We start from the raw sequence: 55765 nt of genomic DNA on the forward strand, positions 1-55765 counted from the left end.
GGTCGGTCCGGCTCGCGGACTACCGCGCGGCGCAGGACGCCAGCGGTGAGCGCGACGAGACCGAGGACGACGAGTACGACGACGACACCGTCGTGGACGGCGACGCGGCGGAGCCTGACGAGGACGAGATCCTCGACGACGACGACGAGGCGGACGACGACGACGTCCCGGACGACGAGGACTCGGACGACGACGACTCCGACGAGGAGGACTCGGACGACGACGACGACACCGACGACGAGGACTCGGACGAGGACGACTCGGACGGCGAGGACGCCGGCGCCGAGGACGGGTCGGGAGCCTCGGCCGCCGGTCGACGCGGCGGCAGCGGTCGCGGACGCCGACGCCGCCGCCGGTGAGGATCCGGTCGAGCGGGGACGCCCTCGCTCGGCCACGGCGCCGGCCGCGCGCGCGGACGCCGGTGGATCAGCGGCGGTTGCGGCTGTAGAACAAGCCGATCGTGCCGAGCACGACGCCGATCACGACGGTCGACAGGACGAGCGGCGGCACGGTCGCGCCGGCCGCCGCGGCGATCAGCACGCCGACGAGGGCGAGCACCCAGACGATGCAGCCCACGAGGAGCGCCGTCGCGTCGTCGGAGGCGTAGGGCGGGGGAGCGGGGCGGCGCTCGTCCGAACGGAGCCAGAGCCTCATCCCGCGCCTCCCCGTTCCCCGGTCGCTCAGTCGGCCAGGCGCTCGACGACGTGGTCGATGCAGCCGAGCAGCGAGCGGACGTCGTCCGGCTCGATGGCGACGAAGGTCGCCACGCGGAGCTGGTTGCGGCCGAGCTTGCGGTACGGCTCGGTGTCGACGATGCCGTTCGCGCGCAGGATCTTCGCGATCAGCGCGGCGTCGACGGAGGCGTCGAAGTCGACGGTGGCGACGACCTGCGAGCGGTGCTCGGGCACCTCGACGAACGGGGTCGCGACCGGCGAGGCCTCGGCCCAGTCGTAGATCGCCGACGAGGACTCGAGGGTGCGCGCCGACGCCCAGGCCAGTCCGCCGCTCTCGTTCATCCACTGGAGCTGCGACTCCATCAGCAGCAGCGTGGAGAGGGCGGGGGTGTTCAGCGTCTGGTTCAGGCGCGAGTTGTCGACGGCGTTCTGCAGGCTGAGGAACTCGGGGATGTAGCGGCCGCTCGCCGCGATCCGCTCGATCCGCTCGATCGCGGCCGGCGAGAAGAGGCCGAACCACAGTCCGCCGTCGGAGGCGAAGTTCTTCTGCGGGGCGAAGTAGTAGACGTCGGCCTCGGCCGCGTCGAAGTCGATGCCGCCGGCGGCGCTGGTCGCGTCGATCACCGTGAGGGCGCCCTCGTCGCCGTGCACGCGGCGGACGGGCGCCATGACGCCGGTGGAGGTCTCGTTGTGCGGCCAGGCGTAGACGTCGACGCCCTCGAGGATCTCGACCTCGCTCCGCGAGCCGGCCTGGGCCGAGACGACATGCGCGGGCTCGAGGAACGGCGCGGAGGCCGCCTTCGCGAACTTCTGGCCGAACTCGCCGAAGGTGAGGTTCTCGGCGCGGCGGTCGATCAGCGAGAAGGCTGCCGCGTCCCAGAAGGCGGTGGAGCCGCCGTTGCCGAGCAGGACCTCGTAGCCCTCGGGGATGCGGAAGAGCGTCGCGAGGTGCTCGCGCACGGACCCGACCAGGTTCTTGACCGGAGCCTGCCGGTGCGAGGTGCCGAGGAGGTGCGCGCCCTGCGTCGCGAGGTGCGCGAGCTGGTCGTGCCGCACCTTGGACGGGCCGCAGCCGAACCGTCCGTCGTGGGGGAGGAGCTCGCGAGGAATGGTGACGTCCGGCATGCGTTAATACTAGGGTTCCCGGCCCGCCCCGCCTTCGACCATCGGAGGCCCTGCGCCCTGCCCCGTCGCCGATGACGGGACACGGTGCCCAGTAAGGTTGTGCGCGCTGAGACCGGAAGGCTGAGATGACGGATCTGATCGACACGACCGAGATGTACCTGCGCACCATCCTGGAGCTGGAGGAGGAGAACATCATCCCCCTCCGGGCCCGCATCTCCGAGCGGCTCAGCCACTCGGGCCCCACCGTCTCGCAGACCGTCGGCCGGATGGAGCGCGACGGCCTCGTCGTCGTCTCCGGCGACCGCCACCTCGAGCTGACCGGCGACGGACGCCGCAAGGCGATCCACGTCATGCGCAAGCACCGCCTCGCCGAGCGCCTCCTCCACGACGTCATCAAGCTCGACTGGGAGTTCGTGCACGAGGAGGCCTGCCGCTGGGAGCACGTGATGAGCGAGCAGGTGGAGCGCCGCCTCCTCGAGATGCTCGACCACCCCACCGAGTCGCCCTACGGCAACCCGATCCCGGGGCTCGACGAGCTGGGGGACACCCCGGCGTCGCGCTTCGCGGACGGCGTCATCAGCATCCCCCGCTTCGTCGCCGGCTCGGCCGAGCCGCAGCGCGGCACCGTGCGCCGGCTCGGCGAGCCCGCGCAGGTCGACCCGGAGCTGCTGCTTCAGCTCAAGCAGGCCGGCGTCGTCCCCGGGGCCGAGGGCGAGTTCTCGGCGCTCAACGGCTACGTGCTCGTGCGCATCGACGGCGCGGAGGCGGGCATCGAGCTGCCCAACGAGGTCGCTGCGCACATCTTCCTCGTCAGCTGAACGTCCGCTCCACGCGCACTACAGCATCGGAGGGTCGGAGCGGGACACGATCTCGTCTCCGGTTGGTGACAAATCGGTAACGGTCGCTTACGCTCTGTGGAGCCCTGCGCCCGAACCCCGGTCGCGAGGCGCGGGGTCCGACGTCCCTTCCCGTCTCGGACTCCGTGAACGCCGATGCTTCGCGCACTCGAGACGGGACAGCTGCCTGGGCTGGCGGGACGTCGGAGGTCCTCCCCCTTGCCCCAGAACCCCACCACCCCTTCCGGTTCCCCCGACCGGTTCCGCTCCACCCACCCGGACAGCCCCCGCAACGCGTCCTCCTTCGAGAACCGTCCGCCGGTGATCCGCGCCCGCTACACCGACGAGGCGCCCGTCGCCCGCCGGGCCGTGCCGACGGCGCCGTCGCGCCAGGCCGACGTCACCGACTTCGTCCCGACGCCGGCCGGCTCGCCGCGCAAGCGCAGCCGCGGCCGCACGATCGGCAAGGTCGCCATCGTCGGATTCGCCGGAGCGCTCGTAGCAACCATGGCGCTGCCCGCCTACGCCTTCTCGCCCGGCACCGAGAGCGACGGGCTGTTCGCCGCCTCGCAGGCCGACCTTCTGCGACAGGGCGACGCGCAGACCGTCGCCGTCGCCGGGGGAGTGGTCCAGGCGGCGATCGCCCGCGACGGCTTCACCGCCGAGGCCGCGCCGCCGCCGCCCGAGCCGGAGCCGGAGCCGGTCGTCGAGCCCGTCGTCGACACCACCGACGTCGCCGAGGCCCGCGCCGAGACCGCGGAGAGCTTCAACTCCTACGAGGGCGCCTCGGCCAGCGAGCTCGCGGCGAGCGCGCCGAGCACGAGCTACAGCCTCTCCGCCGTCTTCAATACGGCGCTGCAGTACCAGGGCGTGCCCTACGTCTTCGGCGGCGCGGACCCGAGCGGCTTCGACTGCTCCGGTCTCGTCATGTACGTCTTCGCGCAGTACGGCATCTCGATGCCGCACTCGGCCGCGGGTCAGGCGGCCATGGGCACGCAGATCCCGGTGTCGGAGGCGCAGCCCGGCGACCTGGTGATCATGCCCGGCCACGACGGCTTCTACGCGGGCAACGGCAACATCCTGCACGCGCCGTACGAGGGCGCGAGCGTCCGCGTGCAGCCGATCTGGACGAGCAACTACACGATCGTCCGCATCTCCGGCTGACGCGCTCCGCGTCCGCTCGGCTCGAGAGCCCGTCCCCTCACCGGGGCGGGCTCTTCCGCGTTCCCGGCAGTGCCGGCCCGCCGCCCACCGTGTGAACTGCGCATGACGAAATCCCCGGTTCCTCTGGTGTTCCGGGCGCGAAGGGTTAATCTGAACCTCAGTCCGCTCGCGTGGCGAGCGGAGCGATTCGTCGAGGGACGGAGTGCCGGGATGGCCGAGCGGAACGGGCACCACTGCGTGGGGCTGCGTTCGCGCGTGCGGCGGACCGACGCGATCCGGGCGGGGATCCTCCTCGCCGCACTCCACTCCGCCGACACTCGGATACGGCACCACGTCACCGTGCGGCTCTGCGCCGCGGCCTCGAAGGGCGCCGTCGTCACGACGGCGCCCTTTCGCGTGGTCGCGGCGCCTCCGTGCGGCGGCGTGCGACAGCACGGAGGTCACTGATGCGCACACTCGTCCTCAACGCCGGCTACGAGCCGCTGGCGGTGGTGTCGTTCAAGCGGGCGCTGGTGCTGCTGATGACCGAGAAGGCGATGATCATCGTCGCCGACGAGGAGCACCCGGTGCACGGAGCGACCGGCGACTACGTCCGGCCCTCGGTGATCGTGCTGACGCGCTACGTCCGCATCCCGAGCTCGCGGAGCGTGCCGGTCTCGCGCCGCGGGGTGCTGCGGCGCGACAACCACCGCTGCGGCTACTGCGGCCAGCACGCCAACACGATCGACCACATCCAGCCGAAGTCGCGGGGCGGTCGGGACACCTGGGAGAACCTCGTCGCCTGCTGCCACCGCTGCAACAACGTCAAGAGCGACCGGACGCCGCTCGAGATGGGCTGGCAGCTGCGCTCCGTGCCGCGGATGCCGCGCGCCGGCTCCTGGCTCGTGCGCGGTGCCGAGCGCACCCAGCCCGAGTGGGACGACTACCTGACGGCTGCGGCGGCCTGACCCCCGCCGCGAGATGCCACTTGTGCACGCCCGACACGGCGTGTCGCGTGCACAAGTGGCATCTCGCGGAGTGCGGGGCTACTCGTTGTCGCCGCCAGTGGCCTCGGAGGCGTTGCCGGAGCGGGAGCCGGACCAGGTCCAGTTCGCGACCTCGGGGGTGTCCTCGCCGTGCTCGCGGGTGTAGGCGCGGGCGCGGATCCGGGCGTCCTGCATCTCCTGGCGGAGGCCCGCCGCCTTCGCGCCGAGGCCGGGGGTGCGGTCGATGACGTCCATCACCAGTGAGTAGCGGTCGAGGTCGTTGAGCATCACCATGTCGAACGGCGTGGTCGTCGTGCCGTTCTCCTTGTAGCCGCGGACGTGCAGGTTGCCGTGGCCGGTGCGCTTGTAGGTCAGGCGGTGGATCAGCCACGGGTAGCCGTGGTACGCGAAGATCACCGGGCGGTCGGGCGTGAAGACCGCGTCGAACTCGCGGTCCGAGAGGCCGTGCGGGTGCTCGGACTCGGACATCAGCCGCATCAGGTCGACGACGTTGACAGTGCGGATCGCGAGGTCGGGCAGCGCCTCGCGGAGGATGCTGACGGCCGCGAGGGTCTCCAGGGTCGGGACGTCGCCGGCGCAGGCCATCACCACGTCGGGCGACTCGCCGCGGCGCTCGCTGCTCGCCCACTCCAGGATGCCGAGGCCGCGGGTGCAGTGCGCCACCGCCTCCGCCATGGTGAGCCAGGCGGGAGCGGGCTGCTTGCCGGCGACGACGACGTTGACGTAGTCGACGCTGCGCAGGCAGTGGTCGTAGACCGAGAGCAGCGTGTTCGCGTCGAACGGCAGGTAGACGCGGACCACCTCCGGCTTCTTGTTGACCACGTGGTCGATGAAGCCCGGGTCCTGGTGGCTGAAGCCGTTGTGGTCCTGGCGCCAGACGTGGCTGGAGAGCAGGTAGTTGAGGCTCGCGATCGGGCGGCGCCACTCGATGTCGCGGGTGCCGTCCAGCCACTTCGCGTGCTGGTTGAACATCGAGTCGATGATGTGGATGAAGGCCTCGTAGCAGGTGAAGAGCCCGTGCCGGCCGGTGAGCAGGTAGCCCTCGAGCCAGCCCTGGCACTGGTGCTCGGAGAGCACCTCCATCACGCGGCCGGCACGGGCGAGGTGGTCGTCGAGCGGGCTGAGCTCGGCGTTCCACTGCTTGTCGGTCGCGGCGTAGACGCTCTGCAGGCGGTTGCTGGCGACCTCGTCGGGGCCGAAGATCCGGAAGTTCGTCGGGTTCTCGCGGACGACGTCGGCGAGCCACTCGCCGAGCACCTTCGTCGCCTCCGCGACGGTGCCGCCCGGCTCGTGCACGACGACCTCGTAGCGGCGGAAGTCCGGCAGCCGGAGGGTCTGACGCAGCAGACCGCCGTTGGCGTGCGGCGTCGCGCTCATCCGCAGCTCGCCCTCGGGAGCGAGCGAGCGGACACGGTCGGAGATCCCGCCCTCCCCGGTGAAGAGCTCCTCGGGCCGGTAGGAGCGCATCCAGGTCTCGAGCAGGCGGGTGTGCGCCTCGGTGTCGCGGGCGTTCGCGAGCGGGACCTGGTGGGCGCGGTAGGTGCCCTCGACCTGCACGCCGTCGATCTCGGCCGGGCAGGTCCAGCCCTTCGGGGTCTTCAGGATGATCATCGGCCAGGCGGGGCGGGAGAGGTCGCCCTCGGCGGCGCGCGCCTTGATCGCGGCGATGCGGTCGAGCACGGTGTCGAGGACCGCGGCGAAGCGCTCGTGCACGCGCATCGGGTCCTCGCCGTCGAAGCCGCCCTCGACGGTGAACGGCTCGTGGCCGTACCCGCGCATCAGGCTCTCGAGCTCCTCGTGCGGGATGCGGGCGAGGACCGTCGGGTTGGCGATCTTGAAGCCGTTGAGGTGCAGGATCGGCAGGACGACGCCGTCGGTCGCGGGGTTCACGAACTTGTTCGAGTGCCAGCTGGTGGCGAGCGGGCCGGTCTCGGCCTCGCCGTCGCCGACCACGGCGGCGACCAGCAGGTCCGGATTGTCGAAGGCGGCGCCGTAGGCGTGGCTGAGGGAGTAGCCGAGCTCGCCGCCCTCGTGGATGCTGCCGGGGGTCTCGGGGGCGGCGTGGCTCGGGATGCCGCCGGGGAAGCTGAACTGGCGGAAGAGGCGGCGCAGGCCGTCCTCGGTCTCGTCGATGTGCGAGTAGATCTCGCTGTAGGTGCCGTCGAGGTAGGCGTTGGCGACCATGCCCGGTCCGCCGTGGCCGGGGCCGGTGATGTAGAGGGTGGGCTGCTGCCGCTCGGTGATCGCGCGGTTGAGGTGCGCGTAGATCAGGTTGAGGCCGGGGGTCGTGCCCCAGTGGCCGAGCAGGCGCGGCTTGATGTGCTCCCTCGCGAGGGGCTCGCGCAGCAGCGGATTGGCGAGGAGGTAGATCTGGCCGACCGCGAGGTAGTTCGCGGCGCGCCACCAGGCATCGATCGTGTCGAGGGTGGCGGGGTCGAGCGGACTGTCGTCGCGGGCGGCCCAGACGTGCTGAGCAGCGGCGGTGGTGTGGGATGCGGCCATGCTGCAACGCTTCCAGGCGAGCGCGCGGGGCGGAAGGGCCTTGCGGGCGGCGGGGCGCCGTCCGGACGGGGCTGCTCGACGCAGAACATCAGCTGAGAAGGGAGGGCATCGCTCCTCAGCGGATGCCCCCCTCTCTCAGCTGATGTTCTGCGGCCGGATCAGCCGCGCGGGGTGGCTCGGCGGAGGATCAGGGCGCCGAGGACCGCGGACAGGACCGTCGGGACGAGCAGCAGGGCGAAGGCGCCCGTGAAGCCGATCGCCTCGAAGGCGAGCCACACGGAGTCCCAGCTGTCGGTGAGGGTGAACAGGGCGACCAGGCCGACGATCAGCGCGCCCAGGGCGAGGAAGAAGACGGTCATCCCCGTGGCCCGCCAGCGGACGAAGACCGCGGCGACCGCCGAGCCGGCGAAGAAGAAGAAGAGGAAGAGGCTGAAGGTCGCGAAGGTCTGGGCGAGCCAGGAGACGTCGCTGTAGGCGGCGGCGCGGAACATGTAGCCGCCGAGCCCCCAGCCGTTCGTCGCCTGCTCGAGCGCGGACATCGTGGAGTAGAGGACGGTCCAGGCGGCGGACAGGCCGACGAAGGTCAGCGCCGTGCCGAGGGAGTAGTCCCGGCGGGTCGAGCCGTAGCCCAGCGCGAGGGCGAAGGTGACGTTGGTGGCCTGGACGGCGACGACCAGCATGTAGATGAAGATGAAGGTCGTGCCGCCCGTGATCTGCACGCCGGAGTCGCCGCCGGCGGCCGGGACGCCGACCATCCGGAGAACGAGCAGCCAGATGATCAGGCTGCCGACGAAGATCGCGCCGAGGATCGCGAGCGGAGTCGCGAGCAGCGTCGCCGGATTCGCGAGGTGCAGGCGGACGATGCTGAGCAGGCGGTGGCGCGCGACGGAGCGCTGCGGGGCGAGGGCGGTCATGAGGCGGCCTTTCCGGTGGTCAGCTGGACGACGAGCTGCTGGAGCGAGACGGGCTCGAGGTCGAGGCCGCGGTGGCGTGCCTCGTCGCGGTCGGCGGTGCCGAGGTGGGGGAGCGTCGCGGTGGCGAGGCCGCCGACTCCGCTGCGGGAGAGGACCTCGCGGCCCTCGGTGAACGAGTCGACGGCGGCACGGCTGCCGGTGACGGTCGCGGCGGCTCCGCGGAGCTCCTCCGTGTCGCTGTCGACGAGCAGGCGGCCGTCGTCGATGACGAGGACGTGCTCGAGGAGGCTGCTGACCTCGTCGATCAGATGGGTGGAGAGGAGGACGGTGCGCGGGTGCTCGGCGAAGTCGGCGAGCAGGCGGTCGTAGAAGAGCTGCCGGGCGACGGCGTCGAGGCCGAGGTACGGCTCGTCGAAGAAGGTCAGCGGGGCGCGGGAGGCGAGGCCGACGATGACGCCGATCGCGGAGAGCTGGCCGCGGCTGAGCTTCTTGACGCGGCGCTCGAGCGGGAGGCGGAAGTCGACGACGAGCTGCTGGGCGAACTCCTCGTCCCAGCCCTCGAAGAACCAGCGGGCGCTGCGGAGGACGTGCTTGACCTTGAAGTCCTCCGGGTACTTCTGGCTCTCCTTGATGAAGCAGGTGCGGGAGAGGACGGCGGCGTTCTCGACGGGTGCCTCGCCGAAGACGCGGATGCTGCCGGTGCTCGCGAACTCCTGGCCGGTGAGCAGCGACATCAGAGTTGTCTTGCCGGCGCCGTTGCGGCCGAGGAGGCCGTGGATCCGGTTCTCCTCAAGGGTGAAGCTGACGTCGGAGACGGCGTGCATGCTGCCGTACTGCTTGCTGAGGCCGGCGACCTCGATGACCGCGCTCATCGCGATCCCCCTTCGATGTCGGTGATCATGGCGGTGAGCTGCTCGCGGGTGAGGCCGAGCTTGGCGGCCTCCGCGAGGAGCGGTGCGACGAACTGGTCGCGGAACTGCGTGCGGCGCTTCTCGACCAGGCGGTCGCGCGCTCCCTCGGCGACGAACATGCCGATCCCCCTCTTCTTGTACAGGACGCCCTCGTCGACGAGCAGGTTCACGCCCTTGCCGGCCGTGGCCGGGTTGATGCGGTGGAACGCGGCGAACTCGTTCGTCGACGGGACCTGGTCCTCCTCGGGCAGCGCGCCCGCGATGATGTCGTTCTCGATCTGCTCGGCGATCTGCAGGAAGATCGGGCGGGAGTCGTCCATGGGGCTCCTTCCCTCGGTGTCGGTGCTTCGTGGTATGTTGGTTCGTTAGTGCAGTAACTAACCAACCATGCAGCTCGTTCCGTGTCAAGAGCGACGGCACCGGGTGATCGGTACACTGGACGGCACCGGCCTCTGTAGCTCAATGGAAGAGCGACTCCGTCCTAAGGAGCAGGTTGGGGGTTCGAGTCCCTCCAGGGGCACCAAAGTGTCGTTACGAAAACCCTCGCCAGAGAAAAACACCGGAACGGCGCCGATCTCGGCCCCCAGGAAGCTGGTGAGGGCCCGAGCACCACTCCTTTGAGTGGTGCTTTTTTCGTGTGCTGCGAGCTGAACGGCGGTCGAGGCGATCGTGGCAAACGGCTCGTTCACCTCGACGGTGATGGTCTCGTGCGCATGAACGAGAACACGAGCGAGGAAGACTTGATTGAAGAGCCTCTTCACGTGGTCGGGTGCCCGGCCGTATGCGCTGGCACACTCCGCGGTCACATCGAGGGCCAGCCGGATCGCGTACTCGCCATCGGCGACGTCCTGGGTGAGCCTCGCTTCGTCCCGCTCGGCGATCGTCCGCTTAGCGCGGATGCGGTCCTGCTCCCTCTTGAACAGGTCGAGCGAGTTCGCGTCTGCGTAGTGAGCCTGGAGGAGCCGCAGCTGCTCGCGTTCGAGACGCTCTAAGTCCGTCTTGGTTTGTGCTCATTGGCGCTCGGCGTCGCCTCGGGTGGCCACGAGCTCATCGTGAAACAGGCGCTCGAGGTCGGCTCGAGCGATCTGGTCGAGCCGGAGACTCTTCTTGTACTCCTCGACGATCTTCTCCTCCACCACGTGGATGAGGACAACCTTCTGAGTGCAGTCGTTCCGCCTTGCCTGACGTGCCGAGCAGTAGAAGTACGGGTAGATCTCGCCCGATTTCGACCGGGTCATCTGAACAATCAGCCAGTTGTGGCAGTTCCTGCAGTACACCGTGCTCTTGAGGTAGTGGTCGTGTCGACGTCGGCGCTCGCCGGAGCGACGAGACTGAAGCGCGTCCTGCACCTTGTCCCACGTCTCCTGATCGATCAGGGGCTCGTGCTTGCCGGCGTAGGTCGCGCCCGAGAACGAGACAAGGCCGGGGTAGTACGAGTTGGTCAGGATCTTGTGGAGGTCCGTGTCGGTGAGCGCCCGTGACGGTACGTGCGGAGTTCGTCGAGTGGTGAGTCCACGCTGAGCAAGTTCGAGCGCGAGCTGCGACAGACTGACGCTCTGCTCGGTGTAGCGGTGGAAGGCCCATGTGGTGAGCGGAGCGCGGTCGGCGTCTGGGCGAACGGTTCGGCTCTCGCGGCCGTCGCTGTCGAACTCGCGGACGTGCAGGTACCCGAGCGGAGCCCGGCCCGGAGTCCCGCCCTTCTGCACCTTCTGCGTCATGCCCTTTGTAACCTCGTGCACGAGGTTGCGAACCGCCGCGAAGCCCTGCTGCTCGGGTACGGACACAACACCGCCCGCGCATACTGGTCTGATCTGCAGGACTGGTTTCAGTGGGCCGTGGAACGCGACAAGGACGTCCTTGCACTCGGCGAGCGCGAGAAGGCGCAGTTCATCGCGCTGCTCCGGCGTAGGCATTACAGCGAAAACACGATCAGGCGGCGCGGCGTAGCGCTACGACTCCTGCTGAAGACAGAACCTTAGAAGCTTGCGTCCCGTGATCGGTCTCACGAGGGGCACATACGTGGTCGACGTGCCCTGTTCTGGGGGTGTCAAAACGCTGGCGTCCGCGGTTTGCTTCATGTAGCGAAAGAACTGTTACCTGATAGTTATGTGTCGCGGGGGACCACCGGCAGATTGGAAGCACGTGTTCAATATTGACTCAGATATTGTTTTTCTATTTACTGGTCAATATGGATTCACGCAACAACGACCACTAGTCTCCAATAAATTCTTCGCCAAAACACGCACGGCCGCTCGGGCACGATCAAGATTTGCCGCCCCCGGATGTTTCGCTTCCGATTCGAGGTGGGACTGAAATGGTTCCTCAGCGAGAGAACGGGAAGCGAAACCGGGAACTTGCGCGGCGTATTTTGCGGATGCGTGGCTTAAAGGTGCAAAACGGCGATGGACGCATTCGTTTGATTCCCGACATTAAGACGCCTGAAGTCGGCACTCTCGAGGAGATGAGACGGAAGCGCGTTGATTCGAGCTACCTAAGAACGCAGCCGGGCCGGCATCTCAAAACGTACGGTGAGAACGGAAAACCATATGGCACGAACTCGCTGTCGACGCTCAACGCTAGGGCTCTGAACAAAGACAAGGGACTGAAGGAATAGTGTGCCTCGGGCGTGTAAAGGCGATCGAAGCTTTTGCCGGCATCATATACGATCTGTGTGATCAGCCCGTCCCTCACCTACTAGAAAAGTGGTCCTTTTCTGAGGATTTAGGGCCAGCGAGATCTATTATGGAGTCGTTCGCGAAAGACGCAAAATGCGTCGTAGTCGAATACGAATACTTCGATATCGACTTTCGCAGTGAAGTAACACAAATCCAGCATAGCTCGTTCGAATGGACGACTCCTGACACGACCAGAGTTCACTTCTTTTCACGTTCTTTTGACGGCGAGCCGAGAAGCCTCTACGACGCAGTTGTCCAGCTTCAGAATTCCTACTTGGGTTATGTCACCGTGCGTCCAACCGAACCGGCGCAAATTGGCCGTTCGGTGATACCCACTAACTCAGTTGAGTCGTCGCTTCAACATCCTCACGGGCACTTCAGGCTTGCTGACCGAGTCCTGGTTACGGTCAGCGAGTCTGTTCAGCTGTTCGGAGTATTTCTTCGTGCGTCTGGAGTGCCATTTATGGAGCAGGACGGGCGACTTCTTCGATGTGCCCACGTCAGTGCATGGATATGTCATTACACACTCACCCTGCGCGGATACGTTGTCCGACAGCCGAGCGCTCGTTTTCATTCGGCGGGCGATAAGCGAGAAATGATGGGTCGGCCCTACCCTTCTGCAGGGCTGAACGCGACGCTCCTTAGCGGAATTCTTCGTGAGATGGATCTTCCTCCCGAAGTGCTGGACTACGACTCACTTCGGGAGCCACGGGACCTAACTTGGGCGGACCGCCCCGACCTGGCTCGTCAACTCAATGTCGAGTTGCCCGACGAAGATGACGATGATCGTAAGGCTCGAATTGACGCGGTTTGGTTTCGAGCTAATCTCGCAGCAAATGTTTGTCGATACGTAAACTCTGCAATCCCCGTTATAATGGCTTCGGACTATCACGAGCACACCTTCGTGGTGAACGGCTATCTTCGAAAGCGAGATATTGAGTCTGGTTCGGTAGAAGCATCAGAAGTAGCTGCTGAGGTGTTACCCGATACCCCGTCCGGTCCTGCGGAATCGAACGACTTTGAGGTTGTCGCCTTCACCTGTGCGGACGACCGTCAGGGACCTTTCGAGATCGTGGGTATCGAAGACTTGGAACGAGGACGCCAAAGCGATGCCAAGTTGACGGATGGCGCGGCGATAGGAAACCGCTCGAGCCCGGCGAGGCCCACTTCATTCTTGCCGATAGAGGGTGATCGACACACTTTGATCGTGCCGCTGCCTCGGTCCGTATGGCTCCCAGGATCTGGTGCGGAGCGTCTCGGTACGTACTGGCTTCGATATCATGCAGAAGCTCGAGCTAGAGAACTACTTAGGTCTCCAGCAGAGTTGCTTCCACCCCATTCTCGCGAGCGTCTGCTTTCATTTGCGGATGGTACAAATAGAATAGCGGGTGGACGATTTGCGGCAAAAACCTACGTCACAACCGGGGCGCAGTTCAAGTCGTCCTTCGCAAATAGAATCACGGACGAGACATTGATAGATGCGCTAAGCGTCATTCAACTGCCGCGATTTGTTTGGGTCATCGAGGCATTGGATCGAGATCTTCGCAACTCGGGAGAGTCGCGATCTGTCATTGCAACTGTTCTAATCGACGCGACGAGCGGCCCCGACGCCTCAGGCGGTACGGTCTATTCTGGTCCGCTCTTCATGCATCTTCCAGGCATGGCCTTTGTACCCGGAGCTGCAGCGGTGCGAGCTGTTGAGGATTCGCTGGGAGGAGAGAGTCTGGAAGATGACGAACAAGATTCCCTCGTATTTGAGGGGGACGAGGGACATGCAGTTTACGTCACCGACGGTGTCTATTTCGAAGACCTCTCCCTTGTACGGGAGGACGACTCGGTGAATGACGATGCGTGGAGTGGGTGGCTGTTGACCGACGAACGGGCATACACAACTGGCCGGCCGAGTCAGCACGCGGAACCGGCCCATGTGTCCGAGAACGTTGCAAACGAGATGAAACGCGCAAGCGTAGGGCTATGAGTGTTGGGCGAAGGCGGAGACCGCGAGGGTAACAGCAAATAGCCCGATTGCTAGGGCTGTTGCGGTCACGCACACCAGCATTGCAATCGATTTCTGGCGGTTTATCTGCAAAACACGGTCTAGTTGGCGGCCACGCATCAGTACCAGAGTTGTCTCGACTTCATTGTCCGACATTTGCGCCCTGCGATCGACGGTCTGAAGATCGAAAACCATTTCTGAGTAGTTCGAAAGTATCCTCGGGCGTCTCGGAAATAGGGCGACAACCGAGCTAAATAGCGAAATGAGAACAAGAGCAGTTGAAGCGATGACGAGTACGTTCAGCATACTTGCCACTCCGGCAAAGATGGTGTCTATTGAGATGCCAAGCTGTGTTCTGGCGGCGAAGTAGATTGTCACAAGAGCCAAGTTCGCGGTAATCATGGCAGTCGAACGGGTGTCTAGGGAGCTGGTACGAGCAGAAGCTTCGTTGCTCTCCGAATTGAAATACGCCAACAGCAGCTTTGCGTCAGCTTCCGTCAGATTCACCTGACCATCGATTTGTGTCATAGTTTCTCCATCACTGCTTTCCCCAGCGTGGAATCTGGTTTTTTAACCAATCGATTCTGTTAGAAGTATTCTGTTTTGAATTTTTCTTCTTCTCGACATTTTTTTCGCCTTGGCCTTCCGGTTTCTGATCTTCAGGTGTGGCTTCGCCATCTGACATCGGTTCCCCCAATCTTCTTGGGCGGATTCTAGCACAAGTTGGGGCGCCGGGTCAGACGAATTTTTGACAGCTAAGTCAGATTGTCGACTTAAGCAGCGTTGGTAGGCGGCGCCAGGGAGGAGGGTTTGCCGGGTCATTTAAATTTGTCAAAGAATGGGCCATACTGAATCACTCCAATGTCTTTCATTTTACTGCGCCAAATATATAAGTACAAGGTCGTCATTGTGGCGACATTCACTGGCTGTGCTGGCGTAGGAATCATGGCACTCGCAGACTGGCTTGAGGAAGGGCGGTTCGTTGGCCACATCGTTATCGCGGTGCTCGACGGATTAGCCGACGCCTTTCTGGTCTCCGGGCTCATCGGTGTGGCGATCGACTTCTGGACGCAGCGCGATAAGGATGCTCGCGACGACGCCCGGGTTCGTCGGCTCTTAGCCGACTCAGCACCTGACTTCACGGATGCGGTGGTTCGGGGATTTGCTTCCAGCCCGGACGATCTTCGCCGCGTAGCTACGCCAGCTCTTCTGGACGACCTTGCCACCAATGCCCTTGGCCCACCGCCTCGGGGGACCCAGCCTTCGCACGGGAGATCTACGCCGATCTCCGCGACACCGTGGTACGCGCTCCCGAGCGCTGGTATGACGTGGATGTGCGCATTCGGCTCTCGTCTGTGGATGCGAGGAACGCCGTCGCTCTTCCTCATTTCGCTGTAACGGTCACCTGGGAGTATTCGGTCATCCCGAGCGGCCCGGTCCAGCGCTTCGCTTGCACATCGGATCGTGACGAGTTCCACGAGCTCGTTTCTGACATTCCCTCGACCTCAACCTGCTCCATGTCCTCGATCGAGAGGAGCGGTTCCTCAGAAACGCTAAGCAGATCGACGTCGGCCGTCGTTTCACGCCGAGTGGCCGACGGCCGTCACGCAGATGATGTGAGCCGGCGGGGAACGCGTGCCGACTCCGTGAAGGATGGCTTCGAGTAAGCCAGGCTCGTGTTCACTGACTTGTCCCCGTAGTCGCAGTATGGGCGGAATCAACCCATGCCCGCTTCTAGCTTGAACTGTCGCGAGCCTATCCTCCGCAAGCAGCCGGTTCTCTCGCCTTCATCGCGGACAGATCGCAGAACGACGCTGCTCGCCCTGGCCCAAGCCGAGGCCGGCAGCGCGCGGTTACACGGTCGGTCCTTCGAATCGGCAGTCGACTGGGCCTAGCCCTTCGAAGGGTGCGGATCCTTGCCGTACGAGTTCTTCGTACCGATGGTGCCGTCGAGGTTGCGCGCCGTGTGCTCAACCCCGCGGTCCTTCGCCATGTCGCGTCCAACCGCCTGCTGCTCCGCCTTGGTGCCGGCGGTGTGGGCTGCGCGCGAGCTGCCCTGGACCGTCGTCTTCCAGGTGCCGTCCTCGTTGTAGGTGCTGATGTCTCCCTTTGCCATGTTCATCACCCCCCCGTCGTTGCCATGGACTCTGCCGCTGACCTAGGACACAAAAGGCTCGGCTGCGAAATAACCCACTGGGGCCCGGCCTGGAGGCGGGTCACCGAGACGGGGATGCAGCGCTTCGGTTCAGAGGCGACGTGCCCTGAGGTAGTCCGACGTCCAGTGGCTTAGCAGTAGGCCATCGTCGGTAGGGAGGTGCAACCCTCGCATGACCGTCGGCGAGGCAAGATTGCATTCTGGACGGGCCGGAGTGCTTCCGCCGTGATACGGCCGAGGCCGGCGAGGAATGCGATCTGACCTGTCGAGCGGCCGAGCGCGAACCATATGTCGCTGAAGATTTCGTGCCAGACTGTGGCCGTGATGGGGTTGCCGACGCGAAGAACAGCGTTGACCGCATGGTTCATCGGCGGGCTGTTAACAGGACTCCTCCTCGGCGCGGTGGGTACGCTCCTCGCGGTCGACCGTCTCGGCCTGCGTTTCGCAACAGCAAGCTGGTCTTGGGATACAACCTGGGGCTTTGTAGCCGCCGTTGCGGCGATCTTTGTAGCGTTGGTTGCGGGAATCTATACGTTGCGGCGGGATAAAGTGGTGGAAACGGCGGCGGATCGGACGGCGGCGCAAGCCGCGCGATCGGCAGCTGTCCAGTTCCGTGTTCGGAAGCGCGCGGAACGCGGCGACGGTGATCGATGGGACCGGTGCACCGTAACGGCGTTAAATATGCAAAGAGACCCTGTGTTCGACGTTGAACTATGGATTGCAGGCGTTTGCCACGAACAGGTTGGCGATGTGCTCTTGGAGGGAAGAGAACCTTTCCACTGGCACAACGTACCGTTGGGCGAGGCGTTTAAACGGAGCGACCAAGCAGGGGAACATCTCAACAAGGTTCTCTGGCAGACGGTCGAAATTCGGTATTCGGTTCAGGGTAGACGCTTTGTGCGCCGTGAGAACAAGACGATAGAAATCGGCTTTGACTGAATCGCTCATCAGAGCGAAAGTTTCCCCAATGTGTCGTCCTCCGGGGACAGGCCCGCTACTTCCTGCATCACTCTCCTAGCTGCTGCCGCATAAAGAGCAGAGGCAGGCATCGTGGTGGCCGGGCGCACGAGTATCCCCGCGGCCAGCGCCGCTTGGAGCTGAGGGCGGGTTGAAGCGGACACCGTGCCGCCTTCGAAACCGATGCCGCGCTCGGGCCATAGGGCGCGCGCGGGGCCCATCGTCCGTCCTCACGATGAACTTCGATTTGGGACGGCGAACCTGATCGAGAGCAACGGCTCTTCGGACGTGGTCAGCAGATCGAGCTTCACAATCGCCTCGCGCCCCACGGTTGAAGTTGGGGCGAGGCGCGTGTTGAGCGGGGCCGCCTGACCCGTGTCAGCAGGCCACTCGATGTCGGAGGTCGGAGCTACCTTCAGTTCGACCCCGGTCCGGTGGGCAGAGATACGGCGGGTGGGTCGCGATAATGGGGAGGCCATGATGCGAGATTCGAACGACTTCGTCGACGTGCTCATCAGCACGCTTACGCAGATCAGTGGGCTGAGGTCGATCCGGCTCGCTTCGGTAGACCGCGCCCCCCGCCTCCAGCGTCGGGTCGCAATGTCGGGGCCCGCAGCGTTGAGTCTGTGGACGTCGTCTACTCCGGCGGCACTTGGCCTGGAGGCCCCTGATGCGGAAGTTCTATGGGCTCGCCTCAACGACCCGTCGGTTCCGCACGCCGTCGACGCCGCAAGATCCTTGCTGTCGTACACACTCTTCGCAAAGTGAATCAGTTCCAGGTGTCGTGCAACTCCTGCTGTCTCTCCCAAAGAAATCGTGCTTCTTCGCTGTATTCGGGATTGACGCCACGGCCAATCGCCACCAGAGACGTTACCTCAGCGCCGGCCGCCCGGAGTGCATTGGAGGCGCTCTGAGCATACGACCCGGTGGTGTACACGTCGTCTAGAAGAAGAAGATGGCGGCCTGAGACGTCTTCGGTCGTCTCGAAGGCATTCCGGTTGGCGAAACGATGCCTGACCTCAGGGCCTGTTCGTATCAGGGGGCGGCTGATCTCCACGCTCGACAAACTGGCGACCCGGAGCACAACTCCGAGCGGGTGCGGCGGAGGCCTTACGGTCGATGGCACTACCACGATCGCGTCAACACCAGCCTCGGTCAGAAGCTGGTTGCCTCTATGGCGAAAGAACTGGTCGAGAACCAGGCCGATCGTTTACGATGCCTCTTGATCCGCAAAGTGTTCCCCGCCGTGGCTGTCGTCTCTGCTGTCCTTGTAGTAGGTGAGCCAATTCCGGAGCTTGCTCTCGCGGATGTACAAGCTGATTGCCGTAAGTGGAGTTGACGGTCCGAGCACCCTCTCGTTATCGCGGCAGTTCTCGCAGTGCTCATCGGCGGGCTCGTAGCTGACGCTCCGACCGATGCTACAGACGCCGAGACCCGGTTGCGGTGGTGAAACCAGTTCACGGACGACAGCTTCCAGAGGAGTGGGCATCTACGACTACCCCCTCAATCTGACGCTGGACACTCGCTCACTTTAGCCAGCAGACCGTGCTCGCGGCCCGCCGCTGTGACCCAAGTATCTCCTCGCGGCGTTCGGCGGCGCCACGTGCCAGACGGCGGTGCCGTAGCGTGCAGAGGTGTCGATCCCAAATCATGGTGGGACAGGGTGCTCTGGCGAGACGAGCAGCATCATGTCGCCATCTGAAGCGAAGCCAAATCTGGGCCCATTCGGCGACAGTGCTAAGCTCGAAAACTCAACGTGGAAACGACGAAACGACGGGTCTTCTCATGGATGTTCCTCCGATCTTCTTCAGCGACTATTTTGGCGTTTCGAGAGTCGCAGTCGAGCGATACGGCGCGTTTGACTTGAATCTGCTTGCGGATGTTCCCTTGTTCGTGGATCCATTTTTGCTGTTCAATAGCGAGCGGCGTGAATACCAAGCATTGCATGACGAGATTCTCAGATATCTCAGGTATCTACGGACTGTGGCAGGGCCAGGGCTCTCCCAAGCCACGATCAAAGATCTGTTTCGATTTCAGGAGGTCAAGCAGAATTGGTTCGGCTATTGTAAGCTCGGCAATGAGGGCCGAGGGCTTGGGGCCCCTTTTTGCTAATGCGCTGAACGAATCGATCCCCCGTATAGTTGGCGTCGAGGGAGAGGCTGCAGCTACCCGAAGTAATCACTTGGAAAAGGTGGCACTCTTGCGTCCGCGTGTCGGCAAGGACAACATTAGCGACTTCGCCACCAACCTAATTAAGCACTACTTAGTAGACTACACTGAAAAGTTTGCTAAGCAGTTTTTGGATCCGGCGTCGTGTCGTGAGGTCGGGGTTAGGAGAATAAGATTTAATTTCGACACCCAGACCTGGGTTACCGAAGTCCGGTACCTTCCGATGTTCAATGATGACTACGTACTTTTGACACCTGCAAATCTCCTGGTTCATGACGAAACCTGGATTAATTATAGCGATATGGTGCGTCGGTACCCGCAGATTGTAGCCGCGGTGGACGATGACATATTGCGCGACCAGGTTAATAGGTACTTCGAAAGTTCATTGGGGAAAAACCCGAGCGCGAAGGTCGAGGCCGCCGCCCGGCAGCGAACATTTATGCGGTTTCCGTCCCTCCTCGACGTCTACATTGCGCTAAAAGAAGCGGACGAAAGCGGCGCCTCCTCTATCAGCGAAGAGGAGTTGGCGCTTCTGCGAGAGATCTTCGTTGGAAGCCTGAGTGAGCTCGTTAAGGCTTTCTGGTCAACGCCAGAGATGCAGCAGCGACCCCGTCTGACATCGATAGCGGAAGCGAAGTATCGCGTTTTGGTCTTCAAGAAATGGGTTGAAGACAAAGACGGGTACTTGGAACTTAATCGCGCTAACGGATTAGCCTCGGAAAAGGAAGTTCAGCGATTGATCTTTCTCACTCTTCAGGCATCAGAGTTTGATGTGAACCGGGAAGTCAACAACGGCAGGGGGCCGGTAGACTTCAAGGTTAGTCGTGGCAGAGATGCAACGCTGATTGAAATCAAGCTGGCAAGCAATTCTCACCTCGAGCGCAACCTTGAGAAGCAAGTAGATATTTACAAGAAAGCTAATGAGACAGTACAAGCCGTCACGGTCATCATTTGCTACACGGCTGCGGAGCAAGACAAAGTCAAGCGTGTTCTGACGCGCCTCGAACTCCCGGTGCTTGATGAGATTGTAGCAATCAATGCTCGGAAGGACGATAAGCCGTCTGGGTCGAAAGCCTAGGCTTGGAGCATTGCGACTTCGCTGCTGAGCAGGGCCCGCAGGCCTCGAGCTGACAACGAACGGGTAGCTTGGGCTTGTTCGTGCTGAACACGCCCGACCTGCGTCCCGTCTGTCCATTGGAGAGACCAGCCTGTAGGGTGTGGGGATCCACGCGGGAAGGTGAGAGTCGTGTCGTTTCCGACGCTTGCAAGAGTACGTACGCCCAAGTATGTCGATGACTACTGGAGCGGCAGCTCGCTGCTAGCCTCCGCCGTTGCCGCCGCGGCCGCACCTCTAGCGACGACACCCGTTGTCCTTCCGCTCACGCGACTGTCCGGAAGTCTCATCTTCCCGGTTCTAGAGAGTTCTCAACTCAAAGACGGAGCCGGCCAACTTGATGTCGTCCTTGTGAGCGTCTCGCCGCCTCGAAGGGCTCTAGCTGACCTCTTGCAGCTACGTGCTTATGGACATTGCATTGTGTTGTTGTCACCCGGGTACCGCAGACAGTTTTTTGATCTTGCGGAACTAGACCTTCGCGGAATCGGAGTGTCACAAGCAGGGGCAGATAGTAGCGTGGAGCACTTGATCGAGTCGGAGGGAATTCCTACCAAATCACGAATGGTGCCGTGGTGGCGCGAGCAGCGGGAGCGGCAGCTTCGAACACTAGCCAAGCATCAGTGACCTACACGACTGGCTTGGCTCGCAACCCATGCGCCTAGGAAGTCTTGGGGAGCCCAAGCTGGGCCGCTTTCCGCCTCGACTTCGTACGCATACGTCTGCGCGTGGCGACACATCTCGACCCAGGTTGTGAATGGGTTGGGGCTACTTAGGACGCGCTCCGCAATTCGAGCAATCACGGCGTAATTATGTGCAATTGCTGCTGACTTGTCTCGGATCGAGCTGTATATTTGGCGCCCGTAGCAGTAGTCGCAGAGGCAGGTCCAGAATATCTCGTCGCGGAACACTGACGAAGCATCCAATACGCGATCATGCGTTCTCCAGCTAAGGGACTTCTCCACGAGGGTTGACCAGTACTGTGAGGTCGCGCCTCCGCCAGCTTTAATCGGGTAGACGTGACGGAGCGTTGCCGTGGTGCCAATTGCCGCACCGGGTGCTCCGAGTGCAAGAACTCCGATTCCTGACAGGTCGATACGCCGTGAGGCAACGTTCCCAAGCGACGCGATCTTCATGACCGCCTCGACTGCGTACTTTGTACCCAGGGGGTCGGCGCCGTGGCCGAGCGCCAGCCCTACTTCCAACGGGCTACCGCCCAGGATATCGATGACGGCGTTTGCATCGGTCTTGAGTAAGCTCACGGGAATCGAGATCGTAGCGCGAATTGGAGCATCGATGACGTGTTGCAGTTCTTGCGCGGAAGCGATGGCAGCCCGGATATCGTCGACGGTCTCGAGGAAGCCGGCGTTAGTGGTAACAATGGGCACACCGAGGGAAGCCTGTAGTTCGCACCAGCCTCGATCGATGCGTGCACCTCCAAAGTCCCGATTCGGTCCTGCGTATCGGTTTGCGTCGAGTTCTGGAGTCATGCCAGTGAGATCGGTGAAGCGCCGCGCTCCCTCGCGCAGGTCCTTGGTCGGGTCCCGGCGACGATCGCTCGACGCCGTAAGTACAACGTCGAATCCGTATGCTTTGTGTATGTTTGCCGCAAGCTCCGTCTCGTCAATGCTGGCCTGCAGCGATAGTCCCGTGCTGAGGCGACTGTGGTCGGACTCGAAAATGGCAAGGGGGCTAGGCATCGATAATCACCGTGACCTTCGCGGAAACGTGGTTAGAGGACATAAATACTTTCGTAAATCCGTCATTCTTCATCAATGCAATCGAGGCGAGTTCGGCTAGATCGAGATTGTCTACCTGCTGGCGAGTGCTGATGATGCGGTCAACAAGTTTAGGCTCTTCCTCAGGAACTGCGCCGGGCTCATTTGTCCGCCAGCCGAGCTTGCTTAGTTGAATTTGATAGCCACGGTAGGTAGCCGCATCGATTTGATCTAAGTCGTGTGATCGGCGAATCAATGCGGCAATTGAGAGTCCCCACTTACTCTTTAGCTTCATGAGTGTCGCCATATCACGAGGCCCAAGGTCTGCAAGGTCGTCACGAATATCATCTGCCGGTGCCAAGAATTCGCTCGCAAAGACATTGGCTTCGTGCTCCTGCTCGTCTCCGGGCGCGCCGTGCATGATTAGGTGGCCGAGCTCATGCGCAATGGTGAATCGTTGCCGGTCAGGGGAAAGACCCGAGTTGACGAGCATCATGGGTCTGCCGTTGGCTGGCCAGGTGCTCACCGCATCTTGCGCGGCTGTGCCAAGCGCTCTGTGGACAACTAAAACTCCCGCGCGCTCTACAATCTCAATCACGTTGTTGATTGGCCCGTGCGGAATCCCGAAGGAATTTCGCGCATTACGGGCAGCGGCAACTGGGTTCGTACTTTCCTCGCTCGGTCGGCTGATCGAAGTGGTATTGCCTAGTTCCAGTCCGGACATTAACTGCTCGACCGAAATGCGGGTGAGTTTGGCGAGCGCCTCGATCCGCTTTTTTGTTGGAGCGGACATCGTGCTGGCGCGCCTGCGATGGTGCAGACAGGTGACCTCGATGTTTGTAGTGCCGCCGCTGAAGGAGAAGAGGCTTGGCGGGCAGTCGAGCGTGTCGGCAAGTCGGTTGAGCAAGTCGCTAGGCACCTCGACATTCCCGTTCTCAACTTTGGACAGGTATCCCTGAGTGATGCCCAGGAGTTGCGCGAGGTGGGTTTGGTTCCACCCCTGAGCCTCCCGGGCCAGGGTGACCATCCTCGGATCTACAGACATAGAACACCTCCTCCGAGAACCGTACTACTTTGCGTTGGGAAATACGAGTGTTTTAGGAATAAAAAAGCTGGGTGCGTCGAAACGGGACGCTGACGGCGAAGGTGGCGGGTCGTCGGGACGTTCGTGCCGCCGGGGCGATCGTGATGCTCCTGTGTTGCCGCCCGCTCCACTCCGAGCCTCCGCGCGCCGATGGGCGAGGTGAGGGTGTGGCCGTTCTTCAATCGGACTTCCCCTCCGGTTACGCGACCGTCTCCGCGCGAGCGGGTACATCCGCTTCGCGGTAGCGGGAGCGTCTCCGAGGCGAGGCAGCCTGAGGCGAAGCATGCTGGGAGCATCGAGCAACGTGACGATCGGGCCCATCGCCCAGCGCATCGACAAGAAGAAGTTCGCTCGTGTACGTCCGCTGGAAGATGGAGCAGCCTGACTACGTACGTGACGACAGCAAGGCAGCGGTCGTCTCTACTCCGATTCACGATCCCGCGCCAGGAGCCTCGCCTTCATCGTCTTCGGATTGACGCCGCAGAGCGCACCAAGCTGGTTCAACGACCAACCCTGTGTCTTCAGCTCCGCAGCATCCGCCAGCTGCCGAGGAGTCAGCACAACCTGACGCACCGGAACGTGCTGCTGCTTGAGGGCCGAGCGCACCGCTTCGCGGCTCACGCCCCACGACGTAGCGAGCTGGCGGATGTTCCCGCCGGCTACGTACTCGGCCGCCAGCTTGGCCTTTTGCTCGTCGGACAGCCGCACCTGGCGCTGGCGGAGGGCCTGCACACCAACCGGGGGAACGGCCGGTTCCGGCTCGTCACCCCTGTTAATTCCGGTCCTGGCGGCCATCAGCGCGCGCTCCCATCTTTTTTGATTAGTTGCAGATAGGTGCACCAAAGCTTTCTCTCTCCGCGGGTAGCGTCCGGTCCTTCGTCGGGACCTCTCGATCGGCACTTCGGCTGAGTCCGCAGCGCTCGGGCAGCCACGGACCATCCGGCATGGTGCGGCGGCGTCGTGCGCCAGTCGCCCAGTGCTGAGGGAAGCGCGTCTATCGTCCTTCGCAGAGACAGCGGGTTCCTCGGTCAGTGGTGCGCCGTCCGCCGTCGGCGGAGGTGCGGATGCGCTGGAGGGGGCGCGGCGGGAGTCGGCCGATGTGCGGTGGGCGTCTCGCGTGGCTGCGCTCGCCGATCGTCCCGCTCGCGCTTCTGTCGTTCGCGGTGTCTTTGGTCTACTCGATCTCCCGGGCCGACCAGCTGCTCACGGCGGGGTACGACCTCGGCATCTTCGACCAGGCGGTGCGGGCGTACTCGCAGTTCCGTCCGCCGCTCGCGCCGCTGAAAGGCGACGACTTCACCCTGCTCGGCGACCATTTCCATCCGATCCTCGTCGTTCTCGCTCCGCTGTACTGGATCTGGGACGACGCGCGGGTGCTGCTCGTGGCGCAGGCCGCGCTGGTCGCCGGCTCCTCCGTCTTCGTCTGGCGCGTCGCCCGCCGGCGCGGGGGAGTGGGGGCGAGCTGCCTGCTGGCCGTCGGGTATCTCCTCGGCCGGCCGTTGCAGTCGCTGGCCGACTTCGACTTCCACGAGGTCGCGTTCGCGGTGCCGGTCCTCGCGTGGGCGGTCGACGCCTTCGACATCAGGAGCGATCGCCAGCTCGTCGCCGCGTCGGCGGTCCTCCTCCTGATCCGGGAGGACATGGGGCGGTGGTGCTGATCCTCGGCCTGCTGCGAGCGGCCAGGAGACCGAGGATCGTCGGGGTGCTGCTGGCGTGTTCGGGGGCCGCGGCGTTCGCGGTCGTCGTCGGGGTGGTGATCCCCTCGATCGGCGGACGCGGGTACGCCTACTGGGACTACGGAGCGCTCGGAGCCGACGGGGGCGAGGTGGCCCGGACGATGCTCGAGCGGCCGTGGATCGCGATCGGGCTCCTCTTCACGCCGATCGTGACGACGATGACGCTTCTGGGGCTGCTCTCACCCCTCCTCCTGCTTCCGCTGCTCTCGCCGGTGTCGCTGCTCGCGCTGCCGGTCCTGGCCGAGAGATTCCTCTCCGACCGGCCGGCCCTCTGGACGAGCGGATTCCACTACGACGCGCCTGTCTGGGTCGTGCTGGTCCTGGGCGCTGTCGACGGCGGAGGGCGGCTCCTGCGGCGTCTTCCGTCCTCCGTGGGGAGAGCTCGGGTGGCGCTGGTCGTCGGCGCGGTCGTCTGCGCCGTGCCGGTGATCGGGACGATCGTGTGCCACGACGACGAGGCCTTCCCGTTGGCGCGGATGGTGACCGGCGAGGCGTGGACGCGGTCGCCGCATCGGAGAGATCAGGTCGCTGCGGTCGAGAGGGTGCCGGCGAGCGCGTGCGTCGCGGCCGACGACCGGCTCGTGCCGCTGCTGACGCGGAGCAACCGGGTGTCGCTGCCTGGCGTCCTCAGCCGGCCGCCCGACTTCGTCCTCCTGGACCTGACTCAGGAGAATGCGGGGTCGGTGCGCGGACTGGACCTGCGGACGACCGCGATCCGCGACCACGCGCTGGCGGACGGGTATCGCGTCGTCGCGAGGTTCGGCGACGTGGAAGTCCTCGAATCGGCCGAGTACCGCGGGCCGTCCGTCGAGTGCGCACGCTGACCGGACCGGCTCGGTGGCCGGGCTCAGCGCAACGCTTCGCCGTGGAACTCGGCGCGGTACTCCGAGGGGCTCGTGCCGTTGATGGCGCGGAACTGGCGGGAGAAGTAGAAGGCGTCGGAGTAGCCGACGGCGCGGGCGATGTCGGCGATCGAGGCGTCGGTGGTGATCAGGAGCTCGCGGGCGCGGGCGCTGCGCAGGCGCTTGACGTACTCGACGGCGCTCATGCCGGCGGCCTTCTTGAAGAGGGCGGAGAAGTGCGACGTGCTCATTCCGGCGAGGGTGGCGAGCTCGGTGATGCTGGTGGGGGAGTCGAGGTGCTCGCGGAGGTGGTCCTGGGCCATGCGGATCCGGTCGCCCGACTCGAGGGTGCCGCGGGTGCGGTCGGAGGCGAGCTGGGCGAGGAGGTTCCAGGCGGCGCCGCTCGCGGCGTAGAGGCTCGAATCGGTCTCGTCGCGCTCGAGGGCGGCGACGGCGTGCTCGATCAGTGTCTTCGCCGAGAAGGCGTCGCGCGCGGTGACGACGGGGGACGTCCGCTCGTGGACGACCGCCGAGATGAGGGCGGCGGCATCGGCGCCGGCGACGTGCAGCCACCAGATCGTCCACGGGTCGGCGAAGTCGGCCCAGTACCGGTGCGGGGTGCCCGCGGCGATGACGGCGACCTCGCCGGGGTCGACGCGAACGGTCGAGTCCGCGATCGAGACCCAGCCCCGGCCTGCGGTGCAGAGGATCACCACGGCCTCCCGCGTGCCGTCGGGGCGGCTGCGGCCGTGAGCGGCGGCGTGCGGGAAGTGTCCAGCATCGGTCACCAGCAGGCGCTCGGTGATCGGGGCCGCGAGCGCCTCGGCGACCCGCGGTTTCGGCAGGACATGCAGGCGCTGGCCGAGGAAGCCGTCGGGGATCAGCATGCCGACGAGTGTAGGTCAGGGCAGAGAATCGTCCAGCTAATGGCGTCCAACGCTTCATTGGTCGGCGCTTGGTGCGTGCCTAGGCTGGCGCCATGCTCACAGCGGAGTACCCCTCGTCCCCCTACCAGCCGGTGCCGCTCGCGGACCACCTCCCCGAGCGCCTCACCATCACCCTCTGGGACTTCTCCTGGTACGTCCGCACCGGACCGGGCGAGCCCTTCGAGGACCTCGACGCGGCCTTCGTTGGCGCCGTGGAACGGGGGTACAACACCATCCGGATCTGCGCGATGCCGTTCCTGCTGTTCGAGTCCGGTCTCGACACCCGGGAGCTCCGGCTCGGACCGCTCGGCGGCTCCTACGCGCAGCGGGTGCGCTGGTACGACGTCGCCGAGCAGACCGTGATCGACGGCCGCGCCCACCTCCTCGCGCTGTTCGCGGCGGCGAAGCGGCACGGGGTGTTCGTCATCGTCTCGTCCTGGGAGTACCAGCAGTCCTCCTCCTTCGCGCTCGAGCGCGACTGGTTCGACGCGCTGATGGCGGTGCCGCCGGAGGACCGCGCCGAGCGGCTCGCCGAGGCGCAGGCGGCGCTCGTCGGCTTCCTCGCGGAGCACGACCTCGACGACCGGATCGCCTTCGTCGAGCTGCACAACGAGGTGCAGGCGGGGCACCTCACCGAGGGGCTCGACTACGACCGCGCCGACCTCGACGCGGCGACGCTCGCCCTCACCCCGCGCCTCACCCGCGGCATCGACCGGTTCCACGAGCTGACCGACGGCGTCCCGTGCTCCGTCAACTACGCGCACGTGCCCGTCGGCGGGATGCGCGGGATCCCGTGGAACTCGGACGTGCTCGTCCTGCACCCCTACATCTACGGCGTGCTGAACGAGTTCATCGCCGCCTTCGCGCTGCGCAGCCCGATCGGGGAGTTCGAGCAGGACCTCGCCGCCGAGACCTTCCTGCTCGAGGGCGCCCCGCCCATCGCCGAGTGGACGCTGCCCCCCGAGGACCAGTGGAAGCTGACCGCGACGATCGTCGGCAAGGGCGAGATCTACGCGCACGACTGGGGCGACGCCGAGCGGATCGACCGCTGGCTGTACGAGCGCTACGGGGCGCACCACCTCGAGATGCGCTCGACGCTGAAGATCTGGATCGCCGTCGCCGCCGACCACGCCGCCCTGCGCGGGGTGCCGCTCGTCTTCGGCGAGGGCTGGGTCGGCTACACACCGCTCGAGGGCCGCTTCGAGGAGGGGCCGATCGGCGCCGAGTACTGCCGGCTCGCGATGCGCGAGTCGCGGCGGGTCGGCGCCCGGGGATCGATCGTCTGCTCGAACGGCGCTCCCCAGCACCCGATGTGGGACGACGTCGCCCTGCAGCGCGAGTGCAACGCGATCTTCGCCGCGCCCGCCTAGGCGGATCCGGCGACGGCACGACCGGCACGACCAGCACGACAGAAGGACCGGCACCACAGCACAGCACGGCCCCCCGGCATCACGGAGTCAAGGAGGACACCATGACCAACGAACAGCGATTCCCGAACCTCACCCGACGAGGCTTCCTGTACGGCGCGACCGCGCTCGGCAGCACTGCGCTCCTCACCGGCTGCATGGGCGGCGGCGGGGGTGGCGGCGGCGCGGGCGGCGGTGGGATCGTCCTGCAGTCCTCCCTCTCCGACCCGGCCCCGAAGGCGGCGCTCGAGGCGCTCGTGAAGAGCTACTCGAGCGGCTCCGTCACCCTCAACACGGTGGCGATCGAGCAGTTCCGCGCGCAGCTCTCCACCTACCTGACCTCGGGCAACCCGCCGGACGTGCTCACCTGGTACGCCGGCTCCGTCGCCCGCGACTACGCCGCGCAGGACCTGCTGCTCGACCTCTCCGACCTCTGGACCGGCGACGGCGCCGCGGCTGGCTACTCCGCCGCCCTCAAGGACCTCTCGACCGACGCGAGCGGGAAGCAGATCTTCCTGCCGACGAACTACTACTGGTGGGGCGTCTTCTACCGCAAATCGGCCTTCGAGGAGTGGGGCGTGGAGGTGCCCACCACCTGGGACGAGTTCATGGCCCTCTGCGAGACGCTGCAGGGCCAGGGGATCGTGCCGCTCTCCAACGGCATCGGCTCCACGCCGTGGATGGCGTCCGGCTGGTTCGACATCCTCAACCTCCGCGTGAACGGCGCGGATTACCACAAGGAGCTCCTGGCCGGGAAGTCGTCGTTCGACTCGACCGAGGTCAAGAACGTCATGAAGTACTACGCCGACATCGTGCCGTTCATGGATCCGAACGCCCCCTCCTACGCCTGGCAGGACGCGGTCACGCCGCTGGTGCAGAAGAAGAACGCGATGTACCTCGTCGGCGCGTTCATCAGCCAGAACATGCCGGAGGGCGAGGGCGACGACCTCGACTTCTTCTCCGTCCCAGTGATCGACGCGAGCATCCCGACCGCGGAGGAGGCGCCGACCGACGGCTACTTCGCCAGCGCGAAGACCAAGGACGCGGACGCCACCAAGGCGTTCCTCTCCTACCTCGCCGGGGCCGAGAGCCAGTCCGCCTACATCGCGGCCTCGCAGTCGTCGAACCTGCCGACCTCGCCCGACGTCGACACCTCGGTGTTCTCGCCGCTGGTGCAGAAGGGCGTCGCGCTGCTGGCCGGCACCGAGCAGATCACCCAGTTCTTCAACCGCGACTCCTCCGACGACCTGCAGACCACGGCCGACGCGGCGCTCACCAAGTTCATCGCCCAGCCCGGCGAGGTCGACAGCATCCTGAAGGAGTGGCAGACGGCGGCCGACAAGGTCTTCAACCCGTGACCGGGACGACCAGGGCGGCCGCCGTGGAGCGGCCGCCCGCCCCTTCGCCGGGGACGCCGCCGGTGCCGACGGCCCGCCCGCTGGTCCGCTCGGGGAGGGGGCGCCGGATCACCCGGGTGCCCGCGGTGGTCTGGCTCTTCCTGCTCATCCCCCTCGCGGTCGAGCTGGCCTGGGTCTTCTGGCCGGCGATCAACTCCTTCTACCTCTCGCTCACCCGGTGGAACGGGATCGGCGAGCCGGAGTTCATCGGACTGGAGAACTTCACCGACCTCGGCTCGGATCCGATCTTCGCGACCGCGCTGGTCAACAACGTCATCTGGGTGGTCGGCTTCGGCGGGCTCTCCGTGGCGATCGGGCTGGCGCTCGCTGTCGCGCTGAACAAGCCGCGGCGCGGGGTCGGGATCTACCGCAGCGCGATCTATCTGCCGATGGTCTTCTCGCTCGCGGTGACCGGCCTCTTCTGGCGGGTGATCTACCAGCCGGACGGTGTCGTCAACAGCTTCCTCGGCGGGATCGGCCTGGGCGACCTCGAGCGGCAGTGGCTCGCGGACCCGACGCTCGCGCTCTACGCGGTGCTGGTCGCCGCGGTCTGGCGGCAGTGCGGCTACATCATGGTGCTCTACCTGGCCGGGCTGAAGGGCGTGGACCCGAGTCTCGAGGAGGCCGCTCAGGTCGACGGCGCCTCGCGGACGCAGCGCTTCTGGCGGATCGTGATGCCGCAGCTGAAGGGCGTGAACGGCGTCGTCTTCGCGGTCACCGTGATCGACTCGCTGCGCACCTTCGACATCGTCTGGGCGATGACCCGCGGCGGTCCGTACAACTCGACGCAGCTGCTCTCGACCTACATGTTCCAGGAGAGCTTCACCGTGCTGAACCTCGGCTACGGCTCGGCGATCGCGGTCGTCATCTTCCTGCTCGCGATCGTCTTCATCATCAGCTATCTCGTGCGCGCCACGAAGGAGGAGGACTGAGATGGCCGTCATCGCTCCGGTCGCGCCCGGTCTCGCCGCACCGACTCTCCCGCGCCGCCGGGTGAAGGGCTCGTGGATCTTCCACGCGATCATGGCGCCGGTCGCGCTGCTCTGGGTGCTGCCGATGCTGTTCGTGCTCTTCGTGGCCGTCCGCAGCTTCGACGACATCACCGGCAACGGGCTCGGCGCCCTGCCGGCGAGCTTCAGCTTCGACGGCTTCGTCACGGTGTTCACGGCCGGGCTGGTCGGCGAGGCGCTGGTGAACAGCCTGATCGTCACGGTCTTCACCGTGTTCCTGTCGCTGCTGCTCGCCTCGTGGGCGGCGTTCGCGCTCAGCCGGTTCCACATCCCGTTCCGCCGGGGGATCCTGCTGCTGATGCTGGCCGGCAACCTGCTGCCCCCGCAGATCCTGCTGATCCCGGTCTCGCGGATCACCGAGAGCCTCGGCATCTACGACACGCTCTTCGCGCTGATCGTGGTGCAGGTCGGCTTCGGGCTCGGCTTCTACACCTTCGTGCTGCACGGCTTCATGCGGTCGATCCCGGCCGAGATCTTCGAGGCGGCGCAGGTCGACGGCGCGGGGGTCCTCCGCACCTACTGGCGGATCCTGCTGCCGCTGTGCCGGCCGTCGCTCGCGGCGCTCGGCGCTCTGGCGACGACCTGGATCTGGAACGACCTGATCTGGGCGGTCACCGTGCTGCGGACCGAGACCAACTTCCCGATCACGGCGGCGCTGCTGAACATCCAGGGCGGCTACGTGAGCCAGTGGAACGTGGTCGCCTCGGGCGCGGTGGTCGCGGCGATCCCGACCGCGATCGTGTTCTTCGCGTTCCAGAAGCAGTTCGTCTCGGGGCTGATGGTGGGCTCGAGCAAGTAGGGGGAGTAACGAAGGAGGGCCGGCTGTTCGCAGCCGGCCCTCCTTCGTGTGCGCGGTGTGCGCGGCGCGTGACGCCCCCGCCCCGCTCAGTCGCGGTGGAAGAGCAGGAGCGCGGGCAGGCTCGTGGCGAAGTAGTCGGTGGAGCCGTCCTCGAGGGTCGCCTGCGGGGCGTCGAAGCGGGGACGCGCCTCGCCGAGCGTCGACGGCGGCGTCGCCGGGTCGAGGCCGAGCGCGGCGCGGGCCGCGTCCCAGGCCGCGAGGGTGCGGCCCTCGCCGCCCTCCCACGGCTGGAAGCGGCGCGACTCGAGGAGCGACAGCGCCTCCTGGGCGCGCCCCGCCTCGATCAGCAGACCGGCGTACTCGACGGTCAGGTCGTCGCGGGAGAGCGTGAGGTCGTGCTCGTCCTCGAGGCGCTCCAGGCGGTCGGCGGCGGAGTGGCCCAGGCGGTCGGCGAGCTGGTCGAGCTCGTAGAGCAGGCGGGCGTCGCGCGGGGCGAGCTCGCGGGCGCGGAGGTAGTGCGCCCAGGCGGCGTCGTCGTCGGCCTCGTCGTTGTAGGCGGCGAGGCCCGCGTTGCGGTGGGTCACGGCGTCGGCGCCGCCGTCCGCGATCGCGCGGCGCCAGTGCTCGGCGGCCTCGGCGCGGCGGCCGGTGTCGTAGAGGAGCATGCCGAGCAGCGACCGCGCGGTGCTGTCGGCGGGGTCCGCCGCGACCGCGGCGGTCAGCGCGTCATGCGCGTCGAGGCCGGCGGGGAAGGCGCGGGTGAGGTCGAGCGCGCGGGTGTCGACGGGCTCGCCGAGCCGGGCCAGGAGGTACGCGGCGATCGGCGCGGCGTTGCCCGCTCCCGAGGTGCCGGCGTTCCCGCCGGCGACGGCGCGGAGCAGTCGGCGGGCCTCGCCGGTCTCGCCGAACGAGGCGAGGTCGAGCGCGACGTCGATGCTCTCGTGCGCGTCGGCGGGGTCGGTGCCGGTGAGCGTGCGGGCGAGCTGGTCGAGCGGATCCAGGCGCAGGGTCTCGTGGAGGGACCGCTCGGCCTCGCCGACGCGGCCGAGCGCGCGGAGGCAGACCGCGCGCAGGGCACGGGCGCGGAGGTCGTCGGTGTCGAGACGCAGGGAGGTGGCGAGGTCCTCCAGCGCCGCGGCGTGGTCGCCGGCGGCAGCGGAGAGCCTCGCGCTCTCGAACAGGGCGGCGTGCGCCCACTTCCCGTCCCAGGCGGCCTTGCCGAACGCGGCGGCGGCCTCGGTCGTGCGGCCGAGGCGGCGCAGGATCAGCCCGCGCAGGTAGAAGGCCTCGGTGTCGGCGGGGTTGCCGTTGCGGGCGGTGAGGCGGCGGATCGCGGAGTCGGCGTGGGCGAGCGCGTCGGCGTACTCGCCGCGGCGGTAGGCGTGGTCGGCGAGGGCGAGGTGCACTCGCGCGTCGCCGGGATCGCGGCGCAGCGCCTCCTCCCAGTAGGGCAGCGGCGAGCGGGTCGGGTGCCGGTACTGCGCGAGGTGGACGCCGACGAGGTACAGCTCGTCGACGGAGGCGGTCTCGGCGGGTGGCAGCGGCTCGGTCGCGATCTCCGGCTCGGTGTCGTCGAACTCGGCGGGCACCTTGTAGTCGAGGAGGGTCGAGCCGTGCGCGACGACCGTGATGCGCAGACCCTCCGGGCCGGTGCGGGTGGTCGGCAGGTCGGCGAGCAGCGGCTGCCCGGGCTCGAGGTCGACGGTCCACTCGTGCAGGGCGGTGCCGTCGGCCCGCAGCGTCACGGTCGCGGCGGGGATGCGGTGCGTCGTCGAGACGCCCACGCGGAGGATCCAGGCCTCGACGTCGAGGTGCACTGCCGCGTCGCGGGTCGCCTGGTGCGCCACTCCGATGCCGCTGATCGGGTACCAGTACTGCGAGAAGGTCTTGGTCTCGCCGGGCATCAGCCAGGAGAAGTCGGGCTGGTTGTCGGTGTAGACGCCCGCCATCAGCTCGACGTAGGGGCCGTCGGCGTCGGTGAGCTGCGCGTCCCAGGCGTGCCCGAACGGGGCGTCGCCCCAGGTCCACTGCTTCTTGCCGGGCGCGAAGCGGCGGTCCGCCCAGTGCACGAAGCCCGCTCCGGCGCGGTGGTCATAGCCGCCGAAGAAGGAGTCGTCGGTGCGGACGACCATGTAGGAGGTGGGGACCGGGATGTTGCGGTACCAGTCGATCCGGTCGGCGGGCGGGCCGTCCTGCGTCGATCCGTCACCGCGCTCGGCCGCGAGGGCCGGGTAGTCGGCGCCGTAGTAGGGGCGGTCGGCCGCCGGGAACGCGGTGATCGCGCGGCGGGCGTGGTCGGCGACGTAGCGGACGTCGCGCGGGAAGAACGACTGGTAGTCGTCGTGCACCCGCGCCGCGACGTTCGCCCACCAGAGGAAGGTGTGCCGCTCGCTGGTGCGGTTGTGCAGGCGGACGTCGAGCTCGACGAGGCTGGACTGTGGGCGCAGGCGCACGCCGTGCAGGCCCTTCATCCGGCTGAACGGGTCGTGGTCGCTGCACCAGACGACGACCGAGCCGTCCTCGGCGCGCTCGAGGCTCCAGGCGGTGGGCAGGTAGGTGCCGGGCCGGTGGTGCTGCGGCCAGTTGAACTCGACGCCGCCGCTGATCCAGGGACCCGCGAGGCCGACCAGCGCCGGCTTGATGACGGTGTTGCGGTAGAAGAAGTCGTAGCCGGTGGTCTTGTCGTAGCCGGAGTAGATCCGGCCGCCGAGCTCGGGCAGGACGACGACCTGGACGAACTCGTTCTCGAGGACGACGACGCGCCACTCCTGGTCGACGGCGTCGGAGGCGATCCGGTCGATGAAGGGCAGCGGGTACACCCGCCCGCTCGAGCCCTGGTAGACGCGGCGGTCGAGGAACATCGGCAGCTGCACCGGCTCCTCGGGGGTGTAGGTCGGGAGGGTGATCGTCGTCTCCCAGACGGCTGCCGCGCCCTGCGCGAGGAGGTCGGCCGCCGCCGGCGGGGGCGCGATGAGCTGCGAGGCTTCTGCGATGACTGCCATGGGACGAGAGTAGAGAGCGCGGCGCGCGTCGAGGAATGGGCGATCTGCCGCGTCACCTGGACGATTCGCGGGCGACACCTCCTCTCGGTGGCTGCTCCACCGGGTGCTGTGCGCGCGGGCCTGAACGAACCTGCTCAGTCGGAGTCGATGCCCCAGCGGAACTCGGCACGCTCGCCCGGCTCCAGCCAGCGCAGCCCCTCGCCCGAGTTCAAGGCGTCGGGCGGAGCGGTCATCGGCTCGATCGCGATCGCCGGCGGGCGCCGGTCGCGGTCGATGTAGAGCTGCAGGGCGGTGAAGGACGCATCGGCCCAGAGCGTGGTGCGGCCGTGACCCGGGGCGCTGAGCTCGGCGCGGACCGTGCCGTCGGGGTCGCGGTCGAGAGCGGTGAAGCTCGCGTGCCAGGGTGCGTCGCGCTCCGGGACGCCGGCGCGGAGGTCGAAGGGCGTGCCCGCGACCGGGCGGCGCTCGCCGGTGGGCAGGTGGCGCTCGTCGAGGACGAGGTACTCGCGGGCGGGGAGGCGGATCGTCGGCTCCGGCGCCTCGCCGGCGCGGAGGTAGGGGTGGACGCCGAGCGCGACCGGGGCGCTCCTGCTCGACTCGTTGACGAGGACGTGGCGGGCGTCGATCCCGGCGGGGCGCAGCCGGTAGCGGACGCTGGTGGCGAGGGTGAAGGGGTAGCCGGGCGGGGAGTCGAGGCGGGCGTGCAGAGTGACGCTGTCGGCGGTGCGCTCGCCGACGCGGTAGCGGGTCGTGGCGAGGAGGCCGTGGTTGGCCGAGTGCGTCGCCGGGTCGGTGATCGCGAGCTGCTGGACGGCGCCGTCGAGGAGCCAGCGGCCGTCGCGGACCCGGTTCGGCCAGGGGACGAGCACCGCGCCGGCGGCTCCGGGCGGCTGGTCGCCCTCGTAGGGCTCGACGAGGGCACGGCCGCGCACCTCGAGGGTCCGGATGCTCGCGGCGACGGGGTTGATCGAGGCGCGGACGGAGCCGTCGGCGCTGACGAGCTCGATGTCCGGCATTCAGCCGGCTCCGATCGGGTGCTCGGCGATGAGCGCGGCAGGCATGCTCGCGAGTGTACGGGCGGCTCGCTCGGCGGGGTGTATCCCGGTATGCCGAGCGCCTACGTCTTTCGCGAGCACGGTGAGAGCAGTTCCGGTCCGCTTCGGTGAAGAGAGCCTTCGTCCCGCGCACGGTTTCGCGCCAGAGCGGTCGACTCGCTTGTCTGAAAGTGCGCCATGCACTTCTATACCTGTATGGCGTCCGCAACGGAGATGGATGCGCTCACAGATGGAGTGACTGAATTGAAGAACTCGACGAAAGTACTTGCGACCGGCGCTCTCGTGGCCGCACTGATGGTCGGAGCAACCGGCACTGCGTACGCCGGGACGCAGGACAGTACGTTCAACGAGATCATTCCGGCCTTCCAGATCCCCGGCTGGACTGACAGCCAGAACAAAGAGATCTCGAACCGAGACGGACACGTCAGAGTCGGCTCCGTCGGAGGTGATTACATCGTCGACGTCGAGATGTGCCAGAGCGTGCTGTTGGCCTGTGGAGACAAAATCACCGGGCTCAATGACAGGGGTGTTGCGAGCCTGCCGAACCGATTCCCTGCCGGTGCAGTTGTCAGACTGCAATTGCGTGTGGGTCAGGCCAATGTCGTCAAGGTGCAGGTTCAGGGGACTTGGCGCAGCAATTGACGTTCCACTCGCTCCCTGTCCGGACTCTGCGAGCTGCTCGTACTCGATCGGAGCCGACAGACGGGTTGGAAACGCTGTGATCGTGGCCGATAGCCTATGTCGAGAGATGGTTGGAGCCGTGCGGCGAGAGCTTGTCCGAGGGCGATCACCGTTGACCGGGTGCATAGCGACCGGCGTTGTTCTGCTGCCGAACATTCAGGGAGTGGCGGACACGGCGAACACGATCTTCCGCGACGAGGGCGACATTCTGGTCTCGCTCCTCGGTTCACCCCTGGTCTTAGTGTTCCCGTTGCTCGTAGCCCTGGTGGGCTCTCGTTCTCTGGCCGCTGACGTCGCAAGGAGGGCGTTCGTCAATGAACGGTGCCGGCGGTCGTTCACCGCGCTGGTTTCGGCGAAGATCATCTCCGCGGCGCTCTGCTCGGCGACGGTATTCTTCCTTCTCGGGCTCGTCGCGACCCTCATAGCCGCGGTTGTCTGGCCGCTGATGGGCGATCCTGGGATCGATCCGACTGTCTACCACCCCGTCGTGCCCCTTGAGGAGCGGTTCACGTTCGCCGATCTCAGTGGCGGGAGCGTCCTGATCTTCGGGCTGCTGATGGCGTTCTGGTCGGCCTTCGCGGCGGCGGTCTACTCGGTGCTGACCTCGGCGAGTCTGATCCTCGTGCCGAACAGGGCGATCGCGCTCCTGCTGCCGTTCGGGGCGTATCTGGGAATGAGCGTTCTGCTGTCGATTCTCGGCCGGCCGGCCGTGACGCCGATGTTCTCCGTCAACCCGTCAGGCCTCCAGCAGTCCTCGTGGCTGGTCGCAGCGTCTCCGACGCTCGTCACGGCTGTCGTCGCGGCCGCGCTCTGGCTGTTCATCGTGCGGCGCCCGAGCGAGAGCAGGCACCTCCTGTGACGGGGCAGAGACTCACCGCGCTGGTCTTCTTGGCGCTCACCGGCGCCTATGCCCTGCACTCGCGCGTCTTCGAGGAGACAGCGACCGGTCGATCGCTGGGCGTCTGGGACCTCCTGATGGATCTGGCCGGTAATCCCTACTACCTCGGCTTCGTCGTCGTTCCGCTGTGGCTGGTGCTGTCGGTGCTGCGGGCGACCCGGACCGCCTCGCCCGGAGCGCTGCTCCGCCACGGGTCGCTCCTCCGGGCCTGGGGCGGGACTCTCACGGGCCTGGCGGCGCTGTACGCGAAGGCGGCGGCGGCTGCCCTCGCCGTCTGCCTCGTCTGCGGTGCGGGTCTGCAGCCGACGTCGTTCGCGCCTCCGGAGAGCGTCGCCGCCGTCTTCCGAGCGCACGGCTTCGCCCCGGTCGCTGCCCTGATCGCGCAGGTCGGCCTCGTCGGAGCGTCGCTCTGCGCGACGGCCGCTGTCGTCGTGTCCGTCCGCCTGCTCTCCGGCAGGGCCGCCGCTGCTTGGGCGTCGGCCGGCGGGCTCTTCTTCTGGGTCGTCCTCTCGGTGCTCACGGTCGTTCCGCCGAGTGCGCCCCTCAGCGCGGCCGCCTTCTTCGACGTGGCGGCCGGACTGGAGAGGACCTCCCTGCTCGGGACGGCGCTGAGGCCGGTGACCCTCCTCGTCGGGATCGGACTGCTGGTGCGGCTCGCCGCCCGGGCCTCGAGCCGTGCGGACCGTGCGCGCGTGTCGGCGGTCCTGTCGGTCTCGGCCCTGCTCGTCGCCTTCGCCTTCCTCCAGGCGCCCGCCGGCCGGGACCTGCTCGAGGTCGCGGGTCTCCTGGTGCCGAGTCCGCTCGGATCGATCGCGGAGGCGATGCAGTACCTGCTCGTCTTCCTCCCGTTCCTCCTGGTCGGCGTGATCGGCCGGGGGTCGCCGACGCCTCAGCGCGAGCATCAGGAGCTCCTCGGAGTCGGGAGCCGGGCCGGCCGGCTGCGGCGCGAGATCGTCCGAAGCTCGGCCGACTCGTTCGCGGTGTGGACCCTGGCGGCGCTGCTCGTGCTCGTCGGGGTCCTCTGCGCGGCGAAAGGAGTCGTCCCGCCCTCGCCGGAGTGGATCGCGGTGGCCGGTCCCGTCGCTGCCGGCGGCGTCTGCGCCGCCCTCTACGGCGCCCTCGGCGTCGTCCTGCGCTGCTCGATCGCGAGCGTCCAGGCGAGGCTCGCCGCCGTCTGCCTCGTGGCCGTCGTCCTCGTCCTGTCCCGCCCGCTCCTCCCCGACGACCCGTTCCTCCTCGGCGGCCTCGCCGGGGGAGGACCCGGCGACGGACGGGTCGTCCCGCGACTCGCGATCCTGCTGGGGTCGCTGCTCGCCCTGTCGCTGCTGGTCCCTCCGCTGCTCACCCTGTCACTGCCGGCGGTCGTCCGCGTCGGCGTCCGCACTGCACGAGGAAAGGTCGTGGTCCGATGACGGTCATCACTCTCACCGAGGTCGACAAGCGCTTCGGGAGGAAGGAGATCCTCCGGGACGTCTCCCTCGGCATCGAGGACGGCCGGACCTACGGCCTCGTCGGACCGAACGGCGCCGGCAAATCGGTGCTGCTGCTCCTGATGTGCGGTCTGCTGCGACCCTCGAGCGGCACCGTGGCGATCGATCCGGCCTACCTCTCCCGGGGTCGGGACTACCCCGATCGATTCGGCGTCTCGATCAACGGCCCGGGCTACCTGGCCGGCAGGAGCGCTCGCCAGAACCTCGCCGACCTCGCCGCTATCCGCAAGCAGGTGGGCGAGGACCGCATCGACGAGGTCCTCGAGCAGGTCGGTCTCTCGCCGACGTCGCCGCTGAAGGCGCGGAACTTCTCGCTGGGCATGCTGCAGAAGCTCTCGCTCGCGCAGGCGCTGCTCGAGCACCCCGCGGTCCTCCTGCTCGACGAGCCGTTCAACGCCCTCGACGCGGAATCGGTCGAGCGCCTGCGCGAGATCCTCGTCGCCGAGAAGGCGAAGGGCACGACCATCGTGTTCACCAGTCATCGCGAGAGCGACATCGAGATGCTCAGCGATCAGGTGCTGAGGGTCGAGGGCGGCCGGGTGACGGACGGCTGACGACCGTCCGATCGTCGCGCAGCTCGGTCGGCGCGTCCTTCGGCCCGGGCGTCCGGGTCCTGTCGGCTAGGACCGCAGGATCGCCTCGAGCTCGGCGACGACGAGGTCGGGCCGGGTGACGAAGGGGTGGTGGCCGGTGGGGAGGTCGATCGAGCGGGTGGCGCGCTCGGCGTGGAGGCGCTGGAGGCCGACCGAGGTGCTGCGGTCCTCGGTGCAGACCAGGTACGTGGAGTCGACGCCCTGCCAGCCGGCCACGGAGGTCGGGGTGGTGAAGGCGGCGATCGACTGGGTGGTGACCCGCTCCCAGGCGGCGCGCTGGGTGCTCTCGTCGGCGTCCTGGAGGAAGCGGCGGCCGAACGAGGCGGCGTCGTAGCCGGTGACGCCGAGTGTGCCGTCGTCGCCGGGGGCGATCGAGACGGGGTCCGTCTCTCCGGCCATGATGTCGCCCTGCGCCGAGCCGATGTCGGGGAGGTAGGAGGAGACGTAGACGAGGTGGGCGACGGCGGCGTGCGCGCCGGCCTCGGCGATGACGGTGCCGCCGTAGGAGTGGCCGACGACGATCGCCTCGTCGTCGTCCACGTCGTCGAGTGCGGCGCGCAGGGCGGCGGCGTCCTCGACCAGGCCTGCACCCGCGCGGTCCGCCGCCGGCTCGCCGCAGGAGGGCAGGGCGACGGCGCGGCTCGCGACACCGGTGCGCTCGAGGAGCAGCTCGGCGGTGCGGTGCCACCACCAGTCGCCGTCGCGGACCAGGGCGCCGTGCACGAAGAGCAGTTCCATGGCAGGAGTCTGCCCGCGATCCTCCGGCGGCGCCTCCCCGGAGGACCCGAGTCCGCTGACAGCGGAGCGCGGGGGCGATCCCGGGTCGGAGCGGACGCTCTCGGCTTCCGGAGGGCGTTCCACCGGGCTTCGCTCAGGAGGGCCCGCCACTATCGAACCTGTTACCCGACGGAAGGTCCCCTGTGAGCACTCTCAAGCGCATCCTCAGCATGGCGTCGAAGGCGCTCGACTCGAAGAGCTCCTCGAGCTCCTCCTCGCGCCCCGCGACCGGTGGCGGCACGGACTGGCGCGACATGGTCCGCTCGGCCGCGAACGCGGTGACGGGCGACTCCCGCGCCGCATCCTCGAGCACGGCCGCCTCGAACCCCTCGGCGCCCCGCACGCCCACCCCGGCCTACGGCTCGCCGCACCCCTCGGCCCGCCCGCAGGACGCCCGGCCCGCCGCCGTCGCGCCGGAGGACCGCGCGGCGATCGCCCGCTACGACTACCTCCTCCGCACCGCCGACCCCGAGCAGCTGGAGCAGGTGCACCGCGACGCGTTCGCCAAGCTGACCCCGGCGCAGCGCGCCCAGGTCGAGGGGCGCCTGCGCGACGAGCTGCCCGCGAACGAGCAGCCGCGCTCCTCCGCCCCGGACGATCTCGCCCGGGCGGCGACGCGCGGCGAGGCGCACAACCCCGGGTTCCTCAAGAGGATGTTCTCCAAGCCCGGCACGAAGGGCGCGCTGGCCGGTGCCGGAGTGGGCGCCGTCGCCGGCGTCGGCCTGGGAGCCGCGGGCGGACTGCTCGCAGCGGTCGCGGGCGGCGCGGTGCTCAGCAGCGTCGCCGGTCCGCTGCTCGCGCAGGCGGCCGGGATGGGCGTGGACTTCGAGAACCTGGCCGGCGGGCTCGGCGAGTTCGGCGACCTGGGCGAGTTCGGCGACATCACCGGCGGCGCGGGCGAGTTCGTCTCCGGCGCCGGCGAGCACGTGTCGGGGCTCGGCGAGCAGGTCTCGGATTTCGGCTCGAACTTCGAGATGCCCGATCTCGGCGGGCTCGGGAACCTCTTCGACCGCTGAGTCAGCGGGCGCGGCGCCGCACGAGGAGTGCGAGCGCCGTGCCCACCACTCCCAGCAGCGCGAGCGCGGCGCCGGTGATCGCGACGGCGGTGGTCGACCAGTCCGGCGCGGAGTCGACGACGGTGCCGTCGAGCAGCTCCCAGCGGCAGGTGCCGCCGAGCGGCCACCAGGACCAGGAGCCCGCGACCAGCGAGCCCTCCTCGGCGGGGACGCGGCCGACGCCGGCGAGGCAGACGTCGTCGAAGCCCTGCGCGGCGAGGGTCGAGTACTGCAGGGCGACCAGCCCGAGGAGGGCGAGGCCGACGACCAGCGCCGTGAGTGCGGCCAGCAGCGCGACGCGGCGCGGGGTGAGGAAGCGGCGTCTCGCGGGGGCGGGGGTCGGCGCGCTCATCCGTCGATGGTGTCACGCGGCGGCTGAGAGGTGCCGGCCGCGCGTTCTGCAGGTGATCCCGGGGCGGGAGCGCGTTCCGCCGCGTGGAGGGCTCCGGTGCGCTCCGATCGCCTGCAGATCGGACCGGCGGTGACCGGGCGGAGGGGGTGGCGGCGGGTGGCGAGGGAGGAGGGGACTCAGAACCGGTGGCCGGCGAGCCGGAGGATGAGAGCGAGCAGCAGGGCGGTCGCCGCCAGGCCGACCGCGAGGAGGAAGATCCGCGGGTCGTAGCCGGTGACCGCGAGGGGCAGGAGCGCGCCGAGGACGGTGCCGATCTGCACCACCGCCACGTAGGCGCTCGCCCCGGCGCCGGGTCCGCCGCCGCTGGTCCGCTCGAGCAGCAGCAGGCCGATGCTCTGGTAGCCGGCGGCCGCGACCGCGTAGACCGCCTGCGAGACGAGCAGCGCCGGATAGGACTGGTCGCCCGCCAGGATCAAGAACGCCAGAACCCCGGCCAGCGCGACGACGGCGAGGGTGAGCACGCTGCCGCGGGCCGAGCTGAGCCGTGTCAGCGAGGGCAGCGCGGCGAGCTCCAGGACCGCGGAGGCGAGCAGCACCGGCGGAACGTGTGCGGCGGGGACGCCGGAGGAGACGGCGAAGAGCGGCAGATAGATCGCGCGGAGCGTGTCGACCGACTTCAGCAGTGCGACCAGGGCGAGGGCCGCGAGGAAGACGAGGACGAGGCGCGGGCGAGCGGAGCCGTGGCTCCGCGGTCCGTCCGGCGGCGCGGGACCGATCGACCGGCAGCCGGTCGCGCAGGCCGCGGTCACCACGGCGGCGGCGACCGCGGCGAGCAGCGGATCGAGCCCGGCCTGCGCGAGCAGGGCGTAGAGGATCAGGCCGAGGATGTACCCGGAGATGAGGACCGCGCGCATCCGGGCGATCGACGACTCCTGAGTGTCACCGCGACCCTGCGCGGCGACGCGGCCGAAGAGCTGGGGCACGAGGGTGCTGACGAACAGCATCAGCGCGCCGCCCAGGTAGAGCACGACGACGTGGCCGCCGCTGGCGCGCACGAGCAGAAGCCCGGCCGGGACCGCGAGCGAGGTCGCGAGCAGGGCGGACCGCGGGTAGCCGGCCCGGCGGATCCGCGGCACGAGGAGGGTGTTGTAGCCGATCGCGATCGCGGCGTTCACCACGAAGAAGACCGCGATCTGCACCTTGGCGAGTCCGGCGGCGTTCAGGGCGACGGGCACGCCGACCGCGGTGATGCCGCCGAAGACCGCGTTGCTGAGCAGTGCGCCTGCGAGGGGCCGGGGGAGCCGGGGCGCTGCGGCCGCCGTCGTCGGGAGGGCGTCGCTCGTCACTCGCACTCCTCCGGGCGCGCCCGGATCCCCTCGACGCGGCGGGACGGGGTCCGCAGCCGTGATCGGGGATCCTCCGGTCGGCGGCTGCCGACCCTCGGCTCGGGAGGAGACGCTAGCCGCGACCGCGCTCTGCTCGGAGGCCGCTGGCGCGCGGTACGCGGTCACCGCGGGACTCGAGGTGCACCGCCGCGGCGCCGGGCACGTCGGAACGGCGACTGCGAGGATCCTCAGGGGTTCGGCGACGTACCCTCGGACGCATGGGGTTTCTGTTCTCGCTGCTGACCGTCGTGCTGATGGTGCTGGCGCTCGTGGATGTCGTGCGTCAGCCGGACAACGTGGTCCGCAATCTGCCCAAGATCGTCTGGATCCTGCTGATCGTCTTCATCCCGCTGATCGGCGTGACGATCTGGTTCCTGCTCGGGCACGACTGGAAGAAGGGCGAGGGCGCGTCCTTCGTGCCGGGCGGGCGCACCCGCCGGCCCCGTCGCTCCAAGACGCCGCCGCCGCCGACCATGGTGGTGCGGCCGCCGACGAAGAGCACGGAGGAGCAGCTCGCCGACCTCGAGCGCGAGGAGGCGCACTACGCGCGGCTCGCCGAGGAGCAGCGCCGGCTCCGCGAGGGCGAGCGGCCGCAGGACGCCTGAGGCGTCGAGCGGCCGCGCCGGGCGCTAGCCTGCGGCTCCGAAGTTCGACGCCGACCACTGCACCGAGGCGATCTTCGCCTGGCCCGCGATGCTGGGGTGGAAGTAGTCGGTGGTGCCGATCAGAGCCTTGGTGACGGGCGTCGCGGTGAGCGCGCCGCCGTCGTAGTCGCAGAGGGTGCCGGCGGCGGTGCACGCCTGCTGCAGGGCGGTGTTGTACTGCGTCGTCCGGGTCTTCGCGGCGGTGGCGGAGGCCGAGGCGGCGGTGCTGCTGAGGCGACCGCCGGTCGCGCTGACGCCGCGGGTGGTGCGGCAGAGGTTGCCGGAGGACCAGATCACCGAGCCGAAGCCGCCCTTGACGACGGCCCACTCGGCGGCCACGTTCGGCATCGAGGAGAGGACGATCTTCGCGGCGGGCCAGGTGCTGCGGATCTTCGTGATCGCGGCGCTCGCTCCGGTGCTGAAGGCGGCGGCCGTGGTCATGGTGTAGCCGTCGGCGGCGACCGGGTTCTTCGCAGAGCAGAGGTCGTTGCCGCCGATCAGCAGGGTGACGACGTCGGGGCGGACGCCGGCGGCGACGGCGGCGTCGATCCGCGCGGGGACGCCGGCGATCAGGTCGCCGGTCTGCGCGAAGTTCGCGGTGGTCACCGTGGTGCCCGGGTTCGCGGTGCGCAGGCGGCTGGCGAAGGAGTTGACGGTCGCGTTCGTGCCGGTGGACCAGTTGTTGCGCGGGCAGTCCGCGAACTGGCCGCAGGTGCCGTAGGCCTGGGTGATCGAGTCGCCGAGGCTGAGCACGGACAGGGTCGGGGTCGCGGCGGAGGCGGCGCCCGCGGGCACCACCGCCGCGGCCAGGGCGAGCACCGCGCCGACGGCGAGCGCGCGCACGCGGCGGCTCCCGATGCGGCGCGGGCGGAGGGAGGTGGGGAGGCGCATGAGGGGAACCGCTCTCGGTCGGGGGACGGCGGTGGGGGCCGCCGATCCTGACGTTAGGCCTGCGGGGTCACCGGCGGTCCTGCGCGCGTGGCCCCAGAACGGGGCCCGCCGGGCTCCGCCCTGTCAGACGGGCCGATCGCCGATCAGCCGCACCCGGCTGAGCGCCCAGACGAGGGCACCGGAGAGGACGAACGCGACCGCGACGATCAGCACCGCGATCGCGACCGCGCCGTAGCCGTTCGCGGGGTCGAGGAACGGGTACGGGACCCAGCCGTCGGTCGCGCCGCGGACGAGGACGACCACCAGCCAGACGATCGGATAGACGGTGACGACCCAGAGGCGGCGCCAGGGCAGGGCCGGCCGGTCGGCGACGAGCAGCCAGTCGAGCAGTCCGTAGATCGGGAACACCACGTGCAGCACGGTGTTGGCCCAGGGCAGCGTCACGCCGCCCGCCGTGCCGATCAGCAGGGTGTTGTAGACGATGCCGACGACGAGGATCCAGCTCGTCGCCGCTCCTCGGACGAGCGTCAGGAGCGGTCCCTGCGGTCGGTCGCCGAGCGCGACCGCCGCGGTGATCAGGAGCACGATCGCCAGGAGGATGTTGCCCTGGATCGTGAAGTAGCCGAAGAAGTTGACCGGCACGATCGGCGTCCGCGAGGCGGTGTCGAGGGCGGTGCCGACGACGGCCGCGAGGACCGTCAGGGCGACGACGAGGCGCAGGACGGCGACCGGGATCCGGGTCGTGCGCGTCCCGAGGGCGGGGGAGGGCGGCGTCATCGCACGAGCGTAGCGAGCGCGGGGCCGGGGCGCGCCCGGCGGGTAGCCTGATCCGATGCTCACGATCGGAGTCGACCTCGCCGCGGAGCCCGTGCGGACGGCGGTGGCCGCGCTGGAGTGGGGCGGCGGCGGGGCGGTCGTCCGCTCGCTGGTGCTCGGCGCCTCCGACGACGACGTCGTCGCCGCGTCCCGGGAGGCGACGACGATCGGCATCGACTGCGCGTTCGGCTGGCCGCTGGAGTTCGCGGCGTTCGTCTCGGCGCACACCCGCCGGGAGGTCTCGCCGCGGACGCTCGCCGGGCGGGACTGGCGGCGACGGCTCGCGTACCGGGAGACCGACCGCGCCGCGCGCGAGGTGACGGGCCGCTGGCCGCTGAGCGTGTCGACCGATCGGCTCGGCATGACGGCGATGCGCTGCGCCGAGCTGCTGGACGCCTTCGCGGCGACAGGGGAGGACGTCGACCGCTCCGGGGGAGGCAGGCTCGTCGAGGCGTATCCCGCGGCGGCGCTCCGGCTCTGGGACGTCGACACCACCGGCTACAAGACACGGCCCGAGGCGGTGGCGCTCGCCGTGGCGGCGCTGCGCCGGGCGGCGCCGTGGCTGGTGCTGCCGGCGGACGCGGCGGCGCTGATGGCGCGCTCGGACGACGCCTTCGACGCGGTGATCGCGGCGCTGAACGCCCGGGCGCACGCCCTCGGACGGACGGTGCCGGTGCCGGAGGAGCTTCGGGAGGCCGCGCAGGCCGAGGGCTGGATCGCCCTGCCGACCTGCGGGCTGGACGATCTCGTCGGCTGAGGCGTCAGGCGGACAGCTTGCGGTCGGCGGCCGAGGTGATGGCCTCGGCGGCGCGCTCGGCCTCCTCGACGGTGGCGAAGGGCCCGGTGAAGGCCCCGGTCAGGACGGCTCGTCCGGGTTCGATCTCGAGTCGGAAGCGGGGCAGCTCCGCCCCGGGAACGACGACGATCCGGACTCCGTTGCGACTCCATCGTGCGGGCTGAAGAATGGGGATCTGGGTCATTGGTGCTCTTTCGCGTGCATCGTGCTCGGTAGGCTTCCGCCTCGACCGTGCGTCCTCACGCTAGGTCCGCGGGTGTCCTTCCCGAACGGGGTTGACCTCCCAGGTGCGCGGAGGTAGTCACCGACGGGACACCGTGTCCTACCTCTCGGCGGCGAGGGCGGACTCGAGCTCGGCGTCGAGGGAGGCGTCCTCGTCCGGCTCGCTGCGACGGGGGAGCGGGCCGGTGAGACCGCGCTGCACGCGGAACCGGTGACCGAGCACGATCCCCAGGAGCGCCAGGAGGAGGACGGCGAGTCCGGTCCCGGCGATCGGGATCGCGACCGTGCCGAGCGCGCCCGGGACGGCGTCGCCCTCGTCGGTGACGGTCAGGGTGACGCGGATCGACTCCGGAACGCCCTGCGCGTCCTGCTCCCGCACGATCCGGTCGAGGAGGGCCGTGGTGGCGGCGCGGGAGAGCTCGACGGCGCGGGCGGGATCGAACGAGGTGCCGATCACCGAGAGGAAGGGCAGGGTGAAGCGGCCGCCGTTCGACTCGTCGCCGCGCGGCTGGGTGGTGCGGCGGACGGCGCCGATGCCGTCGCCCTCCTCGAGCGGACCGGCCTGCTCGATGACGGCGGCGCGCACCTCCTCGCCGCTGGCGAGGTAGGCGTAGATCACCGCGGTGTTGCTGAGGTCGCTGAACTGGTCGTCCTCGACGCCGGGGACGCGCTCGACCCCGGGGATCTGCGCGGCGTAGGGGTTCCTCGGGCCGCCGCCGAGCAGCACGGTCACGGCGGCGCTGTGCTCGCGGTCGCCGCGGAGGGTGAGCCCCTCGTCGGTGACGGTGAAGTGCACGGCGGTCGCGACGATCACCGCGAGGACGGCGCTCGCGACGACGAGGAGCTTGCAGCGCCAGAGGACGAGGAGGTAGGTCGGCATTTCCACTGCGTCAGCGTGACCGGCGGGACCTTTCGCCAGCCTGAACAGCCTGGGTGTCCTGCGGTCAGCCGGGAGCCGGCAGGCGGATCTCGAGCCGCGCGCCGCCGAGCGGGGAGTCGAGCAGGCGCGCCGTGCCGCCGCCCGCCCGCGCCGCCTCGGCGACGATCGCGAGGCCGAGGCCCGAGCCGCCGGTGTCGCGGGCGCGGGCGTCGTCGCGGCGCTCGAAGCGGAGGAAGACCCGCTCGCGGTCCTCGGCCGGCACGCCCGGGCCGTCGTCGTCGACGCGCAGGACCGCGGTGCCGTCCTCCTCGCGCACGGTGAAGGCGACGACGCCCGCCGCGTGCCGCCGGGCGTTCTCGGCGGCGTTGCGCACGGCGCTGTGCAGCAGCGGCTCGTGGCCGTGCACCTGGGCCGGTCCGACGTCCTCGGTGCGCACGTCGACGCCCAGCGCGCGCAGCCGCGCGGCCTCGGCGAGCACGAGGTCGTCGAGGTCGACGTCCTGCTCCGCTCCCTCGTCGCGCTCGTCCACTCGGGCCAGCAGCAGGAGGCTCGCGACCAGGTGCTGCATCCGCTCGCCCTCGTCCTCGACGACGCGGGCGAGGTCGGCGAGCGGGACCGCCTCCGGATGCCGCAGGGCGACCTGGGCGTGCTGCCGGACGGCCGCGACCGGGGAGCGCAGCTCGTGCGAGGCGTTCGAGACGAAGCGGCGCTGGGCGGCCTGCGAGCGCTCGAGGCGGTCGAGCAGGCCGTTCATCGTGCGGGCCAGGCGGGCGAGCTCGTCGCGGCCGGGCGGCTCCTGGACGCGGCGCCGGAGGTCGGCGGCCTCGATCGCCTCGACGTCGGCGCGGATCCGCTCGACCGGCCGGAGCGAGCGGCCGACGACGAACCAGACCAGCGCTCCGACCACCGCCGTGACGAGCGGCACGGCGACCGCGAGCAGCCGGACGGCCGAGCCCGCGGCGTCGTCGGCCCCGGCGAGGGTGCGCGCGACGACGACGGTCTCGCCCGGGTCGCCGCCGAGCTGGAGGCTCTCGGAGCCGACGACGAAGCGGGTGCCGTCGATCGAGGTGATCTGCGGCTCGTCGGAGACCGGCAGCGGCACCGCGTAGACGAAGTCGTCGTCCGCGACCGCGACGACGGATCCCTCCCGCTGCAGCTGGATGACGACCTCGTCGGTGTTGAACGGCGGCAGCCGCCCGGCGCTCTCGGTGTCGGTGGCGATCTGGCGGGCCTGCTGGTTCGCGGTGAACGCCTCGGCGTCGACGAGGGACTGCTCCAGCAGGGCGGTGAAGGCGACGGAGCCGGCGACCAGCACGGCGAGGATCGCGGCGGCGACCAGGGCGGTCAGCCGCACGCGGATGCTCCAGGGCGGGCGCTGGGACATCGGTCCTCAGCCCTCGACGAGCCGGTAGCCGGCGCCGCGGAGCGTGGTGATCGACTCCGTGCCGAACGGGCGGTCGAGCTTCGCCCGCAGTCGCGCCACGTAGACCTCGACGATGTTGAGGTCGCCGTCGAACGCGTCGTCCCAGACGCCCTCGAGGATCTCGCGCTTGGCGACCACCCGGTCGCGGTGGCGGGCGAGGAAGTCGACGACGGCGAACTCGCGCGAGGTCAGCCGGATCGGGACGTCTCCCCGGTGCACCTCGCGCAGCGCCGGGTCGATCAGCAGATCGCCGACGCGGTGGACGACCGGCCGCTCCGGTCGCCCGCGCCGCACCAGCGCCCGCAGCCGCGCGACGAGCACGGAGTACTCCAGCGGCTTCACCACGTAGTCGTCGGCGCCGGCGTCGAGGCCGTCGATCTGGTCGCGGTCGCCGTCCTTGGCGGTCAGCATCAGCACCGGGGTCCAGTCGCCCTCGTCGCGGAGGGTGCGGCAGAGGGCGGAGCCGCTGAGCCCGGGCATCATCAGGTCGAGGACGATCGCGTCGTAGACGGTCTCGCGGGCCCGCCACAGTCCGTCCACGCCGTCGTGCGCGACGTCCACCGAGAAGCCCTCGGCCTCGAGACCGCGCCGGACGCCGTCGGCGAAGACCGCCTCGTCGTCGACCACCAGAATCCGCATCCCGTCGAGTATCGCCGGTGCGGCGCGACCGGCGCACCGAGGCCGGGCGGTCAGTCCAGGCGGTCGAGGGTCGCGCTGATGGTCCGCAGGCACTCGATCAGGACGCCGATCTGCCGGGAGTCGAGGTCGGCGAGGACCTCGCCCTCGGCCGCGACGAGGTGCCGCATGGCGTCGTCGACGCGCTTCGTGCCGCGCGGGGTGAGCGAGACGATCTTGCTGCGCGAGTCGGCGGCGTTCTGCTCGCGGACGACCAGGCCGCGCGCGCCCAGCCGGTCGACGCGGCTGGCGAGGTTGCCGCTCGAGATGCCCAGGCGGGTGGAGAGGACGGACGGCGTCATCGTGCCGGCCGGGTTCTGGCGCAGCAGCGAGAGCAGCTCGAACTCCCACGGGGCGAGCTCGCCGGCCGCGAAGGAGAGGCGCCGGACCTCCTGCACCCGCGGGCTGAGCCGGCGCAGGCGGGAGAGGACGTCGAGCGGGGCGAAGTCGAGATCGGGCAGGGCGTCGGCCCACGCGTCGATCACCAGATCGACATCGTCGTCTTCACGCATCCCCCGATTATCGTCGGCCCCGGCGGTGCCGGGCGACGGCTGGCCGAGGCGGCGCGGGAGGCCTACCCTGCCCGCTCACGGCCGGTGCTCGTCGCGGGCGCCGGCGTCAGGGCCGGTACTCGTCGCGGCGCGGGGGCGGCAGGTCCGGGCGGTGCGTCTCGCCTCCCGGGCTGAGCGTCGCGATCCCGGCGGTGACGCCGGCGAGCAGGATCCGGCCGGCGGCGGCGAGGAACCGCAGCACCCGCCCGTTCGTCCCACGTCCTCGAGCTGCCATCGTCGGCTCCCTCCGCCCTTCGACAGCCTGGCACCCCACCCGCCGCGGCGCACCTGCCGCTAGCCTGGTCGGGTCGGAAGGACTCCCGTGCGCGCGCACCTCGAGCAGCTCCTCGCTCTGCTGAGCGGGACGCTCCTGCTGCTCGCGCTCGTGTCGAGTCCCGACGCCGCCGTCGTGCTGGTCGTCACCACGACCGCGGTCGCCGCCCTGGTCCTCGGGGCGCGCTACCTGGCCGTCGGCGCTCGCCGACCCGTGCTGTCGATCGGCCGCCGTGCCCGGGAGCACCGGCTCGGCCTCGCCGCGCAGCCCTCGCCGCAGCACCCGCGCACCGCGGGTCGCGTGCGCTCGCGGGCGCCGGGCCTGCCGGGACTGGTCGCGTAGCCCGGAGCTCTGCCTCGGGAGGCGCGACCGTTCGCGATCGCGCTCACCTCCCGACGACAGGACTCTCTTGAACTTCTACGACTTCCCGCCCCTCGCGGCGGCGCTCGACGCCGCCTCCCACCTCGTCACCGGCCTCGCCTCGGCCCTCGAGCCCCTCGCGGGCGGCGCCTCGGCCGCCGCCGCGATCGTGCTGGTGACCCTCCTCGTCCGCGTGCTGCTGATCCCGGTCGGCATCTCGCAGGGCCGGGCCGAGATCACCCGCCGCCGCCTCGCCCCGCTGCTGCGCGAGCTGCAGCGCAAGCACGCGAAGAACCCGGAGGCGCTGCAGCGCGCCACGATGAAGCTCTACGCCGACGAGAAGGCCTCGCCGCTCGCCGGCTGCCTCCCGGTGCTGCTGCAGGCGCCCGTCGTCTCGCTCCTGTACGGGCTGTTCGTGCACCCGGACATCGCCGGTCACGGCAACGCACTGCTCGACGCTCGGCTGCTGGACGTGCCGCTCGGGCGCTCGTTCGTGACGGCGCTCGGCGGCGGCGAGCCCGCGCAGCTCGGTGTCTTCGCGGCGCTCCTCGGCGTGATCGCGCTCGTGTCCTGGCTGGCGCGCCGGGTCGCGCTGCGGCAGGCGGCGCTCACCCCGGTGCCGGAGGGGACGCCCGCGGCCGTCGCGCAGCTCACCGGGGTGCTCAGCTGGATGCCGTTCCTCACGGTGGTGTTCGCGGCGTTCGTGCCGCTCGCGGCGACGCTCTACCTGACGGTCACGACGACCTGGACGCTCTGCGAGCGCGTGATCGTGCGGCGGGCGCTGGCGGGCGGGGCGCGGGCGTGAGGCGGGGCCCGCTCACGCGCCCGCTCACCAGCCCGTCGTCAGCACCTCGTCGAGCTGATCGGCGAAGAAGTCGGCGCTCTCGACGGTGAAGCAGAGCGGCGGCTTGATCTTCAGCACGCACTGCCGGTCGGAGGTGGGCTGCACGATCACGCCGCGCTCGCGGAGGCGCTCGCAGATCGCGCGTGTCTCCGCGGTCGCCGGCTCGAGAGTCTCCCGGTCGCGGACCAGCTCGAGGCCGAGGTACAGCCCGCTGCCGTGCACGGCGCCGATCAGCGGGTGGCGCTCGGCGAGCTCCTCGAGCCGGCGGCGGAGGTGCGCGCCGGTGGTCCGCGCGTTCTCCTGCAGCCGCTCGTCCGCGAGCACGTCCAGCACCGTCGTCCCCACGACGGAGCTGACCGGGCTGCCGCCCGCCGAGGAGAAGAACGAGCCCTGCGAGCGGTAGCGGTCGGCGATCTCCCGGGTCGTCACGACCGCGCCCAGCGGGTGGCCGTTGCCCATCGCCTTCGCGACGGCGACGACGTCGGGCACCACGCCCTGCTGCTCGAAGCCCCAGAACCAGTCGCCGAGGCGGCCGTAGCCGACCTGCACCTCGTCGGCGATGCAGAGCCCGCCGTGCGCGCGGACGGCCGGATAGACGGCGGCGAGGTAGCCGTCGGGCAGCGGGATGCCGCCGGCGTTGCCGTAGAAGGTCTCGGCGATGAATCCGCCCGGGGGAGTGCCGGCCGCGGCCAGCTCCTCGATCCGGGCGACCGCCTCCGGTGCGTAGCGGTGCGCCTCGGCCCCGCGGTGCGTGCCGCGGTAGCTGTTCGGAGCGTCGAGGGTGTGCACCCAGGGCGGCCGGGTCGCGAGCGCGTCGGGGTTGTCGGCGACGGAGGTGGAGACCGCATCGGACAGGCCCGACCAGCCGTGGTACGCCTCCCGCACCGCCAGCACGTCGTCGCGGCCCGACCAGGCGCGGGCGATCCGCAGCGCCAGATCGGCCGCCTCCGTGCCGCTGTTGACGAGCAGCACGGTGTCGAGCCCGTCCGGCAGCAGGGCCGCCAGCCGCTCGCAGAACTCGCCGATCGCGGGGTAGGAGAAGCGCGAGTTGGTGTTGAGCAGCCGCCACTGCCGCGCGACCCGCTCGACGAGCAGCGGGTGGGCGTGGCCGATCGAGGTCACGTTGTTCAGCACGTCGAGGTGCACGCGGCCGGAGTCGTCGACGAGGTGCTCGCGCCAGCCGCGCAGCATCGTGGGCGGCGACTCGAAGTAATGCTCCTGCGCCTCGGCCAGGTGCGCGAGCCGCCGGTCGAGCACCTCGGGGTCCGGCTGCGGGGCCGGCAGGGCGCGTCCCAGGAGCAGCGGGGTCGGGTCGAGGAGGACGCCGAGCCAGGCGTCCGCCCAGCGTGCGCTCGCGAAGGGCGGGAGGTCGACCGCGTCGAGCGCGCGCGGCGCGGCCTGGGCGCGCAGGAGTCCGCGGGCCGTGCCGACCGGGTCGCCCGCTCCCACCCGGGTGCCGGGTGCGGGAGCGTCGTCGACCCCGTCGAGCCGCAGCCGGACCCCGTCGGCGAGGAGGGTGACTCCGCCGGGGACGCCGCCGCCCACCTCCACGTCGAACGGCGCGATCAGGGGCGTCTCGGCGGCGAGGTGGACCTCGGTGACCAGTGCGGTCGTCTCGGGATCCTGCGCGGTGTGCGGGCGGCCGCGGGTCAGGCGGCGCTCGCCGTAGCGCAGCACCGCGGCCCCGGCGCCGCCGGCGAGCGCGGCGCGGGCGAGGGCGGGCTCGGCGTCGTCGTCCAGCCAGCGGCCGGCGTCGAGCGCCGGGCTCTCGGGCGAGAGGTCGACGACGACGGCGTCGAGGCCGCCGAGCGCGGGGACCGCGGGGGCGAGTGCGACCGGTGCGCTCGGCCGGCCGAGGGCCCGCCGGACGAGGGCCTGCAGCACCGGCAGCGGCGCGGCGGTCGCCCGGTCGAGGATCAGCCGCTCGTGCTCGAGGTTCTCGCGGGCGTAGTCGTTGCTCGGATCACCGGCCAGGACGTCGTGGGCGCTGACGACGAGCACCGCCGCGCGGAGCACCACGAGCGGCCACAGCGCCTCGACCTCGGCGTCGGCGAGCGGGCGCACGGCGTCGTACGCGGTGGCGGCTCGGAGCACGGTGACCGCGTCGGCGTCCGCGTGGTGCAGGAGCGAGGACAGCGTGATCGCGAGCTCGCCGACGGCCCAGCCCGCGCCGAGATCGCCGAAGTCGATGACGCCGTCGGGGAGGACGCCCGCGTCGACCACGACGTTGTCATCGGTGAGGTCGCCGTGCACGAGCTGCACCGGGAGCGCGGTGGCGAGCGGATCGAGGACCGCCAGCGCCGCGTCGACCGCCGCCCGGATCGCCCGTGCCGAGCGGCGCGGCACCCGGCCGATCAGCGCGTCGACGACCTCGCCCGCCCGCCGCAGGTCCCACTGGTCGTTCTCCCCGAGGCCGTCGAGCGGCTGCTCGGCGAGCGCGACGCCGACCCGGGCGGCGAGGTCGCCCATCGCCCGGACGACGGCGGGGGAGAGGTAGCCGGAGCCGGAGAGGGTCCGGCCGGGGACGAAGTCGAGGACCCGGGCCGCGGCGGTCGTGCCGCCGAGGTCGATCTCGTGCAGGGTGCGACCCTCGCGGTCGGGGCGGACGCGCGGGAGCCGGACGCACTCGAGGTGCTCGGCGAGGCGCGCGACGGCCGCCGTCTGCGCCTCGATCCGCCCTCTCTGTGTCGCCGGATTCGCGATCTTGAGCAGCAGCCGCTCGTCGCCGGTGTCCACGAGGACGTTGCGGTCCTGATTGCTGCCCAGCTCCCGCAGTGCGCCGTGCAGCCCGTAGCGCTCGCGCAGCAGAGCGGCCGCGACCTCGTGATCGAGCGCGGGCGGGGGCGGCGGAGCGGCGTCGGACGGCATGGCGGGGGTCCTGTCGAGCGGGGATCGGGTGCATCCATGATCGCGCGTCATCGGTCGCGGCGCCGCGTGTCCCGTCGGCCGCCGCTGCATTCTGGTCGAGTAGCCCCGGAGGGGCGTTTCGAGACCCGACGTTGTCAGAAGGGCGGGTCTGCAGGCTCGGCTGCTGACGCTGGTGGATCTCGATACGCCCGCTCCGCGGGCTACTCGATCAGCATGACTGCGCGAACGGACCCGCAACGGGGCTCGCACCCGGAGCATGGCCCCGTCCGCGTCCAGTCGGAAGTGAGGACGCGCGCGAGTGGACCCGGACCGGGCCCTGCACCTCCGCCTGACACCGCCGCGCGTCAAGTCGGCCGCCGCTGCCGCATGCTGGTCGAGTAGCCCCGGAGGGGCGTATCGAGACCCGCCGGTGTCAGCAGGGCGGGTCTGCAGGCTCGGCTTCCGGCGCTGGTGGATCTCGATACGCCCGCTGCACGGGCTACTCGATCAGCATGGATGCGGTGCGGTCGATCGTGTCTCGGCGGTGCGCATGCTGGTCGAGTAGCCCCGGAGGGGCGTTTCGAGACCCGCCGCTGTCAGAAGGGCGGGTCTGCAGGCTCGGCCTCCGGCGCTGGTGGATCTCGATACGCCCGCTGCGCGGGCTACTCGATCAGCATGGATGCGGTGCGGTCGATCGTGTCTCGGCGGAGTACCTGCTGGTCGAGTAGCCCCGGAGGGGCGTATCGAGACCCGCGGTCATCAGCAGGGTGGGTCTGCAGACTCAGGTTCTGACGGTGGTGGATCTCGATACGCCCGCTGCGCGGGCTGCTCGATCAGCAGGGGGAGGCCCGCTGCGCGGATTGCTCGATCAGCAGGGTGCCGCCCGCTGCGCGGGCTGCTCGATCAGCGTGCTCCGTGCGCGTAGGCCGCCGGGTCGAAGCGGCCGAGCTCCTCGCGGAAGGCGAAGGCGAAGTCGGGCCAGAGCAGGGTGAGGCGGCGGGAGGCGGAGTCGACGTACCAGCTCTCGCAGCCGCCGTTCGTCCAGACGGTGTCGGCGCTGAGCGCGTCGAGGCGGGCGAGCGCGGCGGCCTCGGCCTCCGGAGTCACCTCCAGCAGCTCGATGCCGGCGGTCTCGCGGTGCTCCAGTGCGGCGAGGACGTAGTCGATCTGCGACTCGATCATGTGCACCGCGGAGTTGTGGCCGAGGCTCGCGTTCGGGCCGTTGATCACGAAGAGGTTCGGGAAGCCGTGCACGGCGGTCGACTCGTACGCCGACATCCCGTCACCCCAGCGGTCGGCCAGCAGCTCGCCTCCGCGGCCGCGGATCCGGCGGGCGAACGGCGGGCGGGTCGCGTGGAACCCGGTCGCGAAGACCAGCGCGTCGACCTCGTGGCCGGCACCGTCGTCTCCGATCGCCGCCGAGCCCTCGATCCGGCGCAGGGGCGAGGGAACGACGCGCACGTGCGGCTGCGCGAGCGCGGGGTAGTAGTCGTCCGAGAGCAGCACCCGCTTGCAGCCGATCTCGTAGTCCGGGGTGAGCACGGCGCGCAGCTCCGGGTCGGCGACCTGCGCGGCGAGGTGGCCGAGCGCCTCCGCCCGCAGCCGGTCGATGACGTCGGGCACGCCGACACGGCCGGCGAAGCCGAGCTCCGCGCGCCAGAACAGCTCGGAGCGCAGCCGCTCGACGGCGCCCGGCACACGGGCGAGCGTGCGGCGCTCCTCCGGCGGGTAGGCGCGGTTCCGACGCGGCACGACGTACGGCGCCGAGCGCTGGAACAGCACGACCTCGGCCGCGCGCTCCACGAGGTGCGGCAGGATCTGCACGGCGGAGGCGCCGGAGCCGACGATCCCGACGCGCGCCCCGTCCAGGTGGACGTCGTCGCGCCAGCGGGCGGAGTGGAAGACCGGCCCCGCGAAGCCGTCCAGCCCCGGGATGTCGGGCAGGCGCGGCTCCGACAGCCGCCCGGCGCAGACCACGAGGACGGCGGCGTCGAAGTCCCCCCGTGAGGTGCGCACGCGCCAGCGCTCGATGTCCTCGTCGAAGGTCATCTCGAGCACGTCGGTCCCGAGCTGCAGCTGCGGCGCGAGCCGCTCGCGCTCGACGACCCGCTCGAGGTAGGCCTGGATCTCGGCTCCCGGCGCGTAGAAGGCCGACCAGTCC

51 protein-coding genes, 1 tRNA gene and 1 pseudogene (2 of these 53 only partly in view) are annotated in these 55765 nt (G+C 68.9%); 23 read left to right on the top strand and 30 right to left on the bottom strand.

Annotation, left to right across the window (positions count from 1 at the left end; genetic code table 11):
• Positions 1 to 359: the 3' end of a DUF3027 domain-containing protein gene (locus EDF17_RS03400; protein ID WP_123445173.1), read on the top strand. It extends 544 nt beyond the left edge of the window; 359 of the gene's 903 nt are visible here — the last part of the coding sequence; its start codon lies off the left edge, out of view; the stop codon is at positions 357 to 359.
• A gap of 67 nt (positions 360 to 426) precedes the next feature.
• Here the strand turns inward: EDF17_RS03400 and EDF17_RS03405 are convergent, their stop codons facing one another.
• Positions 427 to 654 carry a DUF2530 domain-containing protein gene (locus EDF17_RS03405; RefSeq protein WP_123445174.1) on the bottom strand — a complete coding sequence of 76 codons (228 nt, stop codon included), beginning with the start codon at positions 652 to 654 and terminating at the stop codon, positions 427 to 429.
• Positions 655 to 680: 26 nt separating this feature from the next.
• Positions 681 to 1799, bottom strand: a complete 1119-nt coding sequence (gene serC / locus EDF17_RS03410; protein ID WP_123445175.1) for a phosphoserine transaminase — start codon at positions 1797 to 1799, stop codon at positions 681 to 683.
• Positions 1800 to 1924: 125 nt separating this feature from the next.
• Between serC and EDF17_RS03415 the strand changes: the two genes are divergently transcribed.
• The 3 genes from EDF17_RS03415 (at position 1925) to EDF17_RS03425 (ending at position 4746) form a co-directional block, all read left to right on the top strand.
• Entirely contained in the window at positions 1925 to 2617 is a 693-nt protein-coding gene (locus EDF17_RS03415; RefSeq protein ID WP_123445176.1) for a metal-dependent transcriptional regulator, read from the top strand.
• Between the two features lie 237 nt (positions 2618 to 2854).
• Positions 2855 to 3799, top strand: a complete 945-nt coding sequence (locus EDF17_RS03420; protein ID WP_243732773.1) for a C40 family peptidase — start codon at positions 2855 to 2857, stop codon at positions 3797 to 3799.
• 446 nt (positions 3800 to 4245) lie between these two features.
• Positions 4246 to 4746: an HNH endonuclease gene (locus EDF17_RS03425; RefSeq protein WP_123445178.1), complete on the top strand. Its 501-nt coding sequence runs from the start codon at positions 4246 to 4248 to the stop codon at positions 4744 to 4746.
• 78 nt (positions 4747 to 4824) lie between these two features.
• Here the strand turns inward: EDF17_RS03425 and EDF17_RS03430 are convergent, their stop codons facing one another.
• From EDF17_RS03430 to EDF17_RS03445, 4 genes are all read right to left on the bottom strand, one after another.
• The gene (locus EDF17_RS03430; RefSeq protein WP_123445179.1) at positions 4825 to 7287 is read right to left on the bottom strand and encodes a phosphoketolase family protein; all 2463 of its coding nucleotides are present in this window, start codon (positions 7285 to 7287) and stop codon (positions 4825 to 4827) included.
• Positions 7288 to 7445: 158 nt separating this feature from the next.
• Positions 7446 to 8201: an ABC transporter permease gene (locus EDF17_RS03435; RefSeq protein ID WP_123445180.1), complete on the bottom strand. Its 756-nt coding sequence runs from the start codon at positions 8199 to 8201 to the stop codon at positions 7446 to 7448.
• The gene (locus EDF17_RS03440; RefSeq protein WP_123445181.1) at positions 8198 to 9073 is read right to left on the bottom strand and encodes an ABC transporter ATP-binding protein; all 876 of its coding nucleotides are present in this window, start codon (positions 9071 to 9073) and stop codon (positions 8198 to 8200) included. Before EDF17_RS03440 ends, EDF17_RS03435 begins: the two co-directional genes overlap by 4 nt.
• Positions 9070 to 9432 carry a GntR family transcriptional regulator gene (locus EDF17_RS03445; RefSeq protein ID WP_123445182.1) on the bottom strand — a complete coding sequence of 121 codons (363 nt, stop codon included), beginning with the start codon at positions 9430 to 9432 and terminating at the stop codon, positions 9070 to 9072. Before EDF17_RS03445 ends, EDF17_RS03440 begins: the two co-directional genes overlap by 4 nt.
• 128 nt (positions 9433 to 9560) lie before the next feature.
• On the opposite strand from EDF17_RS03445, the gene EDF17_RS03450 reads away from it, so the two are divergent.
• Both EDF17_RS03450 and EDF17_RS03455 read left to right on the top strand, forming a co-directional pair.
• Positions 9561 to 9635, top strand: a tRNA-Arg gene (locus EDF17_RS03450).
• A gap of 190 nt (positions 9636 to 9825) precedes the next feature.
• A complete protein-coding gene (locus tag EDF17_RS03455) occupies positions 9826 to 10104 on the top strand; it encodes a hypothetical protein (protein WP_133671855.1) in 279 nt (92 codons plus the stop codon).
• Positions 10105 to 10122: 18 nt separating this feature from the next.
• On the opposite strand, the gene EDF17_RS03460 is transcribed toward EDF17_RS03455, so the two are convergent.
• The gene (locus tag EDF17_RS03460; RefSeq protein ID WP_123445184.1) at positions 10123 to 11025 is read right to left on the bottom strand and encodes a recombinase family protein; all 903 of its coding nucleotides are present in this window, start codon (positions 11023 to 11025) and stop codon (positions 10123 to 10125) included.
• 829 nt (positions 11026 to 11854) lie between these two features.
• Here EDF17_RS03460 and EDF17_RS03465 point away from each other — a divergent pair.
• Positions 11855 to 13765 carry a hypothetical protein gene (locus tag EDF17_RS03465; RefSeq protein WP_133671857.1) on the top strand — a complete coding sequence of 637 codons (1911 nt, stop codon included), beginning with the start codon at positions 11855 to 11857 and terminating at the stop codon, positions 13763 to 13765.
• Here the strand turns inward: EDF17_RS03465 and EDF17_RS03470 are convergent.
• The 3 genes from EDF17_RS03470 to EDF17_RS03475 form a co-directional block, all read right to left on the bottom strand.
• Positions 13760 to 14311, bottom strand: coding sequence for a hypothetical protein (locus EDF17_RS03470; RefSeq protein WP_133671859.1), 552 nt, complete (start codon positions 14309 to 14311; stop codon positions 13760 to 13762). The genes EDF17_RS03465 and EDF17_RS03470 overlap by 6 nt on opposite strands.
• A 10-nt stretch (positions 14312 to 14321) precedes the next feature.
• Positions 14322 to 14468, bottom strand: coding sequence for a hypothetical protein (locus EDF17_RS19735; protein WP_166649588.1), 147 nt, complete (start codon positions 14466 to 14468; stop codon positions 14322 to 14324).
• Between the two features lie 1206 nt (positions 14469 to 15674).
• Positions 15675 to 15899: a DUF2188 domain-containing protein gene (locus EDF17_RS03475; protein WP_123445380.1), complete on the bottom strand. Its 225-nt coding sequence runs from the start codon at positions 15897 to 15899 to the stop codon at positions 15675 to 15677.
• A 390-nt stretch (positions 15900 to 16289) separates the two neighbouring features.
• Here EDF17_RS03475 and EDF17_RS03480 point away from each other — a divergent pair, with 390 nt between their 5' ends.
• The gene (locus EDF17_RS03480) at positions 16290 to 16877 is read left to right on the top strand and encodes a hypothetical protein (RefSeq protein ID WP_133671861.1); all 588 of its coding nucleotides are present in this window, start codon (positions 16290 to 16292) and stop codon (positions 16875 to 16877) included.
• A gap of 787 nt (positions 16878 to 17664) precedes the next feature.
• Here EDF17_RS03480 and EDF17_RS03485 read toward each other — a convergent pair.
• Positions 17665 to 17952, bottom strand: a complete 288-nt coding sequence (locus EDF17_RS03485) for a hypothetical protein (RefSeq protein WP_133671862.1) — start codon at positions 17950 to 17952, stop codon at positions 17665 to 17667.
• A gap of 888 nt (positions 17953 to 18840) precedes the next feature.
• Here EDF17_RS03485 and EDF17_RS03490 point away from each other — a divergent pair.
• On the top strand, positions 18841 to 20142 hold the full coding sequence (locus tag EDF17_RS03490) for a hypothetical protein (protein ID WP_133671864.1): 1302 nt from the start codon (positions 18841 to 18843) through the stop codon (positions 20140 to 20142).
• 653 nt (positions 20143 to 20795) lie between these two features.
• Here EDF17_RS03490 and EDF17_RS03495 read toward each other — a convergent pair.
• The 3 genes from EDF17_RS03495 to EDF17_RS03505 form a co-directional block, all read right to left on the bottom strand.
• Entirely contained in the window at positions 20796 to 21875 is a 1080-nt protein-coding gene (locus EDF17_RS03495) for a hypothetical protein (RefSeq protein WP_133671866.1), read from the bottom strand.
• On the bottom strand, positions 21868 to 22938 hold the full coding sequence (locus EDF17_RS03500; protein WP_123445186.1) for an ImmA/IrrE family metallo-endopeptidase: 1071 nt from the start codon (positions 22936 to 22938) through the stop codon (positions 21868 to 21870). Before EDF17_RS03500 ends, EDF17_RS03495 begins: the two co-directional genes overlap by 8 nt.
• A gap of 459 nt (positions 22939 to 23397) precedes the next feature.
• A complete protein-coding gene (locus EDF17_RS03505) occupies positions 23398 to 23772 on the bottom strand; it encodes a hypothetical protein (RefSeq protein WP_133671868.1) in 375 nt (124 codons plus the stop codon).
• 302 nt (positions 23773 to 24074) lie between these two features.
• Between EDF17_RS03505 and EDF17_RS20530 the strand changes: the two are divergent.
• A pseudogene (locus tag EDF17_RS20530) lies at positions 24075 to 25537 on the top strand (DUF2079 domain-containing protein).
• 23 nt (positions 25538 to 25560) lie between these two features.
• Here EDF17_RS20530 and EDF17_RS03520 read toward each other — a convergent pair.
• A complete protein-coding gene (locus EDF17_RS03520; protein ID WP_243732774.1) occupies positions 25561 to 26442 on the bottom strand; it encodes an AraC family transcriptional regulator in 882 nt (293 codons plus the stop codon).
• Between the two features lie 92 nt (positions 26443 to 26534).
• Here EDF17_RS03520 and EDF17_RS03525 point away from each other — a divergent pair, with 92 nt between their 5' ends.
• The 4 genes from EDF17_RS03525 (at position 26535) to EDF17_RS03540 (ending at position 31093) form a co-directional block, all read left to right on the top strand.
• The gene (locus tag EDF17_RS03525; protein WP_123445190.1) at positions 26535 to 27851 is read left to right on the top strand and encodes a cellulase-like family protein; all 1317 of its coding nucleotides are present in this window, start codon (positions 26535 to 26537) and stop codon (positions 27849 to 27851) included.
• Positions 27852 to 27952: 101 nt separating this feature from the next.
• Positions 27953 to 29245, top strand: coding sequence for an ABC transporter substrate-binding protein (locus tag EDF17_RS03530; RefSeq protein WP_123445191.1), 1293 nt, complete (start codon positions 27953 to 27955; stop codon positions 29243 to 29245).
• Entirely contained in the window at positions 29242 to 30216 is a 975-nt protein-coding gene (locus tag EDF17_RS03535; protein WP_243732775.1) for a sugar ABC transporter permease, read from the top strand. The genes EDF17_RS03530 and EDF17_RS03535 overlap by 4 nt, the downstream gene beginning before the upstream one ends.
• Before the next feature lies 1 nt (position 30217).
• Positions 30218 to 31093: a carbohydrate ABC transporter permease gene (locus EDF17_RS03540; RefSeq protein ID WP_185019943.1), complete on the top strand. Its 876-nt coding sequence runs from the start codon at positions 30218 to 30220 to the stop codon at positions 31091 to 31093.
• Between the two features lie 86 nt (positions 31094 to 31179).
• Here the strand turns inward: EDF17_RS03540 and EDF17_RS03545 are convergent, their stop codons facing one another.
• A complete protein-coding gene (locus EDF17_RS03545) occupies positions 31180 to 34095 on the bottom strand; it encodes a DUF5107 domain-containing protein (protein ID WP_123445193.1) in 2916 nt (971 codons plus the stop codon).
• A gap of 134 nt (positions 34096 to 34229) precedes the next feature.
• A complete protein-coding gene (locus tag EDF17_RS03550; RefSeq protein WP_123445194.1) occupies positions 34230 to 35111 on the bottom strand; it encodes an aldose 1-epimerase family protein in 882 nt (293 codons plus the stop codon).
• A gap of 234 nt (positions 35112 to 35345) precedes the next feature.
• Between EDF17_RS03550 and EDF17_RS03555 the strand changes: the two genes are divergently transcribed.
• The 4 genes from EDF17_RS03555 to EDF17_RS03570 all read left to right on the top strand — a co-directional run bounded on the left by EDF17_RS03555 (position 35346) and on the right by EDF17_RS03570 (position 38773).
• Positions 35346 to 35792: a hypothetical protein gene (locus EDF17_RS03555; protein ID WP_133671870.1), complete on the top strand. Its 447-nt coding sequence runs from the start codon at positions 35346 to 35348 to the stop codon at positions 35790 to 35792.
• 106 nt (positions 35793 to 35898) lie between these two features.
• The gene (locus tag EDF17_RS03560) at positions 35899 to 36690 is read left to right on the top strand and encodes a hypothetical protein (protein WP_133671872.1); all 792 of its coding nucleotides are present in this window, start codon (positions 35899 to 35901) and stop codon (positions 36688 to 36690) included.
• Positions 36687 to 38141, top strand: a complete 1455-nt coding sequence (locus EDF17_RS03565; protein ID WP_123445197.1) for a hypothetical protein — start codon at positions 36687 to 36689, stop codon at positions 38139 to 38141. The genes EDF17_RS03560 and EDF17_RS03565 overlap by 4 nt, the downstream gene beginning before the upstream one ends.
• On the top strand, positions 38138 to 38773 hold the full coding sequence (locus EDF17_RS03570) for an ATP-binding cassette domain-containing protein (RefSeq protein ID WP_123445198.1): 636 nt from the start codon (positions 38138 to 38140) through the stop codon (positions 38771 to 38773). The genes EDF17_RS03565 and EDF17_RS03570 overlap by 4 nt, the downstream gene beginning before the upstream one ends.
• A 66-nt stretch (positions 38774 to 38839) precedes the next feature.
• Here EDF17_RS03570 and EDF17_RS03575 read toward each other — a convergent pair whose 3' ends face one another.
• Positions 38840 to 39550, bottom strand: coding sequence for an alpha/beta hydrolase (locus EDF17_RS03575; RefSeq protein WP_123445199.1), 711 nt, complete (start codon positions 39548 to 39550; stop codon positions 38840 to 38842).
• 182 nt (positions 39551 to 39732) lie between these two features.
• Here EDF17_RS03575 and EDF17_RS03580 point away from each other — a divergent pair, with 182 nt between their 5' ends.
• Positions 39733 to 40605, top strand: a complete 873-nt coding sequence (locus EDF17_RS03580) for a cation-transporting ATPase (protein WP_123445200.1) — start codon at positions 39733 to 39735, stop codon at positions 40603 to 40605.
• Position 40606: 1 nt separating this feature from the next.
• Here EDF17_RS03580 and EDF17_RS03585 read toward each other — a convergent pair whose 3' ends face one another.
• Positions 40607 to 40996 (bottom strand): hypothetical protein, encoded by a 390-nt coding sequence (locus EDF17_RS03585; protein WP_123445201.1) that lies wholly within the window; start codon positions 40994 to 40996, stop codon positions 40607 to 40609.
• A gap of 176 nt (positions 40997 to 41172) precedes the next feature.
• Positions 41173 to 42342, bottom strand: a complete 1170-nt coding sequence (locus EDF17_RS03590) for a hypothetical protein (protein ID WP_123445202.1) — start codon at positions 42340 to 42342, stop codon at positions 41173 to 41175.
• A 257-nt stretch (positions 42343 to 42599) separates the two neighbouring features.
• On the opposite strand from EDF17_RS03590, the gene EDF17_RS03595 reads away from it, so the two are divergent.
• Positions 42600 to 42986, top strand: coding sequence for a PLD nuclease N-terminal domain-containing protein (locus EDF17_RS03595; protein WP_123445203.1), 387 nt, complete (start codon positions 42600 to 42602; stop codon positions 42984 to 42986).
• Between the two features lie 24 nt (positions 42987 to 43010).
• Here the strand turns inward: EDF17_RS03595 and EDF17_RS03600 are convergent, their stop codons facing one another.
• Together EDF17_RS03600 and EDF17_RS03605 are read right to left on the bottom strand one after the other, a co-directional pair.
• Positions 43011 to 43916: a GDSL-type esterase/lipase family protein gene (locus EDF17_RS03600; protein WP_123445204.1), complete on the bottom strand. Its 906-nt coding sequence runs from the start codon at positions 43914 to 43916 to the stop codon at positions 43011 to 43013.
• Positions 43917 to 44039: 123 nt separating this feature from the next.
• On the bottom strand, positions 44040 to 44693 hold the full coding sequence (locus EDF17_RS03605; RefSeq protein WP_123445205.1) for a Pr6Pr family membrane protein: 654 nt from the start codon (positions 44691 to 44693) through the stop codon (positions 44040 to 44042).
• Between the two features lie 55 nt (positions 44694 to 44748).
• On the opposite strand from EDF17_RS03605, the gene EDF17_RS03610 reads away from it, so the two are divergent.
• Positions 44749 to 45489, top strand: a complete 741-nt coding sequence (locus tag EDF17_RS03610; RefSeq protein ID WP_123445206.1) for a DUF429 domain-containing protein — start codon at positions 44749 to 44751, stop codon at positions 45487 to 45489.
• A 4-nt stretch (positions 45490 to 45493) separates the two neighbouring features.
• On the opposite strand, the gene EDF17_RS03615 is transcribed toward EDF17_RS03610, so the two are convergent.
• The 6 genes from EDF17_RS03615 to EDF17_RS19740 all read right to left on the bottom strand — a co-directional run bounded on the left by EDF17_RS03615 (position 45494) and on the right by EDF17_RS19740 (position 49514).
• Positions 45494 to 45712, bottom strand: coding sequence for a hypothetical protein (locus EDF17_RS03615; RefSeq protein ID WP_123445207.1), 219 nt, complete (start codon positions 45710 to 45712; stop codon positions 45494 to 45496).
• 138 nt (positions 45713 to 45850) lie between these two features.
• Positions 45851 to 46630 (bottom strand): hypothetical protein, encoded by a 780-nt coding sequence (locus EDF17_RS03620; protein ID WP_123445208.1) that lies wholly within the window; start codon positions 46628 to 46630, stop codon positions 45851 to 45853.
• A gap of 64 nt (positions 46631 to 46694) precedes the next feature.
• Positions 46695 to 48014, bottom strand: coding sequence for a HAMP domain-containing sensor histidine kinase (locus EDF17_RS03625; protein WP_123445209.1), 1320 nt, complete (start codon positions 48012 to 48014; stop codon positions 46695 to 46697).
• A 6-nt stretch (positions 48015 to 48020) separates the two neighbouring features.
• Positions 48021 to 48692, bottom strand: a complete 672-nt coding sequence (locus EDF17_RS03630) for a response regulator transcription factor (protein ID WP_123445210.1) — start codon at positions 48690 to 48692, stop codon at positions 48021 to 48023.
• A gap of 50 nt (positions 48693 to 48742) precedes the next feature.
• A complete protein-coding gene (locus EDF17_RS03635; protein ID WP_123445211.1) occupies positions 48743 to 49240 on the bottom strand; it encodes a MarR family transcriptional regulator in 498 nt (165 codons plus the stop codon).
• Between the two features lie 106 nt (positions 49241 to 49346).
• Complete coding sequence (locus EDF17_RS19740; protein WP_164874417.1) at positions 49347 to 49514, bottom strand: hypothetical protein; 168 nt, start codon at positions 49512 to 49514, stop codon at positions 49347 to 49349.
• Positions 49515 to 49601: 87 nt separating this feature from the next.
• Between EDF17_RS19740 and EDF17_RS03640 the strand changes: the two genes are divergently transcribed.
• The gene (locus tag EDF17_RS03640) at positions 49602 to 49895 is read left to right on the top strand and encodes a hypothetical protein (protein WP_123445212.1); all 294 of its coding nucleotides are present in this window, start codon (positions 49602 to 49604) and stop codon (positions 49893 to 49895) included.
• Between the two features lie 67 nt (positions 49896 to 49962).
• Complete coding sequence (yidC, locus tag EDF17_RS03645; RefSeq protein ID WP_123445213.1) at positions 49963 to 50718, top strand: membrane protein insertase YidC; 756 nt, start codon at positions 49963 to 49965, stop codon at positions 50716 to 50718.
• A 24-nt stretch (positions 50719 to 50742) separates the two neighbouring features.
• Here yidC and EDF17_RS03650 read toward each other — a convergent pair whose 3' ends face one another.
• Together EDF17_RS03650 and EDF17_RS03655 are read right to left on the bottom strand one after the other, a co-directional pair.
• Complete coding sequence (locus EDF17_RS03650; RefSeq protein ID WP_123445214.1) at positions 50743 to 53625, bottom strand: aminotransferase; 2883 nt, start codon at positions 53623 to 53625, stop codon at positions 50743 to 50745.
• An 882-nt stretch (positions 53626 to 54507) separates the two neighbouring features.
• Positions 54508 to 55765 carry the 3' portion of an NAD(P)/FAD-dependent oxidoreductase gene (locus tag EDF17_RS03655; protein ID WP_123445215.1) on the bottom strand. The gene runs 206 nt beyond the window's last position, so the window shows 1258 of its 1464 coding nt (coding positions 207–1464); its start codon lies beyond the right edge, outside the window; it ends in the stop codon at positions 54508 to 54510.

The organism is Rathayibacter sp. PhB1 (genome assembly GCF_004362935.1).
Taxonomy (GTDB): Bacteria; Actinomycetota; Actinomycetes; order Actinomycetales; family Microbacteriaceae; genus Rathayibacter; species Rathayibacter festucae.

What these genes read in the sequence shown, in the direction of transcription:
- EDF17_RS03500 (WP_123445186.1), bottom strand. Translation starts at nt 22,938, where the DNA reads ATGTCTGTAGATCCGAGGATGGTCACCCTGGCCCGGGAGGCTCAGGGG.
- serC (WP_123445175.1), bottom strand. Translation starts at nt 1,799, where the DNA reads ATGCCGGACGTCACCATTCCTCGCGAGCTCCTCCCCCACGACGGACGG.
- EDF17_RS03560 (WP_133671872.1), top strand. Translation starts at nt 35,899, where the DNA reads ATGGTTGGAGCCGTGCGGCGAGAGCTTGTCCGAGGGCGATCACCGTTG.
- EDF17_RS03440 (WP_123445181.1), bottom strand. Translation starts at nt 9,073, where the DNA reads ATGAGCGCGGTCATCGAGGTCGCCGGCCTCAGCAAGCAGTACGGCAGC.
- EDF17_RS03525 (WP_123445190.1), top strand. Translation starts at nt 26,535, where the DNA reads ATGCTCACAGCGGAGTACCCCTCGTCCCCCTACCAGCCGGTGCCGCTC.
- EDF17_RS03585 (WP_123445201.1), bottom strand. Translation starts at nt 40,996, where the DNA reads ATGAGCGCGCCGACCCCCGCCCCCGCGAGACGCCGCTTCCTCACCCCG.
- EDF17_RS03595 (WP_123445203.1), top strand. Translation starts at nt 42,600, where the DNA reads ATGGGGTTTCTGTTCTCGCTGCTGACCGTCGTGCTGATGGTGCTGGCG.
- EDF17_RS19735 (WP_166649588.1), bottom strand. Translation starts at nt 14,468, where the DNA reads ATGTCAGATGGCGAAGCCACACCTGAAGATCAGAAACCGGAAGGCCAA.
- EDF17_RS03435 (WP_123445180.1), bottom strand. Translation starts at nt 8,201, where the DNA reads ATGACCGCCCTCGCCCCGCAGCGCTCCGTCGCGCGCCACCGCCTGCTC.
- EDF17_RS03490 (WP_133671864.1), top strand. Translation starts at nt 18,841, where the DNA reads ATGACGAGATTCTCAGATATCTCAGGTATCTACGGACTGTGGCAGGGC.
- EDF17_RS19740 (WP_164874417.1), bottom strand. Translation starts at nt 49,514, where the DNA reads ATGGCAGCTCGAGGACGTGGGACGAACGGGCGGGTGCTGCGGTTCCTC.
- EDF17_RS03605 (WP_123445205.1), bottom strand. Translation starts at nt 44,693, where the DNA reads ATGACGCCGCCCTCCCCCGCCCTCGGGACGCGCACGACCCGGATCCCG.
- EDF17_RS03625 (WP_123445209.1), bottom strand. Translation starts at nt 48,014, where the DNA reads ATGTCCCAGCGCCCGCCCTGGAGCATCCGCGTGCGGCTGACCGCCCTG.
- EDF17_RS03495 (WP_133671866.1), bottom strand. Translation starts at nt 21,875, where the DNA reads ATGCCTAGCCCCCTTGCCATTTTCGAGTCCGACCACAGTCGCCTCAGC.
- EDF17_RS03550 (WP_123445194.1), bottom strand. Translation starts at nt 35,111, where the DNA reads ATGCCGGACATCGAGCTCGTCAGCGCCGACGGCTCCGTCCGCGCCTCG.
- EDF17_RS03540 (WP_185019943.1), top strand. Translation starts at nt 30,218, where the DNA reads ATGGCCGTCATCGCTCCGGTCGCGCCCGGTCTCGCCGCACCGACTCTC.
- EDF17_RS03610 (WP_123445206.1), top strand. Translation starts at nt 44,749, where the DNA reads ATGCTCACGATCGGAGTCGACCTCGCCGCGGAGCCCGTGCGGACGGCG.
- EDF17_RS03455 (WP_133671855.1), top strand. Translation starts at nt 9,826, where the DNA reads ATGAACGAGAACACGAGCGAGGAAGACTTGATTGAAGAGCCTCTTCAC.
- EDF17_RS03405 (WP_123445174.1), bottom strand. Translation starts at nt 654, where the DNA reads ATGAGGCTCTGGCTCCGTTCGGACGAGCGCCGCCCCGCTCCCCCGCCC.
- EDF17_RS03650 (WP_123445214.1), bottom strand. Translation starts at nt 53,625, where the DNA reads ATGCCGTCCGACGCCGCTCCGCCGCCCCCGCCCGCGCTCGATCACGAG.
- EDF17_RS03475 (WP_123445380.1), bottom strand. Translation starts at nt 15,899, where the DNA reads ATGGCAAAGGGAGACATCAGCACCTACAACGAGGACGGCACCTGGAAG.
- EDF17_RS03620 (WP_123445208.1), bottom strand. Translation starts at nt 46,630, where the DNA reads ATGCCGACCTACCTCCTCGTCCTCTGGCGCTGCAAGCTCCTCGTCGTC.
- EDF17_RS03555 (WP_133671870.1), top strand. Translation starts at nt 35,346, where the DNA reads ATGGCGTCCGCAACGGAGATGGATGCGCTCACAGATGGAGTGACTGAA.
- EDF17_RS03545 (WP_123445193.1), bottom strand. Translation starts at nt 34,095, where the DNA reads ATGGCAGTCATCGCAGAAGCCTCGCAGCTCATCGCGCCCCCGCCGGCG.
- EDF17_RS03430 (WP_123445179.1), bottom strand. Translation starts at nt 7,287, where the DNA reads ATGGCCGCATCCCACACCACCGCCGCTGCTCAGCACGTCTGGGCCGCC.
- EDF17_RS03570 (WP_123445198.1), top strand. Translation starts at nt 38,138, where the DNA reads ATGACGGTCATCACTCTCACCGAGGTCGACAAGCGCTTCGGGAGGAAG.
- EDF17_RS03530 (WP_123445191.1), top strand. Translation starts at nt 27,953, where the DNA reads ATGACCAACGAACAGCGATTCCCGAACCTCACCCGACGAGGCTTCCTG.
- EDF17_RS03635 (WP_123445211.1), bottom strand. Translation starts at nt 49,240, where the DNA reads ATGCGTGAAGACGACGATGTCGATCTGGTGATCGACGCGTGGGCCGAC.
- EDF17_RS03460 (WP_123445184.1), bottom strand. Translation starts at nt 11,025, where the DNA reads ATGCCTACGCCGGAGCAGCGCGATGAACTGCGCCTTCTCGCGCTCGCC.
- EDF17_RS03520 (WP_243732774.1), bottom strand. Translation starts at nt 26,442, where the DNA reads ATGCTGATCCCCGACGGCTTCCTCGGCCAGCGCCTGCATGTCCTGCCG.
- EDF17_RS03470 (WP_133671859.1), bottom strand. Translation starts at nt 14,311, where the DNA reads ATGACACAAATCGATGGTCAGGTGAATCTGACGGAAGCTGACGCAAAG.
- EDF17_RS03445 (WP_123445182.1), bottom strand. Translation starts at nt 9,432, where the DNA reads ATGGACGACTCCCGCCCGATCTTCCTGCAGATCGCCGAGCAGATCGAG.
- EDF17_RS03630 (WP_123445210.1), bottom strand. Translation starts at nt 48,692, where the DNA reads ATGCGGATTCTGGTGGTCGACGACGAGGCGGTCTTCGCCGACGGCGTC.
- EDF17_RS03615 (WP_123445207.1), bottom strand. Translation starts at nt 45,712, where the DNA reads ATGACCCAGATCCCCATTCTTCAGCCCGCACGATGGAGTCGCAACGGA.
- EDF17_RS03575 (WP_123445199.1), bottom strand. Translation starts at nt 39,550, where the DNA reads ATGGAACTGCTCTTCGTGCACGGCGCCCTGGTCCGCGACGGCGACTGG.
- EDF17_RS03425 (WP_123445178.1), top strand. Translation starts at nt 4,246, where the DNA reads ATGCGCACACTCGTCCTCAACGCCGGCTACGAGCCGCTGGCGGTGGTG.
- EDF17_RS03600 (WP_123445204.1), bottom strand. Translation starts at nt 43,916, where the DNA reads ATGCGCCTCCCCACCTCCCTCCGCCCGCGCCGCATCGGGAGCCGCCGC.
- EDF17_RS03465 (WP_133671857.1), top strand. Translation starts at nt 11,855, where the DNA reads ATGGAGTCGTTCGCGAAAGACGCAAAATGCGTCGTAGTCGAATACGAA.
- EDF17_RS03415 (WP_123445176.1), top strand. Translation starts at nt 1,925, where the DNA reads ATGACGGATCTGATCGACACGACCGAGATGTACCTGCGCACCATCCTG.
- EDF17_RS03505 (WP_133671868.1), bottom strand. Translation starts at nt 23,772, where the DNA reads ATGGCCGCCAGGACCGGAATTAACAGGGGTGACGAGCCGGAACCGGCC.